This is a genomic window from Vibrio sp. 1S139 (assembly GCF_041439475.1).
Taxonomy (GTDB): Bacteria; Pseudomonadota; Gammaproteobacteria; order Enterobacterales; family Vibrionaceae; genus Vibrio; species Vibrio crassostreae_C.
Map to the genome: position 1 here is coordinate 1 of NZ_JBGOOD010000019.1, position 57,671 is coordinate 57,671.

A 57,671-nucleotide genomic window follows, 5' to 3' on the forward strand; every position below is an offset into this window, starting at 1 on the left:
GGGGATTATCTGCTAACTGCAGGATCGTTCAAGTCTTCTTAAACGATCGGCATTAGTCCTCTGTGATGGGCTTTACTGTATCTCAGTATTGGTACATCAACATTAGTACATCAATATTGGTATCTCCGCCTGACAAGCAATCGCAACTCGATATAACCAATGAAAACACAAGCAAAGCTACCGTTACTACGCAATGAGCTTTACACTTAACCAGCGTCTCAATAGGTGAAAATATGGAACTCATTCTCTCTCTGCTGCAACAAACCTGTGTCTACTTAGTGATTGCTTACATGCTAAGTAAAACTCCATTGATTCTCCCTTTGTTGAGCATCTCTTCACGCTTAAGTCATAAAATAAGCTGCTACGTTCTGTTTTCCCTATTCTGTATTATGGGCACCTATTTTGGACTGCAGATTAATGACGCCATCGCCAACACTCGTGCGATGGGTGCGGTAATGGGTGGTCTATTTGGCGGCCCTGTCGTTGGCTTTGCCGTCGGTTTTACTGGCGGTATCCATCGTTACTCTTTGGGTGGATTCACCGATCTAGCTTGCGCGATTTCAACCACAGCAGAAGGCTTGATTGGCGGCCTATTACACGTTTACCTAGTGAGAAAGAACAAAGCCAGCCAGCTGTTTAATCCATTGGTGGTTTTCTCGGTAACCCTGTTTGCAGAGATTATTCAGATGCTAATTCTGTTAGCGGTCGCGAAACCATTCGAGCAGTCCTATGCTCTGGTTTCTGATATTGCCGCGCCAATGATCATTGCTAACTCGGTCGGTGCGGCGCTGTTCATGAGCATCATCCAAGATCGGAAAACCATCTTCGAGAAGTATTCGGCAACTTTCTCACGCCGCGCATTAACCATCGCCGAGCGTTCAGTGGGTATTTTGCATGGTGGGTTCAATTCCGATAACGCACAAAAAATCGTACGTATCGTTTATGAAGAGACCAACGTAGGGGCGGTAGCGATCACCGACCGAGAGAAAATCCTCGCGTTCGTTGGTATTGGTGATGAACACCATATTCCGAACACCCCGATTTCATCGCAAAGCACGCTCACTTCGATGGAACAGAACGACATCATCTACCTTGATGGCAAAGAGAACCCATACCAATGCTCCTTGTCGCAGGATTGTAAATTGGGTTCTGCGTTGATTATTCCATTGCGCGCGGGTAACGAAGTGGTCGGCACCATCAAGCTCTATGAGCCAAAGCTGAAACTATTCTCAACTATCAATATGTCGATGGGTGAAGGTATCGCTCAACTATTATCGAGCCAGATCCTATTTAGCAACTACCAGCAGCAGCAAACGCTACTGACACAAGCAGAAATCAAACTGCTGCACGCTCAAGTGAACCCGCACTTCTTGTTCAATGCGCTTAATACTATCAGCGCAGTAACACGTCGTGACCCAGATAAAGCTCGAGAGTTGATTCAACACCTGTCTCACTTCTTTAGAAGCAACCTAAAGCAGAACATCAACACCGTGAAGCTCAAAGACGAACTGGCACACGTCAACGCTTACCTGACCATAGAGAAAGCACGCTTTACCGATCGACTAGAAGTGGAATGGGATATCGACCCGCAGTTATATGAATCTCAATTGCCGAGCTTTACCCTGCAACCGCTGGTAGAAAACGCCATCAAACATGGGATATCTAATATGTTGGAAGGCGGTAAAGTAAAGATCTCTAGCGAGGCTTTCGAGGGTGGGTTCAAGTTAACCGTTGAAGACAATGCAGGTAATTATCAGAAGCCATCTCAAGATCATGTAGGATTAGGGATGGAAATTGTTGATAAACGACTCACTAATTTCTTTGGACAAGATTCAGCACTAAAAATAGAATCTCAACCACAGCAATTTACTCGAATGAGCTTTATCATACCTATACTCAAATAATGGTATTTTCGGAGACGGATCGCTCCGAGTTGAAACATTTAGAAGCAGACATTTAAAAGATAAGCGTGAACCAAGCAGGGATAGAACCAAGATGAAGATTGTAGGATGTTAAAGGCACTAGTTATCGATGATGAGCTTTTTGCTCGCGAAGAGCTGATTGAGCTGCTGACCGAAACCGGAGAAGTGGAAATCATAGGCCAAGCGAGTAACGCGATCGAAGGACTGAAACAGATCAACCTACTCAAGCCTGATGTCGTGTATTTGGATATCCAAATGCCGCAGGTTACTGGGATTGAGCTGTTAAGCATGCTTGACCCAGATACCATGCCCTACGTGGTATTCGTCACCGCCTACGACCAATATGCGATTCAAGCCTTTGAAGATAACGCTTTTGATTACCTACTTAAGCCAGTCGAGCCTTGTCGATTAAACAAGAGCGTTTGTCGCCTGAATAAGGTCATCAAACAAAATCAGAAAGCACCAGAACAGAACATCTCAGCGATTGCTCCCTGTCACTTAGAGCAAATCCCATGTATTGGTCATAACCGCATTGTGATCATGGCAAGCCAAACGGTAGAGTGCGCCTATTCCGATATCAGTGGTGTGCATGTTCGTAGCTCATCGCAAACCGCAACCTCACAGTTAACACTAAAGATCTTGGAAGAAAAGACCGATTTGATCCGCTGTCATCGACAGTATTTGATCAACATAAAATCGATCCAAGAGATCAAACTGCTAGAAAATGGATTAGCAGAGATCATTACCCTGACTGGCTTTGAAGTCCCGGTGAGTCGTCGTTATTTAAAGACTTTAAAAGAGCAACTCGGTCTCCAGTAACGCGTTAGAATTAGACGCCTTGTTCCAAAGCACGATCAAAAAAGCCAACGTATCAACGTTGGCTTCCTGCTGTTTACAAATCAATAGTGTTTGCAAATCGATAGTGTTACGCATCGATCTTGTCACCAATCAATAGAGATTAGTCGACTTGCTTAATCTGTAGCTCTTTTGGTACTTCAAAGAACATGTTCTCTTCACGACCTTGAATCTCTTCAACGTCAGTCGCACCTAGCTCACGAATACGATCTAGAATTTGGTTTACCAGCTCTTCAGGAGCAGAAGCACCGGCTGTTACACCGATTTTCTTTTTCCCTTCAACCCACTCGGTTTGAATGTCTTCAGGACAGTCAGTTAGGTAGCCTGGTGTGCCTAGTTTCTCAGCTAGCTCTTTTAGACGAGTTGAATTCGATGAGTTCTTAGAACCAACCACTATCACCACATCAACGTCATTCGCCATCTCACGCACAGCGTCTTGACGGTTTTGAGTCGCGTAACAGATGTCGTCTTTACGTGGGCCTTGAATCTCAGGGAACACTCGACGTAGCTCTTCAATCACATCTGCAGTTTCATCTACTGATAGCGTAGTTTGGCTAACATAGTGCAGGTTACTTGGATCATTCACCACGAGGTTCTGTACGTCCTCTGGTCTTTCAACCAAGTACATACCACCAGTTTGGCTCGCGTACTGACCCATAGTGCCTTCCACTTCAGGGTGACCTGCGTGGCCAATCAGTACCACTTCCATATGTTTGCGGCTCGCACGAGCAACCTCCATATGAACTTTAGTCACCAAAGGACACGTCGCATCAAATACCGTTAACTCACGCTCTTTCGCTTCTTTACGAACCGCTTGAGAAACACCGTGAGCCGAAAAGATCACGATGTTGTCGTCTGGCACCTCACTCAGTTCTTCGACAAAAATAGCACCACGCTGCTTGAGCCCCTCAACAACAAAGCGGTTGTGTACCACTTCATGGCGAACATAGATCGGTGGCTGATACATTTCGAGTGCACGCTCTACGATGCTGATCGCACGATCGACACCGGCACAAAAGCCACGAGGGTTAGCTAACATTATTTTCATTTCATTGCTCATCATTTACCGCGGTACTAAGGTTGCTTCTATAGAGTTCGCCGTCAGCGAGGTTCGCATTCTACAGTGAAGCGTCTAGACAGTGAAGCTCTGGGTGAGATCACAGCTGTAAGGCTATCTTATTCTAGCGTGAAGACAGCTATTCTAACGTTAAGAGAGTTATTCTACCGTTAAGATATTGACGTCAAAGCTAACGTCTTGACCAGCGAGTGGGTGATTAAAATCAACCGTCACTGAATCACCTGCGATCTCAGTAATAATACCTGGAATTTCCATACCGTCAGGACCTGAAAATGCCATGATAGTGCCCACTTCAACTTCAGAGTCGCCAACAAACTTAGCACGATCCATATAGTGAATATGATCTGGGTTTGGCATACCAAACGCGTCTTCCGCCTTCAGTTCGATAGACTTTTCAGTGCCGGCTTCAAGTCCAAGTAAGCACACTTCAAAGTTCTCACTTAGGCTGCCATCACCCATGACGAACTTCGCTGGTTTGCCCATGTTCTCCGTACTATCGGCAACTGAACCATCCTTCATTTTAATCGTAAAATGTAGAGTTACTGCTGAATCATTTTTAATTGCTGCCACGTTACTTTCCTTAGACTTCTTTATTATTTGAGGATGCGCTGTGCTTTGCTTCCTTGTTGACTGAAGCATAAAAAAAAGCGCCGTCGGAATCAACCGACAGCGCTTAGGGCTATTCTATTCTGTGAGTCATAGACTGACTTTGAAGCAAGCTATTTGCTTTCGTCTTTCTTACGGAAACCATCTAAGATGATCATCGCAGCACCGATACAGATTCCCATATCCGCTAAGTTAAATGCAGGCCAGTGGTAAGTGCCCCAGTAGAAGTCTAAGTAATCGACAACAAAGCCATGTACGACTCGGTCAAACACATTACCTACTGCACCACCAATGATGATCGCATAAGCAATGTTATTCCACTTCTCTGTTGCTGGTAGTTTGCTCATCCAGTACGTCAGCATACCTGTTACCGCAAATGCGATACCCGTAAATAACCAACGCTGCCAACCACTTTGATCACTCAAGAAGCTAAACGCTGCACCGTAGTTATGCACGTACAAAAAGTTAAAGAATGGCAGCACCTCAATACGGTTTGCCCAACCATAACCCATATTGTCCATGACAAAGAGTTTAATGCCGATATCAGCCAAGAAGACCAATAGAGCCAGCCATAACCAACGTACACCAGATTGTTTTAACGAAACTTCACTCATTTCTATTCCTAGTATTTACGAAGTTGGTATTCATTGTTAGTCACCTTACGTGACCTTGATTACCAACTTGGTTAAACACATTTCCTATAACTAAAAATAACCCCAGTTGATACTGGGGCTATGATTTTTACAAAAAGTTCAGTCTTTCTCTGAGTCGTTATGCGAACTTACGCACTTCGCCTTCACCGTCGATGTTCGACACACAACGACCACAAACTTTCTCGTGACCTTCGATAGTGCCTACATCTGGAGTGTGGTGCCAGCAACGGTCACACTTCTCAGCTTCAGTAGCCGCAACTTCAACGAATAGACCAGCAACGTCTGTCGCTTGTGCTGCATCAGACTTCTCGCTCAGTGGCTTAACAACAGCTGCAGAGGTGATAAGTACGAAACGTAGCTCATCTTCTAGCTTGTTGATTTTAGCCGCTAGTGCATCGTCAGCGTATAGAGTAACTTCAGCTTGCAGTGCACCACCGATCGTTTTCTCTTTACGAGCATCTTCAAGAAGCTTGTTCACTGCGCCACGAACAGACTGGATTTCAGTCCAGAATTCGTTGCTTAGCTCTTCGCCTTCTGCAAGACCAAATAGACCTTCGAACCACTCACCTGTGAATACGAACGTGTCGCGCTGCTCTCCAGTTGGTAAAGAGCTTGGCATTTCGTTCCAAATTTCATCTGCAGTGAACGACATGATAGGTGCCATCCAACGAACTAGAGCTTCTACGATGTAGTAAAGCGCCGTTTGACAGCTACGTTGAGCATGGCTGCCCTGCTTCGCTGTGTACTGACGGTCTTTGATTACGTCTAGGTAGAAAGAACCCATTTCGATAGAACAGAACTGCATTAGACGTTGAGTCACACCGTGAGTGTTGTACTCGCCGTATGCTTTAACAATCTCTTCTTGTGCAGCTTGAGCACGGCCAACAGCCCAGCGATCAAGTGCAACCATCTCTTCAGCAGGAACTAGGTCAGTTTCAGGGTTGAAACCGTTCAAGTTCGCTAGGAAGAAACGAGCCGTGTTACGAATACGACGGTAAGCATCCGCTGAACGCTTCAGGATTTCATCAGAAACCGCAACTTCACCCGTGTAGTCTGTAGAAGCAACCCATAGACGCAGGATATCTGCACCTAGCTTGTTGGTTACGTCTTTAGGAGCAACAACGTTACCGATAGATTTAGACATCTTACGGCCGTTACCATCCACTACGAAACCGTGCGTTAGTACTTGCTTGTACGGTGCTTCGTCTTTCATCGCGATAGATGAAATTAGAGAAGACTGGAACCAACCACGGTGTTGGTCTGAACCTTCAAGGTAAAGATCAGCACTGTGAGTGCGCTCTTCGTTCGGGAAGTTGTACTCTTCACGAGAATCAACAACAGAGAAGTGCGTAACACCTGAGTCGAACCATACGTCTAACGTATCCATTACTTTTTCGTACTTATCAGCGTCTTCTGCGCCCATAAGTTCAGCAGCGTCTACATCCCACCAAGCTTGAATGCCTTTCTCTTCAACTAGCTTCGCAACTTTTTCAATAAGCGCTGGGCTTTCTGGGTGAAGTTCTGCTGTTTCTTTATGAACAAACAAAGCAATTGGCACACCCCAAGTACGTTGACGAGAGATACACCACTCAGGACGACCTTCAACCATGCCTTCGATACGGCTTTGACCCCATTCAGGCAACCACTCAACACTCTTGATTGACTCTAGTGCTTTAGCACGTAGGCCAGCTTGATCCATAGAGATGAACCATTGTGGTGTTGCGCGGAAGATGATTGGAGTTTTGTGTCTCCAACAGTGTGGGTAGCTGTGCTCGTAAGCGTGGTGATGCAGAAGTGCACCTTTCTCTTTTAGAACTTCTAAAACAGAGTCGTTCGCTTTGAATACGTGCTGACCAGCAAATAGCTCTGTATCTGGCAGGTAAACGCCGTTAGAACCAACTGGGTTAGCGATTTCTAGGTTGTACTTTTTACCAACCACGAAATCTTCTTGACCGTGACCAGGCGCAGTGTGAACCACACCAGTACCTGAATCTGTTGTTACGTGATCGCCAAGAACTGCAGGAACAGTAAAGTCGTAGAACGGGTGGTTGAACTGAGAAAGCTCAAGATCAGCACCTGTAGCAAAACCAAGGTTGTGGAAGTGCTCGATACCTGCACGATCCATTACGTCTTTTGCTAGTTCAGAAGCAACAACGATACGTTGAGCAGGCTGGTCGCCATTCGCTTCAACTTGGATAAGCACGTATTCAAGATCATCACGTAGACATACTGCGCGGTTAGCAGGCAGAGTCCATGGTGTTGTTGTCCAGATAACGATAGAAATTTCGCCTTGACCCGCATGACCTTCAGCTAGAGTAAATTTCTCTAGAAGCGCCGCTTCGTCAGCTGCTGTAAATTTCACATCGATAGATGGAGAAACTTTATCTTTGTATTCAACTTCAGCTTCAGCCAGAGCAGAACCACAATCAGTACACCAGTGAACGGGTTTGAAACCTTTAAGAAGGTGACCTTTGTCTGCAATTTTGCCAAGAGAACGAATGATGTTCGCTTCTGTGCCAAAATCCATAGTGCGATAAGGTTTGTCCCACTCGCCCATGATGCCAAGACGTTTGAAGCTCTCTTTCTGACCTTCAACTTGACCCGCAGCGTACTTTCGACACTCTTCGCGGAATTCAGCCGCCGAAATCTTCTGACCAGGCTTACCTTTCTTCTTCTCAACCATTAGCTCGATTGGAAGACCGTGACAGTCCCAACCAGGGATGTACGGTGCATCAAAACCAGAAAGGGTCTTAGATTTGATAATAATGTCTTTAAGAATCTTATTCAGCGCGTGGCCAATGTGAATATCGCCGTTCGCGTATGGAGGGCCATCATGCAGTACGAAAGATTTTTTACCTTTCTTTGCCTTACGGATTTCGCCGTAAAGATCTTCTTTGTACCAACGCTTCAGCATTTCTGGCTCACAATTTGCCAGATTGCCGCGCATTGGGAACCCTGTTTCTGGTAAGTTCAGGGTATCTTTATAATCACTCATCGATTCTTAATTCCGTTATATTGGGCGAAGTTAGACATTATGTTAATCGGTGGAATCATCCGATTAATTCTTTAGCTGAAGCAGCCACACCCTTGCGGCTTCAGCATCCAATTCTATTTGATTCTTTAGTGCGTCGAACGATTCAAATTTTATCTCGTCGCGCAGTTTGTGCAAAAGTCGTACTTCTAACTGTTTACCATATAAATTGGCTTTAAAGTCAAAAAAATGCACTTCCAATTGCTGCCTTACCCCATTAACTGTTGGTCGTTGTCCAATATTAGCAACGCCACCGACAGGAACACCGTCGATATCCAAAGCTTCAACAACATACACTCCCGATACAGGAGAAACACAACGCTTTAATGGAATATTAGCGGTAGGGAAACCGATAGTTCTCCCTAGTTTTCGACCATGGGACACTCGACCACTAATACTGTAATCACGTCCTAACATGGTAGCACTTGCAGCCAAGTCATCGACCGCTAATGCATTTCGTATCTCAGTACTGCTTACTCGTAATTGGTTTAAGCAATAGCTTTGGGTGCTGACCACCTCAAAACCGTACTTCTCGCCCGCCTCTTTGAGCATAGCGAAATTACCGGTACGACCTTTACCAAAGCAAAAATCGTCACCAACCACCAAGAACTTCACACCAAGCTTATCAACCAAAAGATCCTTAATGAATGCTTCCGCGGATAAACTTGCAAAATACTGATTAAAATTAACACACAATAAGCGACTGATATCTAGCTTACTCAGTTGCACGTATTTGTCTCGTAAACGAGTTAAACGTGCTGGCGCTCTATCTCGGGCAAACAGCTCCATAGGCTGCGGTTCAAACGTCATAACAACAGAAGGTAGCCCTAATGCTGCAGCTTGTTTAGAAACCTGACTCAAAACCTCTTGATGTCCTAAATGAACACCATCGAAGTTACCTATGGTTAATACACAGCCATGATGCTGCGCTTTAATATTGTGTATACCTCGGATCAGTTCCATTATGATCAGCTAAAACCTGTTATTTGCATCATTTATTGTGTGAAACCGACGGATTATATACTAATCAGTATTAATCTGTCGCTGCTTTTAAATGTTTTACTCGGATACCTAAAATCAGTACCGAAACAATATAAACAAAGCCACCAAGTCCAATCAAGCCAGTTAATGTCAGCGCTCTCTGGCTAAAGCTCCATTCAAGCCAATGTTGCATATTATCCAGCTGCCATAAAATAGCCGCTACCATCACCACACCTGAGATAATTAATTTGGCACTGAACAACAAGGTTGTCTTAGTTAATTGATACACACCCGCAAGGTGCAATCCTCGATATAACAAGGCCATATTCACAAAGGCAGACAGTGCCGTCGCAATCGCCAAACCCACATAGCCATAAAAATAAGCAAAGATCGCGTTAAACACCATATTGGTCACCATAGCGATAATGCCGTACTTAACCGGTGTTTTGGTATCTTGGCGAGAGTAATAGCCCGGAGCTAAAACTTTAATCAGCATGAAATTAAGCAAGCCTGATGCGTAAGCTACCAATGACATCGATGCTTGCTGTACATCGTGTGGAGAGAACTCACCACGCATAAATAGCACCATCAACATGGGTTTAGCTAAAACGATAAGACCTAACATCGCAGGAATACCAAGCAGCAACACCATGCGCACGCCCCAATCCATGGTATGCGCGAACCCTTCCCCTTGAGCATCTACGTGTTTACGAGACAAAGCAGGAAGAATCACAGTCGCAATCGCGATACCGAATAAACCGAGAGGAAATTCAAGCAGTCGGTCTGAGTAGTACAACCAACTGATAGAGCCTGTTGCGAGGAAGCTGGCAATAAAGGTATCAAACAATAAGTTGATTTGGCTGACCGATACACCGAACAGAGCAGGGATCATTAATGTGCGGATCTTAACCACACCCGGGTCTCTCCATCCCCACTTCGGCTTAACCAACACACCCGCTTTGATCAAGAAAGGCATTTGGAAAAGGAATTGGACTAAGCCACCAAGAAACACACCAATAGCCAAACCAATTTCTGGTTGTTCTAAATTAGGTGAGATAAACCATGCAGCGCCTATGATCATCACGTTCAAGAACACAGGAGTAAAAGAAGAGACCGCAAATTTACCTAATGTATTAAGAATGGCACCAGATAAAGCGACGAAGGTGATAAACCATAAATAAGGAAAGGTAATCTTGAGCATAAAGCTCGCTAGCTCAAATTTGGGTGCTGATGGGCCATCATTTAGCCAGTCGATAAACCAACCCGCACCAAACATCGCGGTGATCACGCCAGAGCCCAATACCCCGATGACGGTGACAATAGAAACTAAAACCCCGAGCGTCCCCGACACCTTAGCAATTAAATCTCGTGTCTTATCTTTATCACCTGCGGCGTGATATTCCGTTAATACAGGAACAAACGCTTGAGAAAACGCACCTTCTGCAAAAAGTCGACGTAAGAAATTAGGAATTTTATTAGCGAAGAAAAATACGTCGGCACTCGCTCCTGCCCCCATCAAATTTGCTACTACTACATCACGTACTAGCCCCAATACACGGGAAACAAAAGTCATTGCGCTGACAATCAGGCCTGACTTTAATAGTCGTTTACTCACAGAAACCTCTGACACTGGTTGATTACTTTCAAGCGAGGATAAATACTATCCTGTCCTAAGAAGCATATTTATTAGCATTGGTCTAAAAATGCTGTTAGAATCCCCGCCATCTTAACCGCGATGACCTTTCCATACCAAAGTTTGTTTGGCTACGATTGGTTTTTGCACAAATCATTTGACAATTAAGCGCTAATGAGGGATAGTCCTCGCCCTTAAATTGTCACCGAACTAAGTTTTTGGGAGTTAGACCCTTGGCAAACAGTAAATCTGCTAAGAAGCGCGCTATCCAAGCTGAGAAACGTCGCCAGCACAATGCTAGCCGTCGTTCTATGATGCGCACTTACATGAAAAAGACTATCGCAGCTATCGCAGCTGGTGATAAAGAAGCTGCAACTGCTGCTCTTGTAGAAGTTACACCACTTCTTGACCGTATGGCGACTAAAGGCCTTATTCATAAGAATAAAGCTGCACGTCATAAGTCTCGTTTCGCTGCTGCAATCAAAGCTCTTTAATAGAAATTTGATTACAACGCAAAACGAAAAAAACCGGCCTAGGCCGGTTTTTTTATATCTAAATTTTGAGTAACGCTTTTATTTTACGTGCTAACAGCCGTTTTTCTGACCGATAAACAATTTAAGCAGATAGATAAAACAAACAATAAGAAAAATAAATAGAGAAGCAAATTGGTACGTAGATAGATAGGTAAACACTAACGTTCAATGTGAAATGCTAACACTTCCTTGTGTCATTCTATCGCTGATAAGAAATCCCCCTCCCACCAGCAATAAGCTACTTGCAGTAAATACCATGCAGTAGGTTAATCATCGCTTTTACTTCTTCACTACTCAATGTGTAATACACAGTTTGAGCTTCTTTGCGAGTTTCGACCAAACCATCTCTTCTCAACCAAGCAAGATGTTGAGATAAAGCAGACTGACTCAGTTCCAACTTGCCACACAACTCCCCAACCGACAGTTCAGTGCCATGTAATAGGCACAAAATCTGTAAGCGACGCTCGTTAGCCATGGCTTTGAGTAGAATCACAGCTTGTGCTGAGTTCTTCTCCATCTCTTTTAAGTTCATAGTTTGGCTCCCTACAACCTTTACGCCAACTACGGGCTATCAGTATTTCCGGCATATTGCGGAGTTATGATAATCGATATCAATTCATTGACAAACTATCTCACTCGAACAATTTGCTAAAATCTGCGTCACATACGTTTTTTACTGCTGGATGTTGGATCATCCTCTCAGCAAATATGACGTAGTACTCCTCTTTTAACTCTTCAATACCGCCTAATAGTTGCAGTGACGTGTCGTCTTCCACTTCAGACATATAAAGCGTCGGTGCTAAAAATATTACGTCATGATGGTAACGAGCAAAAGCCTTCATCAATGCGGCATCATCAAACTCACCTAAAATATCTGGCTTAATCCCTTGTCTATCAAACCATTGCAGCACTTTACGACCCATTGAGGTTCGGCTGCCAGGGATCAAAAGCTTTCTTTGCTCCAGTACAGCAGGGAAATTAACCCCTTCAACCTGACCTGAACTAAAAAAGCTCATTCCACTCTCACCCAGCTTTTTACTGAACAGGCCCGGGCTTTGACTAGAGTCCACCGGACAGTCAGACAAAATCATATCGAGCTTATGTTGAGAGAGTTGCTCAAGTAGCATTTCATGGGTCGATTCAAAACAGCGCAAGTGAATGCTGTTATCTGGAGGGATGGTCGACATCAGTATCTTACTGACGAGTCTTTTAGAGAGCGCATCCGCGACGCCAACATCAAACAGAATATTGGAGTGCTGGCTGTAATTCACGATGTCCAGCATCTCGTAACTCAGGCCAAACATACGATCGGCATATTTAAAGACCAGTTGCCCAAGCTCTGTAGGCTCAACACTTCGGCCATTACGCTTGGTCAACTTGCCATCCATGCGTTCTTCTAAGGCTTTTATCTGCCCCGTTACCGTTTGTGGTGTTAGGAATAGGGCTTCTGCAGCTTTAGTAACAGAGCCTTGCTTGCAAACCATCCAGAAGTAATACAGATGGTTGTAGTTGAGATGCGACATAGATGTGCCGTAATAAAAGAGTAGATACCCTTTTATATCAAATATGACACCGCCACTCAACAAACTCGGAAAAACCTAACCAAACATAGATTTACCACTTATTTTTTCGAAGTGTCTGATTTCATAATGTAATATTTCATCGATTATTTTCAATTTTTTTCTAACTTTTAAGATCTATATCACCTATAGAATTTCCATTAAAAAACAATTTAAAACAACAACTTAAAACAACCACATTAGCAATTGGAATATTTAAAGAGTAAATCATCACAAAAAAGTCGCACCTAAACCAAAATGTAATATTACTGAAATATTTACCCTCTAACATCACGCTCAGATTAAACAAACAGACCAAACACAGACTTAAACGGTCCAATGGAGAAAACATTATGAACCAAGCTACTACTGCAGCAGCGCCTATCTCGAGCACTACTCGTTGGCTACGCTGGGCTAACTTGGCATTCATGCTTTACCTACTATTACTTTCAGTTTCAATGGTTGGTACAGGCTTCAAATGGGCAACAGGCGAGCAAGCAAAGGTTCTTTTCGAATTTGCTTCACACCCAGTTGCAGGCTTAATGATTGGTTTAGTAGCAACAGCGCTTATTCAATCATCAAGTACAGTTACTTCAATTATCGTTGGCCTTGTGGCAGGTGGTTTACCTGTTGAGCTAGCAATTCCTATGATCATGGGTGCTAACATTGGTACTACGGTAACCAATACGCTAGTTAGCCTTGGTCACGTTCGTTGTAAAGAAGAGTTCAAACGTGCATTCGCAAGTGCGACAATCCACGACTTCTTTAACCTATTAGCCGTTGCTATCTTCCTACCACTAGAGATGGCGTTTGGAATTCTAGAGAAAATTTCTCACTGGTTAGTATCACCGATGCTAGCAACAGGTGATATGAGCATGGGTGGTCTTAACTTCATCAAGCCAATCACTAAGCCTGTTGTAAGTGCGATTAAAGAACCACTATCAACGTTTGGCGACACTGTTGGCGGCATCATGCTTATCGCTCTAGGTATCGCAACTATCTTCGTAGCTATTACTGTAATGGGTAAGCTGATGAAGAGCCTAATGGTTGGTCGTGCTCGTGAGATTCTAAAGAACGCAATCGGTCGTGGTCCAATCCACGGTATCGCTTCTGGCTCTATCGTGACTATCCTTGTTCAGTCTTCTTCTACGACAACAAGCTTGATGGTTCCACTAGTAGGTTCAGGTGTTCTTAAAGTACGTGACGTTTACCCATTCACTCTGGGTGCAAACATCGGTACATGTATTACGGCTCTACTTGCAGCTACAGCAGTGTCTGGTGAGTTCGCAGTATTCGCACTACAAATTGCTCTAGTACACTTGGTGTTCAACATCATGTCAACGGTATTCATCTTCGGTATCCCGTTCCTACGTGAACTTCCAGTTAAAGCGGCAGACATGATTTCAGACATGGCTGTGAAGAACAAAGCTGTAGTGGCTGGTTACCTTGTTGCGGTATTCCTTGTACTGCCTGGTAGCGTGTTAGCTCTTACCGCTTAATAGCAAAATAAACATCGCTTATAGCAAAGCCCGCTACCTCCTAGGTTGCGGGCTTTTTCTTTTTAAGAGCAGATACGGGATTCGGGTAAACGAGTAACGAATAGCTAAAATCAAATTCGAGATATGAGTAAGCTTGTGACAAGAGCTGAAACTGATACGATATAAGAGTAAATCGGTAAGGTAAGCATTACTCACCAAAGAAGTCCGTTCTAGCTCTTCGTATCCCGCATCTCGTTTACCCGCATCTATATATTTCCGTCATTCCCTACAGCGAGGAACGAGCGTGATAGGGAATCCCACAAACACACCACGAAAGAGACTCCCAACTCCTTCCTTCGTCAGTCTAGGGAATGATGAATCGAAAAAAGATTCGAGATGCGTGTAAGCGAGTATCGAAGAGAAAGAGCCAATGCGCGTTGAGAGTATACGAGTAACATAAAGCATCACACAGCATATGATTTCTCTGCTCTTCGAATCTCGATTACTCGTCACTGTAACTTAGATACAAAAAAGGCTGCACAGAGGCAGCCTTTCAATCAAACAAAGCGAGTGAGATTAAACCGAGAATGGGTACTTAATCGCTTCGTGGCATTCGTAACCTTCAACCCAGAAGTCATCCATCGTTACCCATGTTTCCAAATCTTCTAGAGACTTAATCTGAGGATTGATATGGAATGTTGGGCCAGCTAACGGCTCACGCTTTAACTGGATATCACGCATAGGTGCAAGTTGATCTTCGTAAATATGAGCATTTACTAGCTTATGGTAAGCCACGCCAGCTTTCTTACCCGTGATTTGCGCCATGATAGCTAGGAAGACATACACTTGAACCATGTTGAAGTTCAGGCCTAGGGGTACATCGCAAGAGCGCTGAGTGCTGTTTAGGTACAGAGTATCACCAAGTAGTGAGAAGTGATGGCTGTACATACACGGACGCAAACATCCCATGTGGAACTCACCTGGGTTGTAGAAGTTTAAGATCTCGCCGCGGTCATCAATACCGTTAGTTAGATCATCAACAATCTTCTTCAGTTGGTCGATATGACCGCCGTCAGGTTTTGCCCATGCACGTCCTTGAACGCCATAAACACGGCCCATGTCATCTTCACCCTTGCGGTAAGGGTTATTCAGCCATGCTTCATTCAGGTTAGAATTCGCATCCCAAGTTTTAGTCCCTAGCTTACGAAAATCTTCAGCATTGTCGTAACCACGGATATAGCCAAGCAGCTCAGCAACTGCGGCTTTCCAAAAACTCTTACGCGTTGTTACCAGTGGGAATTGGTTATTACCAACATCATATTCAAGGTCAGCATTGATCACGGTTAGGCAACGCTTGCCCGTGCGTTCATTTTCAATCCAAGTACCGTCATCAACGATACGCTGACAGAGATCTAAATACTGTTTCACACCAATTCCTTACTTCGTTTGTTGTGGTAATTCGTCTTTGTAGTGACCACGCTTGTATGCCCACACCATCATCAGCACACCGATGATAACCATTGGCAGTGACAAAATTTGTCCCATAGAGATAAATCCACCGAACAAACCTAGGTGAGCATCAGGTTCACGTACGTATTCTACTAAGAAGCGGAATGTACCATATCCAGCTAGGAATAACCCTGATACAGAACCAAGAGGACGCGGCTTTTTGATAAACCAGTTCAAGATGAAGAACAGCACGATACCTTCAAGCGCCATCTCGTAAAGTTGAGATGGGTGACGAGGAAGTGGACCACCGTTAGGGAACACAATCGCCCATGGCACATCAGTCACACGGCCCCAAAGCTCGCTGTTCATGAAGTTACCTAGACGGCCCATACCTAAACCAAATGGGACGAGTGGTGCAATCATGTCTGCCACGCCAAAGAAGGTGCGACCATTCTTTTTCGCATACCAGAACATTGCGGTGATAACACCCAGCAAGCCACCGTGGAAAGACATACCGCCAGTCCATACCTTAAATAGGTACAGTGGGTCTGCTAGGAAAAGGTCAAAGTTGTAGAAAAGTACGTAGCCAATACGACCACCCAACACCACACCTAGAAAGCCAGCAAACAGTAAGTCTGATACTTGCTCTCGAGTCCAACCACTACCCGGTTGATCAGCTCGGCGATTTGCTAACCAAAGAGCAAACATAAAACCGACAAGGTACATTAGGCCGTACCAACGAACTGAGATTGGTCCTAGTTCAATAAGAACAGGATCGATATTTGGGAATTCGATAAAACCCTGAGACATACTTGGCTCTCTATCTAAATTGATTAACGGTTAGCTCAATGACTAACAGAAAAGACACTACAGCAGCATTGTGGCTGCTATAAACATTAAAAATACCGCAAAGAATTTCTTCAGCACAGGGGTTGGCAATTGAGTGGCCAGTTTCGCACCCACTCGAGTGGTCAAAACTGAGGTACAAGATATCGCGATCAAAGCCGGTAGATAAACATAACCCAAGCTATACGCAGGAAGATCATCGACAGAAGATCCATGCCAAATGAAACCTAGCATTCCCGAAATCGCGATAACACAACCGCATACCGAAGATGAGCCGACGGCTTTACGCATTTCCACACCGTGATGGTTAAGGAAAGGTACCGATAAAGACCCACCGCCAATGCCCGCTAAGCTTGATACCAAACCAATCCCGCCGCCACACAACACGGTTTTAGCTGAACCCGGCATCGATTTTTGGCTCTTGGAGCGAATCGACAATAGCATTTGCAACGCCAACACCAAAACAATCACACCAAAGACTTTTGGTAAGTATTGAGCTGGAATTACATCGGCCACGAAAGAGCCGAGGAAGCCACCTATCACCACACCTGGCATCAACCATTTAACGACAAACATCTCTACGTTACCCAACTTTAGATGGTTAATCGCAGACGATCCCGACGTAACGATGATGGTTGATAGCGAAGTAGCCAATGCCATTTGCATCGCAAACTCTTGGGGGATACCCGCTTTAGGAAGCAAAAACAGTAAGGCAGGAACAACCAGCAAACCACCACCAATGCCTAGCAAGCCTGCTAAAACACCAACAATAGCACCAAGGCCCGCTAACAAGCCTATCAGTTCATATGACACGTTAAATCCTATTTTTTACCTGCTCGAATGAAGCCTGTAAATTCACGCTCTTCGAAATAGTTCAGCATCATACTATAGATGTCACTACCATACGGTTTTGAAAGTGCCTTATTTGCCAAATCCTGTAATTCAGCCAAGTTCGATTGACGAATCAAATATTTGGTTCTTGCGACATTCGAGGTATTCATACTTAACGTCTCATACCCCAATCCAATCAATAGCAGCGCGCCCATCGGGTCACCGGCTAACTCGCCACAAATACAAACAGGTAATTGATATTGCTTACAAGTATCATGAATTTGTTTTAATACCATGATCACCGCAGGGTGCATTGATTCATAGACATCGGATACTCGTGAATTGTTCCGATCAACCGCTAATAAATATTGGGTTAAGTCGTTGGTACCGACTGAAACAAAGTCGACCTTATGCGCAATCAGCGGCAGTATGTACAGCATGGATGGCACTTCAATCATGATACCAACGCGAGGCATACGCACTCGGTTATCAAGCTCATGCACTTCATCATACGCTTGTTCAATCAACTGTAGCGCGTCATCCAACTCCTGTGCACCAGAGATCATCGGCAGCAAAATACTCAAGTTATGGCTTTCACAGCTCGCACGTAGCATGGCACGTAACTGAATAATAAAGATGTCAGGATGATCGAGCGTAAACCGAATACCACGCCAACCAAGGAATGGATTGTCCTCTTCGATAGGAAAATACGGTAAGGCCTTATCACCACCGATATCGAGTGTACGCATCACCACTTGTTTCTCTGGGTAGCTTGCCAGTACAGAACGATACTGCTTGAATTGTTCATCCTCTGACGGGAATCTTTGCTGCAACAAGAAAGAAATTTCAGTTCGATACAGCCCTACGCCATCAACGCCTTGGTTGATAGCGATGTTAGTGTCTGCACTTAAACCCGCATTAAGCAGAATCTCGACTTGCTTGTTGTCTTGCGTTTTTGCCGGTAGGTACAGCTCGCGATTGACCATAGAGGAGAGCTCACTCTCTTCTAGAATCAGCCCTCGATACTCTTTGAGCAGGCTTTTAGTCGGCTCAATAAAGATCTCACCGCTATACCCATCAACAATCGCTCGCTTGCCATTAGCTTGAGCTAGGTTGAGGTTTACCCCCATGACGGAAGGTATGCCAAGCGCTCGAGATAAAATCGCTGCGTGCGAGTTCGCCGCCCCTTCCAAGGAAATCACCGCTAAGAGCTTTTCTTTGGGAATAGACGCTAATACCGAAGCGGTTAACTCACGAACCACTAGGATAATCGGCTTATCTAACGTGCGAAGTTCATGTTCAGAGTTGTGGAGGAAATAGAGCAGCCTTTGTCCGAGCTCTCGGATGTCTTGTGCTCTCTCACGAAGATACACGTCCGACATACGAGCAAAGCGATTAGAATAACTCTCTACAACCTGTCTTAGTGCCCAATCGGCTTTATCGCCTTTCTGGATTTGGCTTTTTAGATCCTTACGCAGCATAGGATCGTTGAGTAAGTGAGTAAACAGGTCAAAGATCGCCAACGCATCTTTATTGATTTCGCTATCTAAGCGCTTTCGCATGCGCTTAAAGTCATTGAGGGCGTTTTCAACCGCTACCGCCAACAACTCATGCTCTCTCTCTATATTGAGCGTCGAAGCAGGATAAACATCGGTGAGTTCAGGCTGAGTGTTGTCCCACCATAAGTCACCAATCGCCACGCCCGATGAAGCTGCAATACCTTTAGTAGCCGGTAGCTTCTGTTGCTCTAACAGCCAATGGCCTTGAGTTTGGGCGTGCGCCACAATAACGGCAAGTTGTGCAGAGAGCGTGACAAGGAAGGATTCTTCCATCTCACTAAATAAACGTGGGGTCTTCTGTTGAATGACCAATACACCGAGCACTTGCTTGCGGTGGATAATCGGAGTACCGAGAAAAGAGTGATAGACGTTTTCTCCAAGCTCTGGAAAAAACTTATAAGCAGGGTGAGCAGACGCTTGTGCAAGGTTGATAGGTTCAGCACTTCTTTTAACAAGGCCAACCAGACCTTCGTCAAAACCAATGTGAATGCTATTGCCTTTGAAGATCAGGCCTTGAGATGCCATCAACTCAAGGCGCTGCATATCATTATTTGCCAAATACACGGTGCAACATTCCGTCTGCATCGCACTGCATGTCTCTTTAACCAAAATATCAAGAGCCGTCGACACATCTTCAACTCTTGATACGTGTTCAACTATTTCCCTTAGTTGACTGAGCATGCTTAACCTCTACGCAATTTGCGCTTTCCTTTTATTTTTCGCTCTTTAAACGGCATTGCTAAAGATGCGAACTCTTTCATCGCTCGACGGTAAACATCTCGCTTGAAAGAAACAACTTGTCGAACTGGGTACCAGTAACTCACCCAACGCCAACCATCAAACTCAGGTGTACTTCCACGCTGCATATTGATATGCGATTCATCGCAATCTAAGCGCAAAAGGAACCACTTCTGTTTTTGTCCAATACAGACAGGTTTAGAATCCCACCGAACCAGTCGTTTGGGTAGCTTGTAGCGTAACCAATGACGACTTGTCGCGACGATCTTTACATCCTTTTTAGTAAGGCCAACCTCTTCATACAACTCGCGGTACATTGCCTGTTCCGGAGTCTCACCTTCATCTATTCCCCCTTGAGGGAATTGCCATGAATGTTGCCCGTATCGTTTAGCCCAGAAGACCTGACCATGGTTGTTACAGATTACAATACCAACATTTAATCGGTAACCATCGCCATCTATCACTGGCCAACCTCTATCTAAATTTTTAATTACTCTGATTTTTCCACATATCCCCAATCGGAGCAAACTTAGTGACGTGATAAGCGCTATATTTATGAATAATAACTAGGAATATGGATAAGTTTTGCTCAAATTCTAGTTACCCACACAATAGTGAGACATAGACCACATTTATTCACCTTTTCTGTGAATAACTATGTGAAGAATTACCCGCAATCGTTTTTTTTAATCCATAGATTCATCAACACCAAAAACAACAAATCAGTCAAAATAATTTTATTATTATATAAATCAGTAAATTAAAATAACATTCTAGTTTTAAAAAACATTAGAAATGTAAAAGATCTTTCAGAAATCTGACATGGTTAAAGATCAATCACTCCGATGTTTATCCACACTACTAAGTGAAAGATTCATTTTGAACCCCATTTGGCAAGCATTTTATCCACCATAAACCCCTGTTTATTTATCCACTAAATTAATATTTCAATTAATTACCTTTATGTCCTGTGGATAACCCTGAGTTTGATCCCTTTTCTCGCAAGGAGATCATTTCTTAACCAGTCGTCATTTGGTGATAACTTCTGATAAAATCATTTTTTTGATCATGCCTTTTATTATGAAACCAGAACCACAAACACAACAAGAGCTGTTAGAGCGCGCGTATGCCATCGCCGGAATGACCTTTAAAGAGCTCGCTGACGAAGCTGAGATGGTGATGCCAAACGACCTTAAGCGTGATAAAGGCTGGGTTGGGCAGCTATTGGAATGGCACTTGGGTGCACCTGCAGGCAGTAAGCCAGAACAAGATTTTGCCAAGCTCGGTATCGAGCTAAAAAGCATTCCGATTAGCTACTCTGGCAAGCCACTCGAAACCACCTTTGTTTGTGTCGCTCCATTGATGGGCGTGCAAGGCATAACTTGGGAAACCAGTCACGTTCGAAACAAACTGTCTAAAGTGTTGTGGATCCCTGTTGAGGGAGAAAGAGAGATTCCGCTGGCAGAAAGGCATGTTGGCTCCCCATTACTCTGGACACCTAGCCAAGCTGAAGACGAACTCTTGAAGCGAGATTGGGAAGAACTGATGGAGTTGATCGTTTTAGGCAATGTTGAACAGATAACAGCAAGACACGGTGAAGCACTGCATTTACGTCCGAAGGCTGCTAACAGTCGTGTGTTAACGGAAGCTTACGGTGCAAGCGGAAAACCTATCAAAACTAAACCACGTGGTTTCTATCTGCGAACTCAATTCACCCATAAATTACTGACAACACATTACGCATAGATCGTTTAATGGAGCCTCGATAGCCAAAACTATCAGTGCGTTAAAAAACAGTCTGGAATTAGAATCAATATCTCGCTACCAACGCCTCTTAATGAGGTTTGAGCGCCAGTTCAATATCACAGTAGCTTTGGCTTGGCTCATTACCAAACTCATCATAGGCGTTGTGTAAGCGAAGATACGCCTTTTCAAAGCCGAGCCGGAGTAACTCCTCTTTCACTTGATCCAAGGATCCAAAGTGAAGCGGCTCGCCGTCTTGCTTTACCGGTTCTAGCTTATGTTTGTACTCCACCGCCAATAGATATTCTGAAATATCAGAACAGCCAATAACGTACACTTTGGGTGTTTGATAAGAGTCTTTGTGCTCTCCATGTAACCACATGTCTAACTGATGCTTTTGCATAACCGGCCTCCCTTGCTCTCTATAGCTTAGTAGAACTCTATTTCTTTACTAGGGCACGTTGATTTTTCTCGATTAAAAAAACAAAAAAGAGAAGCCAATGCTTCTCTTTTTTGTCCAGTTCTAGTTCAAAAGCGCTCACTTTTGACACCTAACTATCACCGTCAATGATTTAGGGGGTTGAAAGGTGCGATCAACCCCGAAAGATTACGTCGGTATTCGCGCGCTAAGAACACGACGAAGATGACGAACGCGACGTTCAATGGTGACAACTTCAGGCTCAGAGAAACCAATTGGACGACCATCGGCTTCAAGGCCAATATCTCTTAGCAAATGAGTGTTGTGCCAAGGTAGGTCTAGTGAACTACGACGTACTTTTCGCTGCCATTCCCGCTCTTCACGACGAAGATCGGCACGGATAAGGACTGTTGCTAATTTTAAATATACTGAGTGACGCATAATAACTCTCCAGTTGTTGAGTCAACTGAGGAAAAATAGCGTGTTAGATAGTATGAGGGCTTCTCACTTAGCTGCTATTTTTCCGCAGCCAAATAAGGATACGGATCTATTAGTTAGGTTTATCTTGGGTGTTTCGATCGGCTATGGCTGATGTGAGTGACATATCAGTCACCATGTCAGTACACGGATCAAACGACGCGCAAATATGCTGTATAAAATCGAAATGTTTCATTTGCGCCTCCAAGCTAACTAAAAAATCCAAAAAAAATGGGGAAGTAAAAGCAGACAAGTCTTTGTTAAATCGTTGCTTTAACGGTTAAAGTCTAACCAAGTGAGTATATTATTCAACCGCTAATTAATTAACATTTTTAAAACAATGCATTCGCCTGAAATATTAGTTGCATATTCATTTACATATAACATATTCACTATGATTATATAAAATCACAGCATATCTCTCTTAGGGTCTAACTAGAAAACAACGGACTACCCTTCAGAAACAAAAAAGTCATGTAGAGAAGAGTCTAAACAACACCTTCAGAGATTAGGCTGTGTTTATTCAGCAAGCGGTACATCGTCGCTCGTGATACACCGAGCTCCTTAGCCGCCAATGAAACCTGACCACCGTAAGATTCCAATACAATCAGTAACGCATCGCGCTCTGAGCGCTCTCGAATACTCTTCAAGCTTCGGCGTTCATCATTCTGTTTTGGTAAATCCAGTTGGTGATCCTCAATGATCACAGCATCAGACATCAACACAACACGCTTAATCTGATTCATCAGCTCACGCACATTTCCAGGCCAATGGTATCGATTCATCGAACGGATAGCATCGTCTGAGAAGCTCTTCGCTTGAGCATTAAACTCTTTCGAGTACTCACGCAGAAAATGATTCGCCAGTACTGAAATATCGCTCACACGTTCTTTTAAGCTTGGAACATGAATACGCAGAACATTGATATAGTGATAAAGCTCTTCATTGAAGTCGCCCTCGATCAACGCCTTCTCGATATCAGAGGAGTTCGCGGCCAGAATACGCACATCGACAGATTTAGGTCCATTCGCAGTTTCAATCTTACCTTCTTGTAGAAAGCGCAACAGGTTCAGTTGTTGATTGCGTGGCATCGCTAAAACATCATTAAGCAAGATGGTTCCGCCATCGGCTTCTTCCAACATACAAGGCGCAGTCGCTGACTGTGCTGATATGCCAAACACCTCGGCCTCTATTCTCATTTCAGACAAGGCACGACAGTTAACCGTTAAAAATGGTTTCTGTGCTCGCGACGAATTTTGATGAATCGAGCGTGCAATCGTCTCTTTACCAGCCCCACTCTCGCCATAAATCAAGATACTGACATCAGTCGGCCCAATACGCTTTACTTGGTCTCTCAAGCGCTTCACGGCCACAGAATCGCCTAGCAGTCCCATGTTGTTATTGATGCCGTAGTTTGGCCATACCTTCTGCTCAAGCTTAAGCATACCCAGTTGGTGACCAATGGTACTCAGCAATTGAGCATCTGGGATTGGTGCCGTGAAAAAGTCGATACAGAAGTTGACGATAAACTGGCAGATCGTATCAGAGCTTAATTGAGATTCACGGATAAAGGCGAGCCATCTCACCTGCTTGTTATTGCTCACAAGGTTAGCAATACCGTTAAGACTGAACTCATCATGACTAAGATCGACAATACCAATACATGGGCCAATATCAGCAATCAAGGCATCGGCTTTTCGTAAATCTGCACACTGGGTACACTGCCAACCCACTTGTTCTAACACTGATAACCAGGGTTCGTACGCACCACCAACGACGATAAGAGAACCTGGTAAGGAATCCATCTTAAATTGAGTTCCCATCCTTCTTCCTTATTCTATTTTTATTTAAATCAGACTAATACGAGTCACTGCTTCATCGTTCGACAAAATGCCGCGAGAGCGTATTCAGCGCAGAGACGTATAGTAGTGAGACTATCTTAGATTTTATGTCTCAATAGTAAGACTATGTCAGAAATAACGATTTTTCGAATCAAGAGTGCGGTACAGACTAGGTTTTGAAGCCCCAAAACAGAAAAAGCCACCCGAAGGTGGCTTTTTAATTACATAGGCTGTTACGCCCTATAAGCGAGAATTACGCCTGTGGACGCATTGCCGGGAACAAGATCACGTCACGGATTGTGTGCGTGTTTGTAAATAGCATTGCTAGACGGTCGATACCGATACCTTGACCCGCTGTTGGCGGTAGGCCGTGCTCTAGTGCAGTAATGTAGTCTGCATCGTAGTACATCGCTTCGTCATCACCCGCGTCTTTCGCGTTAACTTGCGCTTTGAAACGCTCGTCTTGGTCTTGTGCATCGTTAAGCTCAGAGAAACCATTCGCAACTTCACGGCCACCGATGAAGAACTCAAAACGGTCTGTGAAGAACGGGTTGTCATCGCTACGACGAGCTAGAGGAGAGATGTCCGCTGGGTAGCCAGTGATGAACGTTGGTTGAATTAGCTGAGGCTCAGCCGTTTCACCAAAGATCTCTTCTAGAAGCTGACCACATGTCCAGAACGTTTCTACGTCTACGTGTACAGATTTTGCGATAGCAACCATCTTTTCACGGTCTTGTAGGTCTGCTTCTGTTAGCGCTTGAATCTCAGCGTGCTCAGGGTTGTAGTGTTTGATTGCATCGAACATGCTCATGCGAGCGTAAGTGCCACCGAACTCAACCGTTTCGTCACCGTAAGGCATAGAAGTAGAACCAAGAACGTCCATTGCTGCCGTGCTTAGCATCTCTTCTGTCAGATCCATAAGGTCTTTGTAGTCAGAGTACGCTTGGTAGAATTCCATCATTGTGAATTCTGGGTTGTGACGTGGAGATAGACCTTCGTTACGGAAGTTACGGTTGATCTCGAATACACGGTCAAAACCACCCACCACTAGACGCTTAAGGTAAAGCTCTGGTGCAACACGTAGGTACATGTCGATGTCTAGTGCATTGTGATGAGTGATGAACGGACGTGCAGTTGCGCCACCCGGGATCACGTGCATCATTGGCGTTTCAACTTCTAGGTAGCCTTTCGCGCTCATGAAGTTACGGATTGAAGATACAAGCTTAGAACGCACGATGAATGCATTACGAGAATCTTCGTTCACGATTAGGTCAACGTAACGCTGACGGTAACGCATCTCTTGGTCAGTTAGACCGTGGAACTTCTCTGGTAGAGGACGAAGTGCTTTAGTCAGCAATTCAAACTCTTCCATGTTCACGTAAAGGTCGCCTTTACCTGATTTGTGAAGCGCACCTTTAACACCGATGATGTCACCGATATCTAGGCCTTGGTACTTCTCTTTCAGTACTTTTTGAACGTCTTTCGCTGCGTATGCTTGGATACGACCAGAAGTTTCTTGAATCGCAAGGAATGGACCACGCTTCGCCATAACACGACCAGCGATCGCAACGATGTGGTTAAGCTCTTCTAGCTCTTCCTTAGTCTTCTCACCGAATTCCGCTTGAAGATCGCCAGCTAGGTGCTCACGACGGAAGTCATTTGGGTGACCGTTAGCTTTGCAGTTTTGGCGGATGTGATCCAGCTTGCTGCGGCGCTCAGCGATTAGTTTGTTCTCTTCAGGTGAAGAAGCTTCTTGTGCGTTTTCGTTTTGAACAGCATCAGTCATTAGAGATGTACCCTGCTTTTAAAATTTGGACCGCTATATTTTTGCAAATATAGGCATTTTTACCAATATTATTGGTAAAGCTTAATAGTTGATAAAGCTTACAGACCTGATTTCAGGCTAGCTTCAATAAACTTGTCTAAGTCACCGTCAAGAACCGCTTGAGTATTACGGTTTTCGATGCCGGTGCGTAAATCTTTGATACGAGAATCATCCAGCACGTAAGAGCGGATTTGACTGCCCCAACCGATGTCTGATTTCGTCTCTTCGCTCGCTTGTTTTTCAGCATTTTGTTTTTGAATCTCAAGTTCAAAAAGCTTAGCACGTAGCTGCTTCATCGCTTGATCTTTGTTCTTATGCTGCGAACGGTCATTCTGACACTGAACCACAGTGTTAGTCGGAACGTGAGTAATACGTACCGCTGATTCCGTGGTGTTTACGTGCTGACCACCAGCGCCAGAGGCACGGTATACGTCAATACGTAGGTCAGAAGGATTAATGTCGATCGTAATGTTGTCATCAATCTCAGGATAGATAAACGCAGATGCAAATGAAGTATGACGACGACCACTTGAATCAAATGGTGACTTACGAACTAGACGGTGAACACCAGTCTCTGTGCGTAACCAACCGTAAGCATACTCACCAGAAATACGTACCGTTGCGCCTTTAAGGCCAGCAACATCACCATCCGACACTTCGATAACTTCAGTCTTGAAGCCTTTCGAATCTGCCCAACGTAAGTACATGCGCAACATCATTGAAGTCCAGTCTTGAGCTTCTGTACCGCCCGAACCTGACTGTAAATCGATGTAGCAATCTGATGCATCGTGATCACCAGAGAACATACGACGGAATTCCAGCTTCTCTAGCTTAGCTTCAAGCTCGGCCAGTTCTGGTTCAACTTCATCGAACGTTTCTTGATCTTCTTCTTCAACCGCAAGCTCTAATAGGCCATCAACATCCTCAACACCTTGGTCAAGTTGGTCGATCGTTTCTACTACCGCTTCCAATGCAGAACGTTCTTTACCTAGCGCTTGAGCACGCTCAGGTTCGTTCCATACATCCGGTTGTTCTAATTCTGCGTTTACTTCTTCTAGACGCTCTTTCTTAGCGTCATAGTCAAAGATACCCCCTCAGGATATTTGTGCGCTCAGACACATCCTGCAGACGGTTTTTTATAGGATTGATTTCAAACATTTTAGCTCATCATTTATGAGTAGAATTTAACCGAAGAATTGTACTCAAAAGTGTGACGGAGATACAGAATTTTTTAGAGTGGTGAACCAAGATTCAACAACTTAATGGGATATAAAATTGACAGGCATAAAAAACACGTAAATTTTGTAAGGGCAGGAAGGAAAACAAGCCCTGTTTTTGAACAGAGCTTGTTGAATTTGGCACTATATGATGAGCATTATTGAGCCCAAAATCACTATTTGGCTTCGATATGATCAATCATCAGCTGCAACGATTGGTTGCCGCGAAATTCGTTGATATCGAGCTTAAATGCAAGATGAACGGTTTTTACTGATGCATCAGGCCAGCGACGTAGGTCGACGTTAAAGGCAATACCGTCAATCATCACATTGGTTGGGTGGCCTTTGTAGAGCGGCTCAAGCATCAGCTTAAGGTGCTTTTCACCCACCAGCTTTTGGTGCAGCACTTTAAACTCACCATCGAAGATTGGCTCAGGGAAAGCTTGTCCCCACGGGCCACCTGAACGCAGCGTTTCAGCGGTGTGCATCGAGAACTCTTCTGGTAACAGCTCACCATCAGACAAGATAATGCCCTTCAGTGCTGTTTCTCCAAGTTCATTCTTCACCACATCATTGAACAGCTTGCTGAAGCGTTCAAAGTCCTTTTCCATGATGGTTAAACCAGCCGCCATTGCGTGGCCACCAAATTTAAGAATCAAGCCAGGGTTTTGAGTATCAATTCGGTCCAATGCATCACGCATGTGCAGACCCGGAATTGAACGACATGAACCTTTGATACTGCCTTCGCCGCCATCTGCAAACGCAATCACTGGGCGGTGGTATTTGTCTTTGATACGCGAAGCCAAAATACCAATCACACCTTGGTGCCAATCACGTTGGAATAGTGCCAAGCCAGAAGGTAGGTCGTCTTTACCAAATTCAAGGCGCTCACAAAAAGCCATCGCTTCTTGCTTCATACCCTCTTCGATCTCTTTACGTGTTTGGTTCAAGCCATCTAACTCACTCGCCATTCGACGAGCCGCATGGATGTTGTTACTCATTAGCAGCTCAACACCAAAAGACATGTCGTCTAATCGACCAGCTGCATTGATACGAGGACCAAGAGCAAAGCCAAAGTCAGACGCCACCAAACGCTTAGCGTCTCGCTTAGCAATTTCGATCAAGGCTTGAATGCCCGGACGAGCTTTACCCGCACGAATACGTTGCAAACCTTGATGAACTAAAATTCGGTTGTTTTCATCGAGTGGAACCACGTCGGCAACCGTACCCAGCGCCACAAGGTCAATCAGTTCCATCAACTTAGGTTCTGTCATGCCGCGCTCTGCAAACCAACCCAACTTACGCATGTGAACACACAATGCCATCATCAGATAAAAAGCGACACCAACACCCGCTAGGGCTTTCGAAGGAAAAGCACAGCTCTCAAGGTTTGGGTTAACCATCGCATCGACCATTGGCAGTTCATTGCCCGGCAAGTGATGATCGGTAACCAGAACCTCTAGCCCTTTCTCTTTAGCAAAGCGAACACCTTCAATTGAAGATACACCGTTGTCGACCGTCATGATCACTTCAGCACCAAGCTCGATTGCCTGTTCAACAACCTCAGGGCTCAAGCCATAACCATCTTCAAAACGGTTTGGTACCAGATAGTCGACGTTAGAGCTGCCGAGCATACGTAACGCTAAAACAGACAGCGCCGAGCTGGTCGCGCCATCGGCATCAAAGTCACCAACAATGATGATGCGTTTTTGCTGCTGAATAGCTTTGAACAACAGCTCAACCGCAGCATCAATGCCGCCCAGTTTTTGATAAGAGTGCAAGCCTTTCGCTGCTGTCTCTAGTTGGTCGGCACTGTCGATTCCACGACTCACATAAATGCGCTTTAACAAGTCAGGTAAGTGAGCAGGTAAGACTGAAATGTCGACCTCAGGACGGCGTTGGATCTCTATCATATAAAAATGGGCCCGATATCAATCAGGCCACTCCTTAAATCAAAAACATGGGGGATAAATTGGCAATACAGAAAACGAGATTATTGCTCTAAACGTTGAAGAAGTTGTGCTGGCGGTAAGTAACCACTCACCAACTCACCACTTGCTAGCACGATAGCCGGTGTGCCATTGATGCCAAGCTCACGACCTAATTGGTACTGTTTAGAAATGATCTGCTTTTGCTCTGCTAGATCTTTACCAGACGCTGGCATTTGACGATTTACTTTAGCGTCATGCATCGCTGTTTTTGGATCATCTGAAGCCCAGATTGCTGCCATTTGATCGGCAACTTGCCCTGTCGCACCTTGGCGTGGGTAAGCCATGTAACGAACGGTAATACCCAGATCGTTGTAGCCCTGCATTTGGCTGTGCAGACGAACACAGTAGCCACACGTAATGTCAGTAAATACCGTCACAACATACTTTTCGTTATCGGCTTTGTATTCAATAACCGTATCCGACATCGCCGCGACTTTTTCAGCATTCAGCGGAGCTTGACGCTCAGCCAAAACATCACTGAACTTACCGTTTTCATCTAAAGAGTAAAGTGTACCGGCTAGAAAGTGATCGCCCTCTGGAGAAGAAAATATAATGCCGCTGTTGGTTTGAACTTCTAACAAACCATCGATATCCGAAGGAACAATCTTATCGACCTTAATACCGATTTTTTCAAAACGCTTAGTTAACGCAGCTGTATCAATAGCTTGAGCTGGAGCAGCTTCTACGGCTGTTGATGTTGTTTCTACTTTCGCTTCTGATGCATTACATGCAGTAATCATAAGAGGAAGCGCTAGTAGAGGAAGACGGCGTAATACGCTCATTAAGTTCACCTTAAAAATAAATGGATTTAAGCACGTGGGTGATGCTGCGCATGAATTTGCTTGAGCCTTTCAGTCGCCACGTGAGTATAAATTTGGGTAGTCGATAAGTCACTATGCCCAAGTAACATCTGTACGACCCTGAGATCTGCGCCATAGTTCAGTAAATGCGTCGCAAAAGCGTGTCTCAATACGTGTGGTGACAACAATTCTGTGTCGATACCAGCGACGACCGAGTAGTGCTTAATACGATACCAGAACGTCTGACGGGTCATTTGCTTGGCGCGTTTACTCGGAAAAACCACATCAGAACTGTTTTCGCCAAGTAGATGTGGACGACCCTGTTCAATAAAAGTCTCTATCCAATCCACCGCATTTTCGCCCATTGGTACTAAGCGCTCTTTGCCACCCTTACCAATAACACGCACCACGCCCTGTCTTAGGCTGATGTTTTCCATCGTCAAGCTAACCAGTTCTGTCACACGCAAACCGGTTGCATAGAGTAACTCAAGCATCGCCTTATCGCGAAGCTCAATCGGATCGTTCGGATCTGGCGCATCGAGCAAAGCATCAACCTGTTCTTCGCTCAAATCTTTCGGCAAGCGTTGCGGCAGCTTCGGGCTGATCAACAAGGCACTTGGATCATCGCCTCTGATTTTCTCGCGGTGCAAATATTGGAACAAGCGACGAATCGCCGACAACATACGGGCACGAGAGGTCTGCTTAAAATCGGCGTCGGCTAACCAGCCTTGATAATCCTGTAAACCTGAAAGGCTAATGAAGTCGAGGCGGTAATTGTTCTTTTCCATCCACGCTAATAACTTGGACAAATCGGTACGGTACGAGACAAGCGTATTCTCCGATAATCCTCGCTCCATCCACATAGCATCTAAAAACTGCTCAACGAGACCGTGGTCTGCGCTCTGCCCTTGAGGCGACTGCATAGTGTTACTCACAATATTGGAAACTGTTTTGAGAGTATGCCAGAGCAAATATGAATGCCATAAAAATTACGACTTGAGCGGATAATCGCTGCAATCGAAGTCGATTTATGGTTAGAATTCGCCATCTGAAATTAAAATCGAACGTTTGCTATGAAAATTGGATTATTTTACGGCTCAACCACCTGCTACACAGAAATGGCAGCAGAGAAAATTCGCGGCATTATTGGTGAAGACCTAGTTGATATCCATAACGTGAAAGAAAGCCCTCTTTCATTGATGGCGGACTACGACCTTTTATTGCTGGGCATCTCGACTTGGGACTTCGGTGAAATCCAAGAAGATTGGAATGAACTGTGGGAAGACATCGCAACCACGCCTATGAAAGGCAAGGTTGTGGCTCTGTTTGGTTTGGGTGACCAAGAAGGCTACGGCGAATGGTTCCTAGATGCGATGGGTCTATTGCATGATGAACTGAAAACCGCGGGTGCAGAGTTTGTTGGCTTCTGGCCAAACGATGACAGCTACGAGTTCGAAGCGTCTAAAGCGTTAACCGAAGACAAATCTCAATTCGTTGGTTTGGCGCTTGATGAAGATTCACAATACGAGCTAAGCGACGACCGTATCGCAAGCTGGGTTGAGCAAGTACTGGTTGAGTACAGCGAAAAGCTATAACCAAACAGAAGTACTCCCGGCTAAGTAGCTAACCAAGTAACTAGCTGGATATAAAAAGACCACAGAATACAAAAAGGCCTCATTACTGCGAAGTAATGAGGCCTTTTCTATTTCATCTCGAAGGACAATCTAATCTCAACGGAAGATTAAACAGTCTCTTCAGCCATCTCTTGTTCTGTTGACTTGCCAACAAAGAACATACAGATGATTGCAGCCGTTGTTGGAAGCAACCAACCCATACCGATCTCAAACAGTGGCAGCATCTTAAGTGCAGACACGTCTACACCCGCTACTTTAGCGCCATCAATAAGAGCAAACAGCAGTGACACTAATACCACTACGCGGTAAGCCGCTTTTGGATTAGGGAAACGGCTACGTAAGAATGTCAGAGCAACCAACGCGATAGCGACTGGGTACAGTGCAAACAGTACTGGAACAGACAGAGAAATCAGTTGAGAAAGACCAACGTTCGCAACGGTTGCACAAGCTACACCATTGATGATTACCCAAGTCTTGTAAGACAGAGGCGTTAGCGAGCTGAAGTAATCAGAACATGCTGACACAAGGCCAATCGCCGTAGTTAGACATGCTAATAGTACGATCACAGAAAGCACTAGCTGACCAGAAGGACCAAACAACGATTGAACGTATAGGCTTAAAATAGCACCGCCATTGTCTGCACCAGCTGCGACTGTTGCACTTGTTGCGCCTAGGAAAAATAGAGAGATGTAAACAAACGCCAGACCCGCTGCGGCAATACAACCCGCGCTAATTAGGTACTTAGTCGTCGCTGCACGGTCAGTAATGCCCTTGCTACGAATCGCATCAACAATCAGCATACCAAACATCAAAGAAGCAAAAGTATCCATGGTGTTGTAGCCTTCAAGGAAACCTTTGGTCAGTGGTTGAGTGATGTACTCACCGTGAGCCGCAAGAACGTCGCCTTGAGGGTTAACGAATACAGCGATCGCCAGTACAACCAAACCAACGAACAGTGCAGGTGTTAGTACCTTACCAATGACGTCAATAAGCTTACCTTGCGACCATGAGAAGAACATCGCTACTGCAAAAAATGCAATCGAAAAGAGAGTTAGGTGAGCTTGAGAGGCATCGATGAAGAACGGTTTCACCGCCATCTCATAGGCAACAAGGCCAGTACGCGGTGCAGCAAATGCAGGACCGATAATGATAAAGATCAGTACAGCCATGATGGTTGCTGCTTTCTTAGGAAGATCTTTAGTTAAGTGACCCCAAGAGCCACCAGCCACTGCGACCGCGACGATAGTGATTAACGGCAGACCAACGGCAGTCAGCAGAAAACCAGACATCGCTGGAAGGAAGTGATCACCGGCTAATTGGCCAGCTAGAGGTGGGAAGATGATGTTACCCGCACCCAAGAAAAACGCAAAAAGCATAAAGCCCAATGCCATTATATCTGTTAGTTTTAGACTCTGTTTCACAGATAATCCTTAATTATATTTATGAATTTATGTTGTGCTTACATGAATGTTACAGCTCAAAGCTGCCAATCAATCTATAAAATAGTCGCGCATAATGACGAAACAACTGGCTAGCTGCAAGTCACCACACAAAAACACCATATAAATTTGCATATGAGAACAAAAAGCAGTGGATTCCACTAGCTATAGAAAAATAGCCACAATTATAAACCAACCACAATGCACAACAATATTTTTTCAAGCAGAACATTGACTCATACAAGCGGTTAACATTAGAGCTAATCACTTAAAATATCTCGATACTCAGAACATTAATGAAAGACAAAACAGTGCAAACTAAAAGCTTCAATTTTAAGCAATTCTCAATTTACGGCGGGAAAAGCGGTATGCCAGTCAGTACCGATGGCGTATTACTTGGCGCGTGGGTAAGCCTGCCACAAAGATCATGTGTACTCGATATTGGAACCGGGACAGGTCTGCTGGCTTTGATGGCTGCGCAGCGTTTTGAAGATGCTTCAATCTCTGCGATAGATATTGATCAACACGCTATTGATGCTGCCACTGTCAATATTGAGCAGTCGCCTTGGCAAAATCGTATCTCCCTTGATCACGGCAGCGTGTTAACAGCCGACTTTCCACAAAGGTTTGATGCGATCATCTGTAACCCGCCCTACTTCAACTCTGGAGAACAGGCGCAGCAAAGCCAAAGAGCCACCGCCAGGCACACCGACAGCTTGGATCATTTAGCGCTTGCCCAGCGTTGTTTCGAGATAACAACCGACGCCGCGACTGCCAGTTTCATCCTACCGACGCCTGAGGGGGAAGGTTTTATCAAGCTTGCCGAGCAATGTGGTTGGTATCTAGCAAAACGCCTTGATGTAAAAACAACAGATAAAAAGCCAGCTAGCCGAATTTTATTCGAGTTATCTAAAGATCCTGCTTGCGAGCAAGATTTGCAGCGTGAATCGCTTACAATTCACCATCAAGGTGGTTATAGCGAAGCATTTATTGCGCTCACTAAAGATTTTTATCTCAAGATGTAGCAAATACCATGTGATCCTAATCACTAATGCTTCTATAATGTCCGACTACTCTTTTTTATCGTCTGCTTTTTGAGGCAGAAACATTTATTGCTTGTGGAGAAACAACAGTGATCAGAACCTTTGCAGAACTCGATCTAAACCAAGAGCTGCTTAAAGCAATTGACGAAATGGGCTACGAACGTCCAACACAGATACAAGCTGAAGCAATCCCACAAGCGTTAGATGGAAGAGACGTTTTGGCTTCTGCGCCAACAGGTACTGGTAAAACAGCATCATTTGTATTGCCAGCACTGCAATACCTACTGGATTTCCCACGTAAAAAATCTGGCCCTGCACGTATGCTTATCCTGACGCCAACGCGTGAGCTAGCAATGCAGATCACCGAACAAGCACGTGAGCTTGCTAAATACACCAGCCTAAATATCTTCACGATCACGGGCGGTGTGATGTACCAAGAGCACGCAGATATCTTAAGTACCACTCAAGATATCGTAGTAGCAACACCTGGCCGTTTGATGGAATACATTGAAGGCGAGCGTTTTGACTGTCGTGCGATTGAATGGCTGGTTCTAGATGAAGCCGACCGCATGCTAGACATGGGCTTTGGTCCTGTTGTTGACCGTCTGTCTGCAGAGTGTCGCTGGCGTAAACAAACTTTACTGTTCTCAGCAACGCTAGAAGGTAAAGGCATTGAAGGCTTCACTGAAGATCTACTGAAAAACCCAGCGGAGATCGATGCGAAATCATCACTTCGTGAGCGTAAGAAGATCACTCAGTGGTACCACCGTGCAGACACAGCAGAGCACAAGCTGAACATCCTAAAGCACGTCATCACAGAGCAAGCTGAGCGCAGCATCGTATTCTTGAAGACGCGTGATCGTCTAGGTGATCTACGAGCTCAACTTGAAAGCGCGCAAATTCCATGTGCGTGGATCCAAGGTGAAATGCCTCAAGATCGTCGTAACAACGCGATTGCTCGTTTCCGTGACGGCTCTGTAAACGTACTACTAGCGACTGACGTTGCTGCTCGTGGTATCGACCTTCCAGACGTAAGCCACGTAATCAACTACGACATGCCACGTACTGCTGACGTATACCTACACCGTATTGGCCGTACTGCTCGTGCTGGTAAAAAAGGTAACGCGGTTTCTATCATTGAAGCGCACGATCAACTAATGATTGAGCGTGTGGCTCGTTACACAGACGAACCAATCAAAGAACGCTTTATTGAAGGCATGCGCCCTACGCATAAGAAAGCGGCCGTGACTAAGAAGAAGAAGAAGCCGAAGAAAGAAGATAAGAAAGCGGTAGAGAAACAAAAAATCGCGAAGAAGAAAAAAATCGCGAAGAAAAAGAAAGCAGCAAAGAAGAAGTAATCTACCAGCTTCAACGATTCAATAAAAAAGCCCCATGCAGTTCGCTGCATGGGGCTTTTCTCTATCTGGTCTGTTATCAGGCTAAAACCGAGAGCTACTCGTTAGCCAAGGACTACTAGTTTTGCTCTTCGCGCTTAAAGACAAGCTCTTTCGCGTTCGACTCTTCTTCAACGAAGTAGTAGCCCGCCGTATCAAACTGGGTCAGAGCCTCAACCGAGTCGATCTTGTTCTCGATGATGTAGCGAGCCATCATGCCACGCGCTTTCTTCGCGTAGAAACTGATCACCTTGTACTGACCGTTCTTGCAGTCTTTGAATACAGGGGTAATCACTTGGCCATCCAAGTTCTTCGGCTTCACGGCTTTAAAGTATTCGTTAGACGCCAAGTTGATCAACACATTGTCGCCTTGAGCATTCAACGCTTCATTCAGCTTGTCTGTGATGATGTTGCCCCAGAACTGGTACAAGTTAGTACCACGAGCATTGGCTAAGCGTGTACCCATCTCTAGGCGGTATGGCTGCATCAAATCCAACGGCTTAAGCAAGCCATATAACCCAGAAAGCATGCGCAGGTGGTCTTGTGCGTAGTCAAAATCTTCATCCGATAGCGTTTCAGCGTCTAGGCCAGTGTATACATCGCCTTTAAAGGCTAGGATTGCTTGGCGTGCGTTGTCTTGGGTAAAGGTCTCGCTCCACTGCTCAAAGCGCGCTACGTTCAACCCTGCGATTTTATCGCTGACTTTCATCAGTGCAGAAATATCTACTGGCGTCAGTTTGCGGCACTCTTCAATCAGCTCAGCAGAGTGTTCAACAAACTCAGGCTGACTAAAGCGTTCCGTCGCTAATGGTGATTCGTAATCAAGTGTTTTGGCTGGAGAAACGACAACTAACATAACTTTACCCTAATCGGTTATCTAACTGGATGCTGCTAGAGTATAGAAAAAACATCAACTTGTCTTTATGACTCTTCCTATTACTTCGATAGACAGAATGAGACAAATGACAGGCAAACAAAAAGGCTAAGGTCGAAACCTTAGCCTTTCTAATCACTTTAGGATGAGCCGTTTATCGCTCCAACAAGATTACTTCTTGTTGTTGTCCCAAATACCGTCTTCCAGCTGAGACTTAAGCTCTGGGAAGTCATTCGAATCGAATGTTGGTACTTTACCCGCGTCTAGTTGGCGGTTGTAGTCTTTCGCTAGCTTAATCACGATACCTGATAGCAGGATAATCGCCACCAAGTTAACAATCGCCATTAGGCCCATCGATACGTCAGCCAGTGCCCATACCGTTGGTAACGTCGCTAGAGAACCGAACATAACCATACCCAGAACAACGATACGGAACAGCACTAGGCCCTTCTTGTTGTTGTGCTCAAGGAAGATAAGGTTCGTTTCAGCGTACGAGTAGTTTGCAATGATTGAAGTGAAAGCGAAGAAGAAAATCGCTACCGCTACAAAAATGCCGCCCCATTCGCCCACTTGTGCTGTTAGTGCACGTTGCGTTAGTTCGATACCCGTTACTTCACCGTGTGGTACATACTCACCAGACATCAGGATGATTGCGACTGTTGCTGAACAGATAACAATGGTATCCATGAACACGCCTAGCATTTGCACGTAACCTTGTGATGCTGGGTGCGGTGGGTAAGGCGTAGCAGAAGCTGCTGCGTTTGGCGCAGAACCCATACCCGCTTCGTTCGAGAACAAACCACGTTTGATGCCGTTAATCATCGCTTGTGCGATTGCGTAACCTAGGCCACCCGCTGCTGCTTCTTGCAGACCGAATGCACTCTTGAAGATAAGAGCCAGTACTTCAGGCACTTTCTCGATGTTCGCGAACATCACGTACATAGCGATCGCTAGGTAAGCCAATGCCATGATTGGAACGATGATTTCTGCTGTGCGTGCAATCTTACGGATACCACCGAAGATAACGAACGCAGAGATGATTACGATACCAACACCAACGTAGCTACGCTCAAGGTCGAATGCCGTATTCATTGCGCTTGCAATCGCGTTCGCTTGAACCGCGTTGAATACAAGACCAAATGCAATGATGAGGAAGATAGAGAATAGAACCCCCATCCAACGCATGCCTAGGCCTTTCTCCATATAGTATGCAGGGCCGCCGCGGTAGTTACCGTCGTTATCACGCGTTTTGTATAGCTGTGCCAGTGTGCTTTCTGCAAACGATGTTGCCATACCTAGCATTGCGATTAGCCACATCCAGAAGATAGCACCAGGGCCACCAGCGGTTAGTGCTACAGCAACACCTGCCATGTTACCCGTACCTACACGAGCAGCGAGACTAGTACAAAGAGCTTGGAAAGAAGAGATACCAGCACTGTCTGCTTTACGGCTGTTTCTAAGAACAGAGAACATGTGGCCGAAATGGCGGAATTGAATGAAGCCTAGTCGTACAGTGAAGTAGATACCCACACCAACCAGTAAGTAAACTAAGATAGATCCCCAAAGGAGATCGTTCATCAAATTGATTAAGTCTGTCACGTGAACCTCGTAATTGAGTTTAAGCACCGATCATGCTTCCTAGCCTTCCTCTTAATCGCCTATGCCTCTGTCAATGTTGTGTCGGCACTCTTGTTATATTCTTGCGGCGATTGAGACTGTAAATGTCGCTTCATGCATCCATTTTACGTATCAGTGTATTTTTTGACGGGCGGATAATGCAGCGAGACGGCCTAAAAATCAATATGCAAATACACTTATATTAAAATGACATTTCACTAATAACACACCTTTTGTTAACACAACTTTCAACAATGCAGCCCAATAAAAGTCACATTATCGGGACATAATATCAACAACAGCCACGGCACTACCCCAACAAGAACACCATCCTATAAAAATGACGTCAGCCTAGGTTTTACAAGGTATAGTGAAGATCTTCGTTTTTTTCTAGGCCAATGAGATCCCTATACCGCACGGTACCATGTGCACTTCAATGCATTGTAGTCAAAACGCTATTCCATTCGCACAATGAATTAACATTCAATAACCCCCAATTTAATCGTTTACTTAGGTTTGTTTGCCTGTTTTTTATACATAATAATTCTCACAATGTGTGAGCATGCATAAGAAAATAGAACAAAAGCTTCATGGATTTGAAACAAATGAGAAACAAATCAAAGTTATTGTGAACCTAAATATGATATTTATTGGTTCGTAAGAACTAGTCCCACGGAAGGAGATATGGCTTATGGATAGCTTTCAATTCGATGAAGTATCAGAACTAGAAATGCCTCGTGTAACTCAAAAATCACGCTCGAAACCACTCAAGCGTAAGTGGCGTGAAATCGAAGCCATCAACGATCGTAGGCAGCTTGAGAAAGAGCTGAGAGAGATGAACCTAGGTCTTGATTTTAGCCTTGACGATATAAAACTTTAATCAGCACGATAAGAAATCAGATAGCAAAAGGCACCTATATAGGTGCCTTTTTTATTTTTTGAGGTAGTTAATCCGCTCAAAGCGCCATTTGGAAACCAACCCTCTAATATAGAGGACACCTAAAATAGGTGCACCTCAACATTACAACGGGCTAAACACACTCTTGTTCATTTTGTCGAACCCGAGCCGCGAGTTGGCGATATTGATCGGCGATGGTCTCTCCAAAAACAGGGTCATCTTCCGGTTGAAGCCATTGAGACTCCACTTCTTGCCAATCTTTCACCGTGAACGCCTCAACAATCATGGGTAGCACATGCTTCTCTTCATATTCCATGTGCTTTCGCTGAGCCTTAACAAACGCTTCAAGCTGCTCAATAAAGACTTGCTGAGGAACCACCGCATCTTGAAGGATCATATCGACCAAACCTAAAAAGTCCGCCGTTTTCTCAGAAAGCAATTGATGCTCTAACTCCAAGTCTTCAATCGCTTGCTCGCTGCCATATTGCTTAAGATAGTAGCGATAAATGACGTCTTCTTTAGGGTGATGCACTTTGTCTGAATGGTTCATAAGGTAATGAACCACCTCTGCGATCAGGCTATAGTTTATTTCTCGCTCCTGTTTCAGAAACTCTAACTTACTGTTGAGTATCGCGAGTAAACGAGCCATATAGCCATGCTCTCGTCTTATCCTTTCAATCATCATAGTATTGCACTCCATTACACCTACTATTTATAAGTGTATATGAATATGCTGATTTATGATTTGACCCTGCTCAGAAAACCACCAACCTACACTTCTGTTGGTAAACGCCAGTCAATAGGTTGTTGATCCATAGAAGAAAGCAGCTTGTTGGTTGTAGAGAAATGCTGACAACCGAAGAATCCACGGCGTGCCGATAATGGCGATGGGTGAGGTGCAACCAACACATGATGCTTGTCGTCATCAATCGCTTGACCTTTCTTCTGGGCGTGTGCGCCCCACAACAAAAAGATGATCGGTTCAGAGCGCTGATTGAGCTCAGCAATAATGGCATCGGTAAAGGTTTCCCAGCCACACTTAGCATGTGAGTGTGCTTTTGCCTCTTCGACTGTAAGGACTGTGTTCAACATCAACACCCCTTGCGATGCCCAAGAATCGAGATAACCATGACTAGGAATCTCAAAGCCCTCTATATCTTGTGCAAGCTCTTTGTACATATTGCGTAGAGAAGGTGGGATTTTCACACCAGGAAGCACTGAGAATGCTAAGCCGTGAGCTTGGTTAGCACCGTGATAAGGATCTTGCCCTAAGATAACCACTCGCACGGATTCGAAAGGCGTCATATCAAAGGCACTGAACACCTGTTCTTGTGGCGGGTAGACGGTTTTACCACTATTACGTTGCTGTTCAACAAACGCGAGGACACTCTGAAAGTACTCTTTATCACGTTCATCATTAATAATGGATTCCCAAGTCTTTGGTGCGCTCATCGTTTTACTTCCCAATCATCAAGGTTTCTAGCGGCTTTCGCCAGACAAAAAAATAGCTGTATCGGCTAACTGTCCTAAATAAGGCTCTAGTTATACCTCATACAGCTATCAATAAACATGATGTGTAGGGTTCACTTGTTGATGAATCATAATAATCAATTCAAGTTGTGCTTATCTCGATTAACCACTTTTCTGCTGTGTACGATGGTGGCCGTGGTTATGCACGTGACGGTTTGGTGTAGGTAAACGGCGTGCGACAGCAATAGTTGAAGTTTGGGTGATTGAATACATAAAGGCACCTCCTCTAAGACATCGTGAACTACATATTCACTTTAATACTATGAAAGAAAGGTGCCAATTTTTAGAAATAGACGGAAATAAATTTCCCCCTCTATTATTACGCTTGTTCGCTCGCTAGCGTTGCTGAGCGATGAAACATTCTAAGTTGTTGAATTTCCTCTTTCCAGATCGTCGAATCAATGGTTTCCAAGATAAGAGGGATACCATTAAAGCGAGAATCAGAGGCAATATACTCAAAACAATCCCAGCCAATTTCGCCTTTTCCTAAAGAATGGTGTCGATCGACTCGGCTCGCGAACTCAGCTTTTGAATCATTGATGTGCATTGCTCTTAGATAGTGCATACCCACGATGCGGTCGAACTCAGCAAAAGTATGCTCACACGCCTCTTTTGTACGTAAGTCATAGCCAGCAGTAAACGTATGGCAGGTGTCTAAGCACACACCCACACGTGACTTATCTTCTACCTGCTCGATAATCTCGGCTAGATGTTCAAACTTCCAACCCAGATTAGTGCCCTGCCCAGACGTATTCTCGATCACTGCGATTACGTCAGGTACCGCTTGATGAGCTAGGTTGATCGATTCAGCGATCTTCGCCAAACATTCGCTTTCTGAGATTTTCTTTAAATGACTCCCAGGATGAAAATTCAAAAGCGTTAATCCAAGTTGATTACAACGCTCCATTTCATCAATAAAAGCCGCGCGTGATTTCTCTAGCTTCTCTTCTTCTGGTGCTCCTAGGTTAATAAGGTAGGAGTCATGAGGAAGAATGTGCTCAGCACCGAAGCCCAACATTTTGCAATTAGCTTTAAAGGCACTAATGGTTTTCGCTTCTAGCGGTTTTGCCGCCCACTGTCTCTGGTTCTTGGTAAACAGTGCAAACGCATTGGCACCTATTTCACGTGCACGCATAGGCGCCTGATCAACACCACCAGCAGCCGACACATGAGCGCCAATAAACTTAATATTTGTTTCCGGTTTTGAGGATGAATTATTGTTTGTCATTAAATCACTTTACACTTTCAGAATGCTTAATAAATAAAGGGTCGTATCGGTTGTAGTTCAATAAAAACACAACAAATGTAGTAAACTTACAACAAATATGGCTGTTAAATATTTTTTATACTTTAAAATATTTTGTAATTACTTTGTTTTCAAAGGTTTTATTGATTTACCTCAATATAATCACCTTTGTAAAAATATGGTTTTTGGTTGTTTTTTGACTTAAATCAATGTATACCTTACTAATATTAGGTATACATTACCCAGCTCAATAAAAATCGAAAGTTAACACCATAATCAAACCACATTCAGTGGACTAGGAGATAGTTATGATCCAAGGTATTCAAATTACTAAAGCAGCAAACGATGACCTACTAAACTCAATCTGGCTACTAGATAGCGAGAAGAATGAAGCTCGTTGTGTTGTTGCTACTGCAGGTTTCGAAGCTGACCAAGTTATCTCAGCAGCAGACCTAGGCGAGTACGAAAGCCGTGAAGTTGCAATCGAAGCAGCACCACGCATCGAAGGTGGTCAACACCTAAACGTTAACGTTCTTAAGCGTGAGACGCTAGAAGACGCAGTTGCTCACCCAGAGAACTACCCACAGCTAACTATCCGTGTATCGGGTTACGCTGTACGTTTCAACTCTCTAACAACTGAACAGCAACGTGACGTTATCGCACGTACGTTCACTGAGTCTCTATAATTTTTAGAGCTTAAATTAGAATACAAAAACGGCGCTCATTGAGCGCCGTTTTTATTTGTTCGAAAAACAAATGGACGTTACGGTTGAACTCGACGAAGCACAGCTTTTAGCGCTTCAAAATCGTTATCAAGATCTTCAGACAACAATTCCATCGCCGCGTGTTTTGCTAGCGGGCCAGGCAGTTCGATATCAGAACCTAGGATGTCATCAACCACTTCTTTGAATTTCGCTGGGTGTGCTGTACACAGGAACAAGCCAGTTTCGTTCTCTTGCAGTTGCTCTTCCAGTAGACGGTAAGCAATCGCACCATGTGGTTCACATAGGTAACCTTGTGCTTTTAGGTCGCGAACTGACTCAGCGCTCTGCTCGTCAGATACTTTACCTTTGCCTAGTGTATCTAAGCCCCAACCTTTCAGTTGGCAAAGCTCTTCGATACGAGGCCAGTTGTTTGGTTGGCTTACGTCCATCGCGTTCGATGTTGTCGCAACAGTCGGTTTTGGATCCCATTGACCTGTTTCTAGGTAACGAGGAACAGTGTCATTTTCGTTAGTTGCTGCGATAAAACGCTTAACAGGTAGACCTAGCGCTTTAGCCAATAGACCAGCCGTTAGGTTACCAAAGTTACCACTTGGTACAGAGATAACGAGGTTTTCACGTTGCTCTTTAGTCAGCTGAGAAGCCGCCTCAAAGTAGTAACAGATCTGAGCCATTAAACGGCTGATGTTGATCGAGTTTGCCGAATTAAGACCGATCTCTTTACGCAGTTCAGCGTCATCAAATGAGTCTTTAACTAGAGCCTGACACGCATCAAAGTCACCATCAATCGCCACAGTGTGGATGTTCTTGCCAAGCGTACAGAACAGCTTCTCTTGCAGTGGGCTGATCTTGCCTTTCGGGTAAAGAATCACAACATTGATGTTTTCCATGCCGTAGAAAGCATGCGCAACCGCCGCACCAGTATCACCTGATGTTGCCGTTAAGATAGTGATTTGACCACCATCAGAAACAGCTGCTAAAGATTGAGCCATAAAGCGGCCACCGAAATCTTTAAACGCCAGTGTTGGACCGTGGAAAAGCTCAAGCGCGTAAACGCCGTCTTTTACTTGGTTGATTGGTGCAGGGAATTGGAACGCTGCATCCACCATTTGGTCGATCTGTTCTTTTGGTAATTCATCACCAATCAATGCTGACAGAATCTTTGAGCTACGAGGGACAAAGTCCTCTGCTAGCAGCGCATCGATATCATCAAACTTTGGCAGTTCAGATGGGAAAAATAGACCTTGATTACGGCCTAAGCCTTGACGAACGGCTTGGCCAAAAGAGACTTGTTCATCATTTTCTTTGATGTTGTACAGTTTCATAACTCACTTCCTGTAACGATCGAACCCTGCTTATCTAGGCGACAAACGTGAACGAATCCTTCTTCATTTTGTACATAATTTTGTTCTAACCAGCGTGCAACACGCTCGGCGACATCTTGTTCTTTGCAAATGCTAAATAGAGTTGGACCACTACCAGAAATACCAGTAGCCAGTGCCCCAGCTGACAGCGCGTATTTACGAGCATCAGCAAACCCTGGAAGCAGTTTCTCACGATATGGTTCAGCGATCACGTCTTTGATCATCTTCGCCGCCAGTTCAGGTTGACCTGAATGACACGCGTGGATAAAGCCCGCTAAGTGACGACCATGAGCAATAATATCCTGACGACGATATTGAGATGGTAGGATCTCTCTCGCTTCAGCCGTTGAAACCTTAATACCCGGATAAGCCATTACCCAGTACCAGTCGTCAAAACACGGTACTTCTTGGCTGATGATGCCTAGCTCTTCAAGCATGAGCTGCACACCACCAAGGTAACATGGCGCAACGTTATCGTAGTGGATACCACCTGAAATCTTGCCTTCCATTTCACCCATCAGAGCAAGCAGTTCAGTTTCATTCAGGGGCTGACCGTGAAAACGGTTTAGCGCATCCAGTGCCGCGACGATTGAACATGCACTAGAACCCAAACCTGAACCGATAGGCATGTTCTTTTCTAGTGTCATTTCTAAAGGCTTTAGCGTAACGCCTTTTTTATCAAGCTCTCTCGAGAACACCACCCAGCAGTCGTAAACGATGTTTTCTTTTGCTTCAGTTGGCAGCTTAGAAACAAAGCTGCCTGCAGTTTTAAGTGAGAATGGTTCATCACCGGCTTTAACCATAACTCGGTCACCTAGCAGCGTGCCATCCACTGGAGACACAGCGGCCCCCAACACATCAAACCCTACACTGACATTACCGATTGATGCAGGAGCATAAACGACAACATCCATATCACTTGAACTCATTCTTAAACTCCTAATTTCCAACCAAGAGTACGCATCACATCAGAGAATACGCCAGCAGCTGTTACTTCAGTACCCGCGCCGTAGCCACGCAGTACTAGAGGGATTGGTTGGTAGTAACGGCTGTAGAATGCTAATGCGTTCTCGCCATCTTTAATCTTGAACATTGGGTCGTCGCCATCAACAGCAGCGATACGAACCTTACACTTACCTTCAGCGATTTCACCCACATAACGAAGTACTTTACCTTCTTCTGCTGCGATAGCTGACTGCTCTTTGAAGTAAGCATCCGCTTCTGGTAGGCGAGCCATGAACTCTTCAACCGTACCTGAATCATCAAAACCCGGTGGCAGAGCTTGGTCTACTTCAACATCTTCAAGTTCAAGCGCCATGCCTGCTTCACGAGCAAGAATAAGCAACTTACGCGCCACATCCATACCAGATAGATCATCTCGAGGATCCGGTTCAGTGAAGCCGTTATCTTTTGCAATATTGGTTGCCTGGCTCAGTGTCATACCTTCATCAAGCTTGCCGAAGATGTAAGACAGTGAACCTGAAAGAATGCCGTTGAACTTCTCAAGTTCATCACCTGCAGAGATAAGGTTCTGTAGGTTTTCGATGACCGGTAGACCTGCACCTACTGTTGTCTCGTACATCAGCTTACGACGTGAGTTGCGTGCAACTTCACGAAGCTGATGGTAGTAAGCCATGCTTGCTGTGTTTGCTTTCTTGTTTGGTGTTACTACGTGGAAACCAGCCGCTAGGAAATCAGCGTACTGCGCCGCAATACCTTCGCTAGACGTACAATCAACCAATACTGGGTTGATGATGTGGTTACGTTGAACCAAAGCCGCTAAACGCGCTAGGCTGAACTCTTCAGTCGCACTCGACATACGGTCACGCCACTGCTCTAACGGTAGACCATCGCTGTCTAGCAACAAACCTTTACTGTTTGCTAAACCACATACGCGAATCACGATGCCTTTTTCAGCCAGTTTACCTTGCTGACGTTGGATCTGGTCAACAAGCTCGCCACCAACACCACCGACACCCACAACGAATACATCTAGGAAGTGCTTAGAGTTAAATAGGTTCTCGTGACACGCTTTGATTGCTTCAGAGATTTTGTCTTCAGGGATAACCGCTGAAATAGCGCGCTCTGAAGAACCTTGAGCAATAGCAACAATGTTGACGTTCACTTCAGCTAAAGAAGAGAAGAACTGAGATGCTACGCCACGTGAAGTGCGCATACCGTCACCCACCAGCGTTACAATCGCAACGTCATCCATGAACTCAACCGGCTCTAACAGGCCATCTTTAAGTTCAAGTTCAAACGCGTCTGACAACACTTGTTTCGCTTTCACCTTATCAGCCGATTCAATACAGAAGCTGATGCTGTACTCAGAAGAAGATTGAGTAATAAGGACAATAGAAACGCCAGCAGAAGACATCGCGCCGAATACACGACTCGCCATACCTACCATGCCCTTCATGCCTGGGCCTGATACGTTAACCATGGTTAGGTCACTTAGCGTCGTAATACCTTTGATTGCTAGGTTATCTTCGCCAGTGTCTTGGCCAATCAAAGTACCTGCGCCTTGTGGGTTGAAGCTGTTTTTGATCAGACAAGGAATGTGGAATTGCGCAATAGGAGCAATGGTTTTCGGGTGTAGAACCGAAGCACCAAAGTAAGAAAGCTCCATCGCCTCTTGGTAGCTAAGAGACTTGAGCAGACGAGCATCATCAACTAAGCGTGGGTCACAGTTGTAAACACCATCGACATCAGTCCAGATTTCACAGCAATCAGCACGTAGACACGCCGCTAACACAGCCGCTGAGTAGTCAGAACCATTACGACCTAGTGTGACTAGCTCACCTTTTTCATTACCCGCAGTAAAGCCAGGCATGATGTTAACGTGACCTTTAGGAAGTGGAGATTGTTGGAAGTTCTGAGTAGAGACATCCACATCGACCATAGCTTCAAGGTGATCGCCTTTAGCGTATAGGTATTGGACAGGGTCAATCAGGCTTGCTGGTTGGCCTTTCGCTTCCAGTACCGCTTTCATTAACTGGATAGAGATTCGCTCACCTTTACTGATGATGCGAGCATTAACGTGGTTCGGGCACATACCAAGTAGGTTGATGCCATTCACGAACTGCTTTAGCTGAGCAAGAGAGGTATCCACCTGCTCTTGAAACGCGGCACCATCGATAGAAGGCACGACCGCTTTGATCTCTGCAAACAGTGTGTTAAATGAAGATTCGATCTCTGTAATCTGTGCGTCAGCTTCACCATTTTTCAGTGCAGCTTCAATAACAGCGACCAACTTATTGGTTGTTTTTCCTGGAGCCGATAGTACAACGGCTAGCTCTTCTTGCTGGGCATTATTAGCGATGATATCAGCCGCTCGTAAAAAACGATCTGCATCAGCTAATGATGAACCTCCAAACTTTAAAACGCGCATCCCTTTCTCCATAAGTCATAAAAATGGTACAAAAAAAGGCCTGTATCTTGTTGGATACAGGCCTTTTTTTAAAATCCGTTACTTAGCAGCCTGCCCCAACAATGTTAATGTCGGTAATAATAATGGTTGTGGTCATTACTAGGTGGCTTACGTGCTGCATATCAAATTCTCTGCTTGTGCTTTACTCTACGTGTATCAATTTTTACCACTGGACGTCAATGAAAAGTTGCGTTTTTTTTACATTCGCACCGTTTTTCAGAGCAAACCGTCATTTAAGGGATAAAACACCCTGTATAAACCTTCACTTAAGATACTGGATTTACTCATTGAACAGGCAAGAGTGATCAATTGCATATATAGTCATAACAAAATGCTATATCGATTGTGCAGCGAACGTACAAGTTCTGTGCTTTAATTGAACGATAACGTTCGAAGAACAATAATAATGACATCAGGAGTGGGAAATGAAGAGATTACTTATTCTTTTGGCTTTTGCTATGCCTGTTGTTTGTTCAGCGAATAGCTTGCCTCTACTACCCAGCCAGATCGATAGTTCTTCTCATAAATTCTTTATCTCCACACAAAACGCGTCGAGTGAAAGCTTCGATACTTGGAAGATAGACAGTGGCTACTCTTATAGCTTGTTTTCAGATGTGGATCTTTACGTCGGTACACGTATCAATAGTGCGGCACTGAAACAGGAAAGTGGATTCTTGAGTGGTGTCAGTTATCAGTTCTCAGAAAGAGTCTCTTTTAACAGTTCTCTACACACCTATAAAGACGAGACCGAAGACAATGAGAAATCGGTAGCCGCAGAGGTTTCCAGCCAAGTGCAACTAACAGATAACCTAGATTTGCATGCCACCCTTGATTATGAAGAGTGGCAGCAAGGTGTTGAAGTGGGACTAGGGTTTCGCTTTTAGTCTCTTTAGCTTGTTCTTTATTAACAGATTAGTGCGGATTGAGATCCAAACTTTTAGTACATCACAAACCATTCCCCGTTCTAATCTATCAACGGCATTCAATTTGAGTCAGTTACGATTCAATTAACAGCTCAGATGAAATTAACACGCCATTCCAATCGGCATAAATATAGTCACCAGGCTGAATCAGTTGATTATGTATAGAGAGTGTCACATTCACTTGGCCGACACCGCGTTTCTCTGTTTTGAATGGCGATGCACCTAACGCCTGAACGCCAAGGTCCATTTGCGACATCATGCCTACATCACGCACCGCACCGTTTACAATCACGCCTTCCCAACCGTTTTCTATCGCGAGAATAGCGAGTTGATCGCCAAGCAGCGCCTTCTGGCATGAGCCATTTCCGTCAACGACAAGCACTTTGCCACAGCCGTCGGTCTCTAAAACCTCGCGAACCTTGGAATTATCGTGATAACAACGAACTGTTACAATTTTTCCAAAGAACGCACCACGTTGGCCGAAGTTCTGCAATGGCATGTTCAGTAGGGTGACTTCGCTTTCAAACTCATCACACAAGTCGGGTGTTATATCGTGCATATATCCTCCGTGAGTAAGGCGTTACCGGTTATGTCAGGCTAGCCTCTATGCTTTTATATGTTATTAAAATTAATCCTTTGTTTTCATTGTTCTATGCTCAATTTATTACTCAATAAAAGTTGATTGAGCATATTTATCTACTAGACTCTTAAGACAGCTTTCAGCTTCCTTGGTTCATAATCCGGTCTTTAGCAGGCAAGATGTGCGAAGCATCTCGAATAATCATTCTTGTTTTGGTGCTAAATAGTCACCATAACATTGGTTAAGTTGTAGCCATACTATTAAAGTTTGTTGCGATACGGCAATTGATGTAAATCAACAAAGTGAATGGAATTAACATTCTCGCGTTGTTAGCATGCTGTTAACATTATAGAATCCACTCCAATCACTAAAAGAATGATTGAAAGGCGTACTGGATCTACGTTATTGGGCAATACTTCAAGGAAGGCAGATAGCTGGAAGTAAGTGTTTTTTTGAAAACTTTAAGTTATCATCAAAAATACATTACCTGTATGTTATGTTTTTGCCTAGAATTTATTCTATTAGCACAGTTTCGTCACAAATTTAGGTACCGCCAAATGCAAACCCCGCAGATTCTTATCGTTGAAGATGAGCAAGTAACTCGTAACACTCTAAAGAGTATTTTTGAAGCAGAGGGATATGCTGTTTTTGAGGCTAGCGACGGTGAAGAGATGCACCAAGTGCTATCTGACAACCAAGTTAACCTTGTAATTATGGACATCAACCTTCCAGGTAAGAATGGCCTACTACTTGCGCGTGAACTACGTGAGCAAGCAAACGTAGCGCTTATGTTCTTAACTGGTCGTGATAATGAAGTTGATAAGATCCTTGGCCTAGAGATCGGCGCTGATGACTACATCACTAAGCCTTTCAACCCTCGTGAACTGACTATCCGTGCACGCAACCTTCTGAACCGTTCAATGAGCACAAGCTCTGTTCAAGAAGAGAAGCGTAGCGTTGAGAAGTATGAGTTCAACGGTTGGGTACTAGATATCAACAGTCGTTCTCTGGTTAGCCCAGATGGCGAAGGCTACAAGCTACCTCGTTCAGAGTTCCGTGCTCTACTTCACTTCTGTGAGAACCCAGGTAAGATCCAAACACGTGCTGACCTTCTTAAGAAGATGACTGGCCGTGAGCTTAAGCCACACGATCGTACTGTAGACGTAACAATCCGTCGTATTCGTAAGCACTTTGAATCTGTTTCTGGTACGCCAGAAATCATCGCAACGATTCACGGTGAAGGCTACCGCTTTTGTGGTGACCTAGAAGACTAATTCGATTCGCGCCTCTTACCATTTAGCACTACTCACCAGTAAGTGTTTTGAACACTAGAAGCGTCATCAATAGTTATTAAAAAGGGAGAATGCCAACGCATTCTCCCTTTTTTATTGTTCTTAATTGGATAAGATTTTAGTAAACCGTATCCACCTTAACGTCTTTCTCTACTAACCACTTCACGGTTTCGCCATCTTTAAGTTCCACCGCCACATCAACAGGCTTGTCACTGTCGATTTCTAGCTGCCATACAAACGCGACTTCCCATTGAGTTTCACTGTGTGTTCTTAAATCAAGATCGTCAGCCGTTACCAACAAGGTGTCTGCACCCTGTTTAACCGTAACACTTTCAACCGCAAGCGTTGCTGGCAGTTGTGAGTCTGACTCTAGGTAGATAGCACCATGTAGGGTCTTATCTTGAGTCTCGCCAATCGTTGGCATCTTGTTGTGCCAAAGGTTGCTTTTCATGGTAACTGTTGCTGCAGATACTTCGACTTGATTATCTTGCTGCCATTCTACTTGTGGCGCAGAACAACCCGCTAATGCCACTACACATGCGGCGAATGCTAATTTTTTCATTATTCTTCTACCTTTGATTTAACCAACTCTTTAAAACTTCAATGTCATTCTGGTATTCGTTATTTATCTCATCAACCCAATCTGAAATGTTCTCCCACCACGCAGGCAAATCTGGAGATTGAGCTTTCTGGGCAACTTGTTGGATGCGTTTCAGACCAATAGAACCTGCAGCACCTTTAATCTTATGTGCCTCAGAAACGATACTGGCTTTATCTTTCGCGACCATGTTGGAGTTCAATATTTCCATATACTCCGGCATCATATCTTCGAACATCGCGATGCTATCCAAAACCGGTTTCGGTCCAACAATATCAACGTAAGACTCTAGCATATCAATATCAAGCAAAGTGGTATCAATTTCTGAAAGAACAGGCTTACTCGCGTCGACTTTATCAATGCTCTCAACCTTATCGGTGCCCGCTACCTTCTCAATTACCTCTGGTGCATCTTCGATAAGTTCACTGATGACATCTTGGATAGCTCGAACCGACAAAGGTTTACTGATCGCTTCGTCCATGCCTTTCTGGAAGTACTCTTGCTTGTTGTTTAATACGTTCGCAGTTAACGCCACCAAAGGCGGTAGCTGGCTGTATTTCTCGCGGTAGTATTGAGCAATATCGAAACCCGTCATATCTGGCAGTTGGATATCCAACAACACCAAATCATAGTCTTCAGGATTGAAAGCAATTTGCGCCTCTTTACCCGTCATCACGACTGTCACTTCATGGCCAAGGCTTTCAAGTAGAGAGCGAGCCACTGTGATATTGAGTTCAATGTCTTCGACCATAAAGATCTTAAGATTCGACTGTTTTCTTGGCGTTTTGATCAGAGCCTGAGTATCGTGATTCACTGGAACTCGAATCGAAACCGTAAAGGTACTGCCAAAGCCCTCTTCACTGATGACTTCAATGTGGCCATCCATCATATTAATTAGCTGTTGAGAGACAGCGAGACCAATACCCGTGCCGACAGCGTGCAAGTTGTCCGTGCCCGATTTCACCTGATAGTACATCGCGAAGATCTTCTCGATTTCACTTTCAGGGATACCAATACCAGTATCTTCCACTTCCATCGTAATGTTGGCAAAGTCACCATCAATGTCGGCGCTGACTGTCATCACCACTCCACCATCTTTGGTGAACTTCATCGCGTTACTAACAAGGTTCCACAGTACCTGTCTAAGACGAGTACCATCCACCTCAACAGCAGCTGGAAGATCAGACAATCTTTCTAGATCGAACCTTAACCCTTTCTGCTCAGCCATCAACGCAGAGATACTTTCGATCTCGACAACGAAATCTTCAAAGTTAATAGGCGTAGGGAAGAGTTCAAGCTTACGGCGGTCGAACTTATCCATATCAATAATATCGTTGAAGATATTACCCAGTGTCACCGCGCTCACCTTGATGGTTTGCATCTGCTTGCGCTGTTCGGTGGTCAGTTGGCTATCAAGCAGCATGCGGCTCAAGCCAATGATGCCGTTGAGCGGCGTTCTTAACTCGTGGCTAATAGTTGAGATAAAGGTGGTCTTATCGCGGCTGGCTTTTTCTAACGACTCTTGATGCTCTTTACGTTCAGTAATATCGCGGCCAAAACCAACCAAGCCCAAGTGACGACCATCTTTGCTGTAGAAAGGCACTTTACGCAGTTCGAAGTAACTCTTGCGGCCATCTGGGTATTCAAGCCATTGGTCATAAGTCAGTGCTTGGTTGTCAGCAAATACTTTCTTATCGGTTTCAACAACTTGCTGAGCGACCTCTTTACTGTAAACATCCCAAGGAGTTAAACCAACTAGCTCTTTTTCTGTTTTACCAGTGAGCTCTTCAACCGCACGGTTACAACCAGAGAACACACCATCTTCATTACGGTAGTAAATAAGGTCAGGCGAGGCATCGATAAACGAGCGTAACAGTGCAGTACGTTCTGCGAGTTCAAGCTGAGTACGCTCGCGCTGGAACACCTCGTTTTCGAGATCTTGCATTGCTTCTGCGCGCGCTTCTTCCGCTTTTTCACGCTCTTCAATTTCTTGATTAAGCTTCTCGATATTGAGCTGCATTTTATTGTTGAGTTCTTGGTCTCGCTCACGCATGTCGCCAAGTTTAGAGACCAATTTCGCTAACCTTTGACGTGATTCTTCCAACTGGTCCACGACCACTGACAGAAAATAAACCGCCCAAGGCGTGATCACTAAACCGAAGAAAACTGAACGGACAATGTCGATGTCATCAACATTGCCTTTGAGTGCAAGGGTGATACCGACTTGCACAACAACAGCGAGGGCAACAAGCGCTAGGGCGAGTAAGATAGAAAAGCGGACAATCCCCAGTTTTACGAGTAGATCCACGTAATACTGGGCAAGATTTTTCATGGGTTTCATTTAGCGCTCCATGCGATAAGACTAGCAACATTCTACCCTGTTTGAAGATGGGAGGTAAGCTAGCTACATCACACGCAGCAAGTGTTCAGCGGTAATTTCGAAGGTTAATTAACCAATACAAATACTAACTAAGCAAAAATAGCCGGGGATAATCAAATTGCCAATTTTATAGCGTTAGCGAATTGAGTATGGATGCACCATTGAACGGTTGCGACCGTCTGATTTCGCTTGATACAACGCACTATCAGCCAAGGCAACAGCCGATTCCATTTCATCATCAGGTGTAGGAATGTAAGAGATAATACCAATACTCACCGTGATGAATTCAGAGACTGTCGACTTCTCATGCGCAAGTTCCAATTTTAGGACTTCATCATGAATACGCTGCGCCACCAGCTGAGCACCTTCGGTCGTTGTATTTGGCAGAATAAAGCCGAACTCTTCACCACCATAACGAGCCACACAATCAGATGAACGATTCAACACCTGCTTAAATGCCTGAGAAACCTGAATCAAAGCATCATCGCCTTGTTGGTGTCCGTAAAAGTCGTTGTAGCCTTTAAAGAAGTCGATATCACATAGCATGATCGTCAGTGGCAGCTTCTCACGCACATGATAATGCCACAGTGTAGAGAGCTGTTCATCGAAACGACGTCGGTTAGACACTTTAGTCAGGCTATCCATAAAGCTGAGGCGTTCAAGTTCAAGGTTGGCTTCTTCAAGCTTTTGTTCTGCTAGATAACGCTCTGTAATATCACGCGCCATGATCAACACACCATTAGTGCTCGATGCTGGATCTCTAAACGGTGATTTGACTACATCATACCAAGTAAATGTTCCATCACTTGAGACCACTTTGTCGATATAACGCAGTGATTTACTTTGATGAAGCACTTGATGATCGGTTTCTGATATTCGCGTATAGATGCTATGTGGCACCACATCTTGTAAACGTTTACCGATCAAGTCACTGACTTCAGAGATACCCAGCGCAGCCACAAATGGTTTATTACACGCTTGATAAACCATGTTTTCATTAAAGATACCAATCGAGTCTGGGCTGGCCTCCAGGAGGTTTTGCAAGATGGTGTCACGCTGCGCAAGTGCCACTTCGGTATCTTTTCGCTTCTCCATCTCGCCACGCAGTTTCTGCTGCATGTCATGCCAATCGGTCACATCATGACTAATAGAGAGCGTGCCGATGGTTTCTCCATCTTGGGAAAGCAGCACACTTTGGTAGGTTTCAAGCAAGCAGCTTTTTCCATCTTGATCTGTAGTCCAAGAGCGTTCACTTACACGACCTTTTAATACTCCACCAGAAACACTCAGGGTGCCCTCTTCAGCACGACCATGCCAAAACTTTTTAAACGAGCGATTACTCGTCACTAACTGACCTTTCTGATCTTTCACGTAGATCAGCTCAGACAAAGAATCCAAAGCGGTACGAGCAACATTCAGTTCTCGAACTTCTTGGGACAGTTCTTCGTTAGTGTTTTTATAAGGTGAGGCGTGAATCATCCAAGCCTGCTTATTTCTAAAATGGATCTTACGACCGATCAAGTTGATCTTGAACGACTCAAATTCAGAAAGCGCCCACAGGGAGACCTGCTCGAAGGCTCGAGAGTTGATGTGGTTGGTTAAGTAGTGACGAAAGCTGTTCTCGCTTTCCACAGTAGGAAAGCGAAAATTAACACCGATTTGGCGGATACCAAGCAACTGCATGGCTTGGCGATTGGCATAGAGTATTTCGCCACTTCGAACATCAACAAAGTAGAGTGGCGACGGGGTAGCAAGTAGAAGCGTTTCGATATGCGACTGATAACGAGAATAGAGATGCCAGCAGATGAGAGCAATCAGCAATACAACAACGATATAAATACCGTAGCCATACGCCCTGTCCCACAACCAAGTCATTACCAGTTCCATTTACTCTCAATCTATACCATAAAATCTGCTAGGGAAATGTTACCACTATTTATTGGTTTTATCTGCTGTTACCTACAGTCACCCATTTCTATTAATTGGCCGCGTTTAAAACAGGCAACGTGTACTCGAATGCAGAGCCCGTTTTGATGCCTTGAGCACCGGTTTTATCCAACGAACGACCTATTTCAGTCATCGCTAACCAGCGGTTCTCACACCATAAAGGAGAAAGTAAGGTTGGGCGTCTCGCCGCTGAAGAAACACGGTGATAAACCACGTCCGCAGGCGTGCGTTGAATGATCTCACTCGCGATATCGATGTACTCTTCAAGGCTTGGGGCTTCTAGCTTTCCGGCCTTCCACGCCTTAGCCATGGTACTGCCCTCTACTATATGAAGGCCGTGCAGCTTAATACCATCGGTGCCAACGGCTAATACCTTGTCTAAGGTTTCAAGGTTATCCGCTTTGGTTTCTTTTGGTAGGCCAACAATCAGATGAGTACACACCTTGATACCTAAAGCGCGTGCGCGTTGGGTGATCGTTTCATACACTGCAAAATCGTGGCCGCGGTTAATTCGCTTGAGGGTTTTATCATTGGCGGTTTGCAGGCCAAGCTCGAGCCAAATCTCATAGCCTTGTTTAACGTAGCCCGCTAACAGATCCAACACCGCATCAGGCACACAGTCTGGTCGCGTACCAACACAAAGGCCGACGATCTCTGCACCGGGTGCTTTTAGCGCCTCTTCATACATATTCTTGAGCACTTGCACCTCAGCATAAGTGCTGGTGTACGCCTGAAAGTAAGCCAGATACTTCTTAGCACGAGCAATTTCACCCGCACGATCTTTTAGTTGTTCTGCAATACTCTGAACCTGAGTTTGTTCATCGGCAAAGGAAGCCACGTTACAAAACGTGCAACCTCCACGGCCAATTGTCCCGTCTCGGTTTGGGCAGCTGAAACCACCATGAAGCGTCAGCTTGTGAACCTTCTCGCCATAACGGCGTTGAAGGTCTTGGCCGATAGTATTGACCAACTCGTGTAATTGCATATTTTCAAAGCACTCAAGTAAATAAGAATGAATATCAGTATTTTTTGAAAAAAAATTACATCCCTGCAAAATTCGACCAATTAGTTTACTCAAGGCTTTTTGCGAGCAACCTAACAAATATCAATAAACATGCAAAAAATCGGCTCTATTTGCCTAATGTTGCACATTTGTTAGGCATTAAATTCAAAATAAAACGAAAAAAATGGTCTACATGGGTCAACTTTCATTGCAATTCGCCTAGACAAAATTGTAGGATACTTACACATATTGGCTATTTTTGAGTATTTACTTACAACGAAAACTTGCTAATAAGTCGGTGATATCTAACTCCCACCTATATAAACCACTAGTTTGTGGTTAAAAATAAACAGGTATCACTAAGGATTGTTTTTCTCGCAATACTTTTCCTGCGAGATACGGAAAGGATTCAAACCGCCAGCATAGGCAGGTTTAGACCCATAAATATAAAAGGACAAGGCTGACTTTATACAAATAAGTTGCGCCTAGATTTAACTGGAAGGATGTATCTATGGTAGATCAAGAGCAGAACTCACAGGGTCTGTATACACCTGAATTGGAGCATGACGCTTGTGGTATCGGTTTTGTTGCGCATCTAAAGAATCGCAAATCTCATGATGTAGTAACTCAAGCACTCGATATGCTTGCACGTATGGAACACCGTGGCGGCCAAGGCTGCGATCCGTGTTCTGGTGATGGTGCAGGTATCCTGCTACAGAAGCCGCACGAATTCTTACTAGAAGAAGCCGTAAAGCTTGGAATTAAGCTGCCATCTTTTGAAAAATATGGTGTTGGTGTTGTACTTTTCCCTAAAGATGAACACAAACGTGCACAGTGTCGTGACATTCTAGAACGCAATGCACAACGCCTTGAGTTAGAAGTTATCGGTTACCGTGAACTTCCAACGGACAATTCAATGATTGGTGCTGACCCACTAAGCACTGAACCTCAATTTGAACACGTATTTATTTCTGGCGGCCCTGGTATCACACCAGAAGAGCTTGAGCGTAAACTGTATGTTCTACGTAACTACACGGTTCGTGTATGCCTAGAAAGCGTTTCAAATATCGGTGATGACTTCTACATCAACTCTATGTCTTACAAGACATTGGTGTACAAAGGTCAGCTAACAACTGAACAAGTTCCTCAGTACTTCCTAGATCTGCAAAACCCAACCATGGTGACAGCTCTAGCACTAGTACACTCTCGCTTCTCTACCAATACATTCCCACGTTGGCGTCTAGCTCAGCCTTTCCGTTACATCGCGCACAATGGCGAAATCAATACGGTTCGCGGCAACCTGAACTGGATGAAAGCACGTGAAGCAATCCTAGAATCGGATCTGTTTACACAAGCTGAAATCGACATGCTGCTTCCTATCTGTCAGGAAGGTAGTTCGGATTCATCAAACTTCGATATGGCGCTTGAGCTACTTGTTCTTTCAGGTCGTACTCTGCCACACGCGTTGATGATGATGATCCCGGAAGCATGGCAAGAAAACAAAAACATGGATCCAACTCGTCGTGCGTTCTACCAGTACCACGCGAACGTAATGGAACCATGGGATGGCCCAGCATCAGTATGTTTCACCGATGGTGTTCAAGTAGGTGCAACACTTGACCGTAACGGTCTGCGTCCTTCTCGCTACACAGTAACTAAAGACGACTTCCTAGTAATGGCGTCTGAGTCTGGT

Annotated in this window: 48 protein-coding genes, 1 pseudogene and 1 other annotated feature (1 of these 50 running past the window's edge); of the genes and pseudogenes, 14 read left to right on the forward strand and 35 right to left on the reverse strand. The window is 44.6% G+C overall.

Going from position 1 to position 57,671, the window contains the following annotated elements:
- Nucleotides 1-233: 233 nt before the first annotated feature.
- A complete protein-coding gene (locus tag ACED46_RS08660; RefSeq protein WP_017080271.1) occupies nucleotides 234-1,904 on the forward strand; it encodes a sensor histidine kinase in 1,671 nt (556 codons plus the stop codon).
- Nucleotides 1,905-2,009: 105 nt separating this feature from the next.
- Nucleotides 2,010-2,741, forward strand: a complete 732-nt coding sequence (gene btsR / locus ACED46_RS08665) for a two-component system response regulator BtsR (protein ID WP_017070063.1) — start codon at nucleotides 2,010-2,012, stop codon at nucleotides 2,739-2,741.
- Between the two features lie 139 nt (nucleotides 2,742-2,880).
- On the opposite strand, the gene ispH is transcribed toward btsR, so the two are convergent.
- From ispH to murJ, 6 genes are all read right to left on the reverse strand, one after another.
- Entirely contained in the window at nucleotides 2,881-3,837 is a 957-nt protein-coding gene (gene ispH, locus ACED46_RS08670; RefSeq protein WP_029235087.1) for a 4-hydroxy-3-methylbut-2-enyl diphosphate reductase, read from the reverse strand.
- Nucleotides 3,838-3,993: 156 nt separating this feature from the next.
- Complete coding sequence (gene fkpB, locus ACED46_RS08675) at nucleotides 3,994-4,425, reverse strand: FKBP-type peptidyl-prolyl cis-trans isomerase (protein ID WP_371721269.1); 432 nt, start codon at nucleotides 4,423-4,425, stop codon at nucleotides 3,994-3,996.
- A 149-nt stretch (nucleotides 4,426-4,574) separates the two neighbouring features.
- Entirely contained in the window at nucleotides 4,575-5,075 is a 501-nt protein-coding gene (gene lspA, locus ACED46_RS08680; protein WP_004739521.1) for a signal peptidase II, read from the reverse strand.
- Between the two features lie 157 nt (nucleotides 5,076-5,232).
- The gene (ileS, locus tag ACED46_RS08685; protein WP_371721270.1) at nucleotides 5,233-8,109 is read right to left on the reverse strand and encodes an isoleucine--tRNA ligase; all 2,877 of its coding nucleotides are present in this window, start codon (nucleotides 8,107-8,109) and stop codon (nucleotides 5,233-5,235) included.
- 63 nt (nucleotides 8,110-8,172) lie between these two features.
- Complete coding sequence (gene ribF / locus ACED46_RS08690; protein ID WP_017062867.1) at nucleotides 8,173-9,108, reverse strand: bifunctional riboflavin kinase/FAD synthetase; 936 nt, start codon at nucleotides 9,106-9,108, stop codon at nucleotides 8,173-8,175.
- A gap of 70 nt (nucleotides 9,109-9,178) precedes the next feature.
- On the reverse strand, nucleotides 9,179-10,741 hold the full coding sequence (murJ, locus tag ACED46_RS08695) for a murein biosynthesis integral membrane protein MurJ (protein ID WP_032545655.1): 1,563 nt from the start codon (nucleotides 10,739-10,741) through the stop codon (nucleotides 9,179-9,181).
- 251 nt (nucleotides 10,742-10,992) lie between these two features.
- On the opposite strand from murJ, the gene rpsT reads away from it, so the two are divergent.
- Nucleotides 10,993-11,253, forward strand: coding sequence for a 30S ribosomal protein S20 (rpsT, locus tag ACED46_RS08700; RefSeq protein ID WP_004739529.1), 261 nt, complete (start codon nucleotides 10,993-10,995; stop codon nucleotides 11,251-11,253).
- A gap of 277 nt (nucleotides 11,254-11,530) precedes the next feature.
- Here the strand turns inward: rpsT and ACED46_RS08705 are convergent, their stop codons facing one another.
- Together ACED46_RS08705 and nhaR are read right to left on the reverse strand one after the other, a co-directional pair.
- Nucleotides 11,531-11,824, reverse strand: coding sequence for a metalloregulator ArsR/SmtB family transcription factor (locus ACED46_RS08705; protein ID WP_004735028.1), 294 nt, complete (start codon nucleotides 11,822-11,824; stop codon nucleotides 11,531-11,533).
- A 100-nt stretch (nucleotides 11,825-11,924) separates the two neighbouring features.
- Complete coding sequence (nhaR, locus tag ACED46_RS08710; protein WP_371721272.1) at nucleotides 11,925-12,815, reverse strand: transcriptional activator NhaR; 891 nt, start codon at nucleotides 12,813-12,815, stop codon at nucleotides 11,925-11,927.
- 389 nt (nucleotides 12,816-13,204) lie between these two features.
- Between nhaR and ACED46_RS08715 the strand changes: the two genes are divergently transcribed.
- Nucleotides 13,205-14,350, forward strand: coding sequence for a Na/Pi symporter (locus ACED46_RS08715; RefSeq protein WP_017059340.1), 1,146 nt, complete (start codon nucleotides 13,205-13,207; stop codon nucleotides 14,348-14,350).
- Between the two features lie 555 nt (nucleotides 14,351-14,905).
- Here the strand turns inward: ACED46_RS08715 and ACED46_RS08720 are convergent.
- Genes ACED46_RS08720 through rppH form a run of 5 tightly spaced genes read right to left on the reverse strand, consistent with a single transcriptional unit; the run spans nucleotide 14,906 to nucleotide 20,216 of the window.
- The gene (locus tag ACED46_RS08720) at nucleotides 14,906-15,757 is read right to left on the reverse strand and encodes a thymidylate synthase (RefSeq protein WP_017059339.1); all 852 of its coding nucleotides are present in this window, start codon (nucleotides 15,755-15,757) and stop codon (nucleotides 14,906-14,908) included.
- Nucleotides 15,758-15,766: 9 nt separating this feature from the next.
- The gene (gene lgt / locus ACED46_RS08725; RefSeq protein ID WP_017059338.1) at nucleotides 15,767-16,588 is read right to left on the reverse strand and encodes a prolipoprotein diacylglyceryl transferase; all 822 of its coding nucleotides are present in this window, start codon (nucleotides 16,586-16,588) and stop codon (nucleotides 15,767-15,769) included.
- Between the two features lie 57 nt (nucleotides 16,589-16,645).
- Nucleotides 16,646-17,437: a sulfite exporter TauE/SafE family protein gene (locus ACED46_RS08730; protein ID WP_017059337.1), complete on the reverse strand. Its 792-nt coding sequence runs from the start codon at nucleotides 17,435-17,437 to the stop codon at nucleotides 16,646-16,648.
- 8 nt (nucleotides 17,438-17,445) lie between these two features.
- Complete coding sequence (ptsP, locus tag ACED46_RS08735) at nucleotides 17,446-19,695, reverse strand: phosphoenolpyruvate--protein phosphotransferase (RefSeq protein ID WP_371721273.1); 2,250 nt, start codon at nucleotides 19,693-19,695, stop codon at nucleotides 17,446-17,448.
- A 2-nt stretch (nucleotides 19,696-19,697) separates the two neighbouring features.
- On the reverse strand, nucleotides 19,698-20,216 hold the full coding sequence (rppH, locus tag ACED46_RS08740; protein ID WP_017059335.1) for an RNA pyrophosphohydrolase: 519 nt from the start codon (nucleotides 20,214-20,216) through the stop codon (nucleotides 19,698-19,700).
- A 616-nt stretch (nucleotides 20,217-20,832) separates the two neighbouring features.
- Here rppH and mutH point away from each other — a divergent pair.
- On the forward strand, nucleotides 20,833-21,498 hold the full coding sequence (gene mutH, locus ACED46_RS08745) for a DNA mismatch repair endonuclease MutH (protein WP_032546406.1): 666 nt from the start codon (nucleotides 20,833-20,835) through the stop codon (nucleotides 21,496-21,498).
- Nucleotides 21,499-21,586: 88 nt separating this feature from the next.
- Here the strand turns inward: mutH and ACED46_RS08750 are convergent, their stop codons facing one another.
- From ACED46_RS08750 to xerD, 8 genes are all read right to left on the reverse strand, one after another.
- Entirely contained in the window at nucleotides 21,587-21,898 is a 312-nt protein-coding gene (locus tag ACED46_RS08750) for a DUF6482 family protein (RefSeq protein ID WP_004735016.1), read from the reverse strand.
- Nucleotides 21,899-22,102: 204 nt separating this feature from the next.
- Nucleotides 22,103-22,354, reverse strand: a complete 252-nt coding sequence (locus ACED46_RS08755) for a hypothetical protein (RefSeq protein ID WP_008224444.1) — start codon at nucleotides 22,352-22,354, stop codon at nucleotides 22,103-22,105.
- A gap of 524 nt (nucleotides 22,355-22,878) precedes the next feature.
- On the reverse strand, nucleotides 22,879-24,213 hold the full coding sequence (vpsR, locus tag ACED46_RS08760) for a cyclic-di-GMP-binding transcriptional regulator VpsR (RefSeq protein WP_017062873.1): 1,335 nt from the start codon (nucleotides 24,211-24,213) through the stop codon (nucleotides 22,879-22,881).
- Between the two features lie 271 nt (nucleotides 24,214-24,484).
- Entirely contained in the window at nucleotides 24,485-26,017 is a 1,533-nt protein-coding gene (gene lysS, locus ACED46_RS08765; protein WP_017059330.1) for a lysine--tRNA ligase, read from the reverse strand.
- Nucleotides 26,018-26,115: 98 nt separating this feature from the next.
- Nucleotides 26,116-27,214, reverse strand: a protein-coding gene (gene prfB, locus ACED46_RS08770) for a peptide chain release factor 2 (RefSeq protein ID WP_371721274.1) whose coding sequence is annotated in 2 segments (ribosomal slippage) — nucleotides 26,116-27,138 and nucleotides 27,140-27,214 — 1,098 coding nt in all. Because the reading frame shifts where the segments join, the coding sequence is not laid out codon by codon here.
- Between the two features lie 235 nt (nucleotides 27,215-27,449).
- The gene (gene recJ / locus ACED46_RS08775) at nucleotides 27,450-29,186 is read right to left on the reverse strand and encodes a single-stranded-DNA-specific exonuclease RecJ (protein ID WP_017059329.1); all 1,737 of its coding nucleotides are present in this window, start codon (nucleotides 29,184-29,186) and stop codon (nucleotides 27,450-27,452) included.
- An 80-nt stretch (nucleotides 29,187-29,266) separates the two neighbouring features.
- Nucleotides 29,267-30,046 carry a thioredoxin fold domain-containing protein gene (locus ACED46_RS08780; protein ID WP_017067617.1) on the reverse strand — a complete coding sequence of 260 codons (780 nt, stop codon included), beginning with the start codon at nucleotides 30,044-30,046 and terminating at the stop codon, nucleotides 29,267-29,269.
- A 26-nt stretch (nucleotides 30,047-30,072) separates the two neighbouring features.
- Nucleotides 30,073-30,987, reverse strand: coding sequence for a site-specific tyrosine recombinase XerD (gene xerD, locus ACED46_RS08785; RefSeq protein WP_017059327.1), 915 nt, complete (start codon nucleotides 30,985-30,987; stop codon nucleotides 30,073-30,075).
- Nucleotides 30,988-31,137: 150 nt separating this feature from the next.
- Between xerD and fldB the strand changes: the two genes are divergently transcribed.
- Complete coding sequence (gene fldB / locus ACED46_RS08790; RefSeq protein ID WP_017062875.1) at nucleotides 31,138-31,659, forward strand: flavodoxin FldB; 522 nt, start codon at nucleotides 31,138-31,140, stop codon at nucleotides 31,657-31,659.
- Nucleotides 31,660-31,805: 146 nt separating this feature from the next.
- On the opposite strand, the gene brnQ is transcribed toward fldB, so the two are convergent.
- A complete protein-coding gene (gene brnQ, locus ACED46_RS08795; RefSeq protein ID WP_136981991.1) occupies nucleotides 31,806-33,119 on the reverse strand; it encodes a branched-chain amino acid transport system II carrier protein in 1,314 nt (437 codons plus the stop codon).
- Nucleotides 33,120-33,433: 314 nt separating this feature from the next.
- Between brnQ and ACED46_RS08800 the strand changes: the two genes are divergently transcribed.
- Nucleotides 33,434-34,162 (forward strand): tRNA1(Val) (adenine(37)-N6)-methyltransferase, encoded by a 729-nt coding sequence (locus tag ACED46_RS08800; protein WP_017059324.1) that lies wholly within the window; start codon nucleotides 33,434-33,436, stop codon nucleotides 34,160-34,162.
- Nucleotides 34,163-34,269: 107 nt separating this feature from the next.
- Entirely contained in the window at nucleotides 34,270-35,538 is a 1,269-nt protein-coding gene (gene srmB / locus ACED46_RS08805; RefSeq protein ID WP_371721275.1) for an ATP-dependent RNA helicase SrmB, read from the forward strand.
- 115 nt (nucleotides 35,539-35,653) lie between these two features.
- Here srmB and yaaA read toward each other — a convergent pair whose 3' ends face one another.
- Together yaaA and ACED46_RS08815 are read right to left on the reverse strand one after the other, a co-directional pair.
- Complete coding sequence (yaaA, locus tag ACED46_RS08810; protein WP_017059322.1) at nucleotides 35,654-36,430, reverse strand: peroxide stress protein YaaA; 777 nt, start codon at nucleotides 36,428-36,430, stop codon at nucleotides 35,654-35,656.
- 189 nt (nucleotides 36,431-36,619) lie between these two features.
- Entirely contained in the window at nucleotides 36,620-38,047 is a 1,428-nt protein-coding gene (locus ACED46_RS08815) for a sodium:alanine symporter family protein (RefSeq protein ID WP_032545312.1), read from the reverse strand.
- A 709-nt stretch (nucleotides 38,048-38,756) separates the two neighbouring features.
- On the opposite strand from ACED46_RS08815, the gene ACED46_RS08820 reads away from it, so the two are divergent.
- Complete coding sequence (locus ACED46_RS08820; protein WP_017059319.1) at nucleotides 38,757-38,945, forward strand: DUF3545 family protein; 189 nt, start codon at nucleotides 38,757-38,759, stop codon at nucleotides 38,943-38,945.
- Nucleotides 38,946-39,096: 151 nt separating this feature from the next.
- On the opposite strand, the gene ACED46_RS08825 is transcribed toward ACED46_RS08820, so the two are convergent.
- From ACED46_RS08825 to nfo, 3 genes are all read right to left on the reverse strand, one after another.
- Nucleotides 39,097-39,648 carry a hemerythrin domain-containing protein gene (locus ACED46_RS08825; protein WP_017070073.1) on the reverse strand — a complete coding sequence of 184 codons (552 nt, stop codon included), beginning with the start codon at nucleotides 39,646-39,648 and terminating at the stop codon, nucleotides 39,097-39,099.
- 86 nt (nucleotides 39,649-39,734) lie between these two features.
- Nucleotides 39,735-40,415, reverse strand: a complete 681-nt coding sequence (gene ung / locus ACED46_RS08830) for a uracil-DNA glycosylase (protein ID WP_102428207.1) — start codon at nucleotides 40,413-40,415, stop codon at nucleotides 39,735-39,737.
- Between the two features lie 397 nt (nucleotides 40,416-40,812).
- Nucleotides 40,813-41,721 (reverse strand): deoxyribonuclease IV, encoded by a 909-nt coding sequence (nfo, locus tag ACED46_RS08835; RefSeq protein WP_017062881.1) that lies wholly within the window; start codon nucleotides 41,719-41,721, stop codon nucleotides 40,813-40,815.
- Nucleotides 41,722-42,047: 326 nt separating this feature from the next.
- On the opposite strand from nfo, the gene grcA reads away from it, so the two are divergent.
- A complete protein-coding gene (gene grcA, locus ACED46_RS08840) occupies nucleotides 42,048-42,425 on the forward strand; it encodes an autonomous glycyl radical cofactor GrcA (protein WP_017059315.1) in 378 nt (125 codons plus the stop codon).
- Nucleotides 42,426-42,502: 77 nt separating this feature from the next.
- On the opposite strand, the gene thrC is transcribed toward grcA, so the two are convergent.
- The 3 genes from thrC to thrA are packed head-to-tail and all read right to left on the reverse strand — an operon-like array spanning nucleotide 42,503 to nucleotide 47,216.
- Nucleotides 42,503-43,786, reverse strand: coding sequence for a threonine synthase (gene thrC / locus ACED46_RS08845; RefSeq protein ID WP_102394353.1), 1,284 nt, complete (start codon nucleotides 43,784-43,786; stop codon nucleotides 42,503-42,505).
- On the reverse strand, nucleotides 43,783-44,739 hold the full coding sequence (thrB, locus tag ACED46_RS08850; protein ID WP_032545653.1) for a homoserine kinase: 957 nt from the start codon (nucleotides 44,737-44,739) through the stop codon (nucleotides 43,783-43,785). The genes thrC and thrB overlap by 4 nt, the downstream gene beginning before the upstream one ends.
- A gap of 17 nt (nucleotides 44,740-44,756) precedes the next feature.
- Nucleotides 44,757-47,216 (reverse strand): bifunctional aspartate kinase/homoserine dehydrogenase I, encoded by a 2,460-nt coding sequence (gene thrA, locus ACED46_RS08855; protein ID WP_017059312.1) that lies wholly within the window; start codon nucleotides 47,214-47,216, stop codon nucleotides 44,757-44,759.
- 29 nt (nucleotides 47,217-47,245) lie between these two features.
- Nucleotides 47,246-47,363, reverse strand: a sequence feature (Thr leader region).
- A gap of 317 nt (nucleotides 47,364-47,680) precedes the next feature.
- Between thrA and ACED46_RS08860 the strand changes: the two genes are divergently transcribed.
- Nucleotides 47,681-48,139, forward strand: a complete 459-nt coding sequence (locus ACED46_RS08860; RefSeq protein ID WP_371721276.1) for a ribonuclease regulator — start codon at nucleotides 47,681-47,683, stop codon at nucleotides 48,137-48,139.
- A 112-nt stretch (nucleotides 48,140-48,251) separates the two neighbouring features.
- On the opposite strand, the gene ACED46_RS08865 is transcribed toward ACED46_RS08860, so the two are convergent.
- Nucleotides 48,252-48,737, reverse strand: a complete 486-nt coding sequence (locus ACED46_RS08865) for a putative 4-hydroxy-4-methyl-2-oxoglutarate aldolase (RefSeq protein WP_017059310.1) — start codon at nucleotides 48,735-48,737, stop codon at nucleotides 48,252-48,254.
- Between the two features lie 47 nt (nucleotides 48,738-48,784).
- Here ACED46_RS08865 and ACED46_RS08870 point away from each other — a divergent pair.
- A pseudogene (locus ACED46_RS08870) lies at nucleotides 48,785-48,886 on the forward strand (ribonuclease activity regulator protein RraA); the annotation flags it as partial.
- 429 nt (nucleotides 48,887-49,315) lie between these two features.
- Nucleotides 49,316-50,032, forward strand: coding sequence for a two-component system response regulator ArcA (gene arcA / locus ACED46_RS08875; protein WP_004741534.1), 717 nt, complete (start codon nucleotides 49,316-49,318; stop codon nucleotides 50,030-50,032).
- Between the two features lie 136 nt (nucleotides 50,033-50,168).
- On the opposite strand, the gene ACED46_RS08880 is transcribed toward arcA, so the two are convergent.
- From ACED46_RS08880 to ACED46_RS08895, 4 genes are all read right to left on the reverse strand, one after another.
- The gene (locus ACED46_RS08880) at nucleotides 50,169-50,612 is read right to left on the reverse strand and encodes a hypothetical protein (RefSeq protein WP_017062884.1); all 444 of its coding nucleotides are present in this window, start codon (nucleotides 50,610-50,612) and stop codon (nucleotides 50,169-50,171) included.
- A gap of 7 nt (nucleotides 50,613-50,619) precedes the next feature.
- Entirely contained in the window at nucleotides 50,620-52,989 is a 2,370-nt protein-coding gene (gene arcB, locus ACED46_RS08885) for an aerobic respiration two-component sensor histidine kinase ArcB (protein WP_017062885.1), read from the reverse strand.
- 174 nt (nucleotides 52,990-53,163) lie between these two features.
- On the reverse strand, nucleotides 53,164-54,915 hold the full coding sequence (locus ACED46_RS08890) for a diguanylate cyclase domain-containing protein (protein WP_017059307.1): 1,752 nt from the start codon (nucleotides 54,913-54,915) through the stop codon (nucleotides 53,164-53,166).
- A 91-nt stretch (nucleotides 54,916-55,006) separates the two neighbouring features.
- Nucleotides 55,007-55,960 carry a TIGR01212 family radical SAM protein gene (locus ACED46_RS08895; RefSeq protein ID WP_017062887.1) on the reverse strand — a complete coding sequence of 318 codons (954 nt, stop codon included), beginning with the start codon at nucleotides 55,958-55,960 and terminating at the stop codon, nucleotides 55,007-55,009.
- 529 nt (nucleotides 55,961-56,489) lie between these two features.
- Here ACED46_RS08895 and gltB point away from each other — a divergent pair.
- A protein-coding gene (gltB, locus tag ACED46_RS08900; protein ID WP_371721277.1) for a glutamate synthase large subunit crosses the window boundary here: on the forward strand, nucleotides 56,490-57,671 show its start. It continues 3,366 nt past the right edge of the window; only the first 1,182 of its 4,548 coding nucleotides appear in the window; it begins with the start codon at nucleotides 56,490-56,492; its stop codon lies off the right edge, out of view.

What these genes read in the sequence shown, in the direction of transcription:
- ACED46_RS08865 (WP_017059310.1), bottom strand. Translation starts at nt 48,737, where the DNA reads ATGCACGATATAACACCCGACTTGTGTGATGAGTTTGAAAGCGAAGTC.
- ptsP (WP_371721273.1), bottom strand. Translation starts at nt 19,695, where the DNA reads ATGCTCAGTCAACTAAGGGAAATAGTTGAACACGTATCAAGAGTTGAA.
- ispH (WP_029235087.1), bottom strand. Translation starts at nt 3,837, where the DNA reads ATGAGCAATGAAATGAAAATAATGTTAGCTAACCCTCGTGGCTTTTGT.
- yaaA (WP_017059322.1), bottom strand. Translation starts at nt 36,430, where the DNA reads ATGTTAGTTGTCGTTTCTCCAGCCAAAACACTTGATTACGAATCACCA.
- mutH (WP_032546406.1), top strand. Translation starts at nt 20,833, where the DNA reads ATGAAACCAGAACCACAAACACAACAAGAGCTGTTAGAGCGCGCGTAT.
- ACED46_RS08890 (WP_017059307.1), bottom strand. Translation starts at nt 54,915, where the DNA reads ATGGAACTGGTAATGACTTGGTTGTGGGACAGGGCGTATGGCTACGGT.
- fldB (WP_017062875.1), top strand. Translation starts at nt 31,138, where the DNA reads ATGAAAATTGGATTATTTTACGGCTCAACCACCTGCTACACAGAAATG.
- lgt (WP_017059338.1), bottom strand. Translation starts at nt 16,588, where the DNA reads ATGTCTCAGGGTTTTATCGAATTCCCAAATATCGATCCTGTTCTTATT.
- ACED46_RS08860 (WP_371721276.1), top strand. Translation starts at nt 47,681, where the DNA reads ATGAAGAGATTACTTATTCTTTTGGCTTTTGCTATGCCTGTTGTTTGT.
- recJ (WP_017059329.1), bottom strand. Translation starts at nt 29,186, where the DNA reads ATGATAGAGATCCAACGCCGTCCTGAGGTCGACATTTCAGTCTTACCT.
- ACED46_RS08895 (WP_017062887.1), bottom strand. Translation starts at nt 55,960, where the DNA reads ATGCAATTACACGAGTTGGTCAATACTATCGGCCAAGACCTTCAACGC.
- thrC (WP_102394353.1), bottom strand. Translation starts at nt 43,786, where the DNA reads ATGAAACTGTACAACATCAAAGAAAATGATGAACAAGTCTCTTTTGGC.
- lysS (WP_017059330.1), bottom strand. Translation starts at nt 26,017, where the DNA reads ATGACTGATGCTGTTCAAAACGAAAACGCACAAGAAGCTTCTTCACCT.
- ung (WP_102428207.1), bottom strand. Translation starts at nt 40,415, where the DNA reads ATGAGCGCACCAAAGACTTGGGAATCCATTATTAATGATGAACGTGAT.
- arcA (WP_004741534.1), top strand. Translation starts at nt 49,316, where the DNA reads ATGCAAACCCCGCAGATTCTTATCGTTGAAGATGAGCAAGTAACTCGT.
- ACED46_RS08880 (WP_017062884.1), bottom strand. Translation starts at nt 50,612, where the DNA reads ATGAAAAAATTAGCATTCGCCGCATGTGTAGTGGCATTAGCGGGTTGT.
- ACED46_RS08755 (WP_008224444.1), bottom strand. Translation starts at nt 22,354, where the DNA reads ATGCGTCACTCAGTATATTTAAAATTAGCAACAGTCCTTATCCGTGCC.
- ACED46_RS08820 (WP_017059319.1), top strand. Translation starts at nt 38,757, where the DNA reads ATGGATAGCTTTCAATTCGATGAAGTATCAGAACTAGAAATGCCTCGT.
- xerD (WP_017059327.1), bottom strand. Translation starts at nt 30,987, where the DNA reads ATGCAGTCGCCTCAAGGGCAGAGCGCAGACCACGGTCTCGTTGAGCAG.
- ileS (WP_371721270.1), bottom strand. Translation starts at nt 8,109, where the DNA reads ATGAGTGATTATAAAGATACCCTGAACTTACCAGAAACAGGGTTCCCA.
- nfo (WP_017062881.1), bottom strand. Translation starts at nt 41,721, where the DNA reads ATGACAAACAATAATTCATCCTCAAAACCGGAAACAAATATTAAGTTT.
- grcA (WP_017059315.1), top strand. Translation starts at nt 42,048, where the DNA reads ATGATCCAAGGTATTCAAATTACTAAAGCAGCAAACGATGACCTACTA.
- ribF (WP_017062867.1), bottom strand. Translation starts at nt 9,108, where the DNA reads ATGGAACTGATCCGAGGTATACACAATATTAAAGCGCAGCATCATGGC.
- lspA (WP_004739521.1), bottom strand. Translation starts at nt 5,075, where the DNA reads ATGAGTGAAGTTTCGTTAAAACAATCTGGTGTACGTTGGTTATGGCTG.
- ACED46_RS08660 (WP_017080271.1), top strand. Translation starts at nt 234, where the DNA reads ATGGAACTCATTCTCTCTCTGCTGCAACAAACCTGTGTCTACTTAGTG.
- ACED46_RS08800 (WP_017059324.1), top strand. Translation starts at nt 33,434, where the DNA reads ATGAAAGACAAAACAGTGCAAACTAAAAGCTTCAATTTTAAGCAATTC.
- nhaR (WP_371721272.1), bottom strand. Translation starts at nt 12,815, where the DNA reads ATGTCGCATCTCAACTACAACCATCTGTATTACTTCTGGATGGTTTGC.
- ACED46_RS08750 (WP_004735016.1), bottom strand. Translation starts at nt 21,898, where the DNA reads ATGCAAAAGCATCAGTTAGACATGTGGTTACATGGAGAGCACAAAGAC.
- ACED46_RS08715 (WP_017059340.1), top strand. Translation starts at nt 13,205, where the DNA reads ATGAACCAAGCTACTACTGCAGCAGCGCCTATCTCGAGCACTACTCGT.
- ACED46_RS08825 (WP_017070073.1), bottom strand. Translation starts at nt 39,648, where the DNA reads ATGATGATTGAAAGGATAAGACGAGAGCATGGCTATATGGCTCGTTTA.
- thrA (WP_017059312.1), bottom strand. Translation starts at nt 47,216, where the DNA reads ATGCGCGTTTTAAAGTTTGGAGGTTCATCATTAGCTGATGCAGATCGT.
- arcB (WP_017062885.1), bottom strand. Translation starts at nt 52,989, where the DNA reads ATGAAACCCATGAAAAATCTTGCCCAGTATTACGTGGATCTACTCGTA.
- ACED46_RS08705 (WP_004735028.1), bottom strand. Translation starts at nt 11,824, where the DNA reads ATGAACTTAAAAGAGATGGAGAAGAACTCAGCACAAGCTGTGATTCTA.
- thrB (WP_032545653.1), bottom strand. Translation starts at nt 44,739, where the DNA reads ATGGATGTTGTCGTTTATGCTCCTGCATCAATCGGTAATGTCAGTGTA.
- ACED46_RS08780 (WP_017067617.1), bottom strand. Translation starts at nt 30,046, where the DNA reads ATGAGCGTATTACGCCGTCTTCCTCTACTAGCGCTTCCTCTTATGATT.
- btsR (WP_017070063.1), top strand. Translation starts at nt 2,010, where the DNA reads ATGTTAAAGGCACTAGTTATCGATGATGAGCTTTTTGCTCGCGAAGAG.
- vpsR (WP_017062873.1), bottom strand. Translation starts at nt 24,213, where the DNA reads ATGGGAACTCAATTTAAGATGGATTCCTTACCAGGTTCTCTTATCGTC.